This window comes from Clostridium sp. AM46-21, from assembly GCF_003480025.1.
Taxonomy (GTDB): Bacteria; Bacillota; Clostridia; order Lachnospirales; family Lachnospiraceae; genus Coprococcus; species Coprococcus ammoniilyticus.
Genome location: NZ_QUIB01000015.1, coordinates 1 through 57,671 on the forward strand (window position 1 = coordinate 1; position 57,671 = coordinate 57,671).

Sequence of the window (57,671 nt, forward strand, 5' to 3'; positions counted from 1 at the left end):
AAAGGACATCAAGGAATGTCCTTTTATTTATGTAACATTAATTAGATTTATAAAAACTATAGTATTTTAGTGTTAATGTGATATACTTTTGTTAGTTTAAACTAACATGAAAGGGAGAGATACATACATGGAAGCACAGCAGAATTTACAGTGTACATTAGAAAAGGAAGGATTTCTTGGAACCTTTTTTCCGGGAACAAAGTATGCAGATAAAGCAGTTATATTTGTCGGTGGAAGTGCAGAGAAACGGGATTTTGTAGAAGCACGCGCGAAGCTTCTCGCAGAGGAAGGATTTAGTGTGTTATCGGTTGGATTCTATCTGTGGCCGCCGCTTTCAAAGGATACGGTATTTATTCCGGTTGATTATGCAGAGCGGGCGGTTCATTGGTTAAAGAATAATTGTCCGATCAAGATTACCAGCATCGGAATGACAGGATTATCTCTTGGTGCAGCATATACGTTATTGTGTGCATCATTGATACCGGATATATCCTGTGTGGTATCGGTATCGGGATTTGACTTTGTAGTAGAGGGCTGCAAACATATGGTAGTCAGACAGCATAAATCATATTTCAGTTATCATGGGAAAGATATACCATATGAGCAAGCAGAGGCATTGTCTCATTTAGGTTCGACCTTACGGGCATGGAAAAAGAATCCGAATTACGGATCGAAAGCGATGAACCGTTTTTACTATAATGAATGTTTTAAAGACCGTACGGATGCCAGCCGGATCAAGGTGGAAAATATACAGGGCGATGTGTTGTTGCTTGCACCGGAATATGATGATACATGGCCGTCGGATGAAGCATTTCCAAGAATCATGAGAAAGTTAGAAGAGGTTCATTTCCCTTACAGATACGAATGTGTGATTTATCCGGAAGCAGGTCATTGTCTGACGATGCCGGAGAAAGCGTTGTCGGGAATTGGTGGAGAAGAGAAGATGAACCGGATGTTGGCACACTTTATGACAATGGAAGCCAAATATCCGGAGGGTTGCCGGAAGGCAAGAGCGAAAAGCTGGAATAAGATGGTATCATTTTTTAAAGAAAGTTTCAGTGTGGAATGATTTGCATTGACGATTGCATCGGGGAGGGATTAAAATCAGAATAGAATAGATGCTATAAATAAAGCATTTGAGCAGGCAGAGGGACGGAACTTGAAGTGAAAGCCGACACAACGGTTCATACAGCCTGCAGCAACCGTATCGTTTGCAGATAAGGGTTGTAAATATCTGGACAGAAAGGAAAAATACGATGTTTCACAAAGATTATGAAAGAAAGATCAATCAGTTAGTAAATGAACTGACATTAGAAGAAAAAATAAAGATGATCCATGGTGCGGGTCTGTTCCGCACCGGGGCAGTAGAAAGACTTGGAATCCCCCCAATCGTGATGTCGGATGGTCCGACCGGGGTGCGGTTCGAATTTTTTAATGATAATTGGGGCAGAGCTGGACATAATGATGATGGCGTTACATACTGTCCGAGCAACAGTGCGATTGCAGCAACATGGAACCGGGAGCTGGCAGAAAAATCAGGAACGGTACTTGGTGAAGAAGCCAGAGGACGTGGCAAGGATATCATACTTGCGCCGGGTGTTAATGTTATGCGGACGCCGCTTTGCGGGAGAAATTTTGAGTATTTCAGTGAAGATCCATTTCTGATATCGGAGATGGCAGTTCCGGTGATCAAGGGGATCGAGAGTTCTGACGTGGGTGCCTGTGTAAAACATTTTGCTGTTAATAATCAGGAAACAGAACGGAACTGGGTAAATGTCGAGATCGATGAACGGACGCTCCGTGAGATCTATCTGCCTGCGTTTGAAGCTGCAGTAAAGAAAGCAAATGTAAGATCTATTATGGGTGCTTATAATCTGTTCCGTGGAGTCCATTGTTGTGAAAATAATGAACTGCTCGGTGAGATACTGCGGAAAGAATGGAATTATGACGGTCTGATTGTTTCTGATTGGGGCGGCATCCACGATACAAAGGCTGCCGCAGAAAGCCCGATCGATGTAGAGATGTCGATCTATGCAAATTTCGATGAATACTGCATGGCAGATCCATTGTTAAATGCGGTAAGGAATGGCGAGATCGAAGAGGAAAGAGTTGATGAAAAGGTAAAGAGTATTCTTCGATTCATGCTCCGTGTCAAGATGATCGATATTGTAGAAGCCCAAAGTGGGTACAATGAACAGACGGCTACATATGCTGGCTGCACGGAACAGAAGCCGGCCGTCTATGCGGTTCGTGACTGGAGCCGGAAGAAAGGAAGTTATGATACTTCGGCGCATCAGGATGCAGTGTTAGAGACAGCCAGAGAATCAATTGTACTATTAAAGAATGAAGATCAGAGACTGCCGCTTGCCCCTGAGAAGACACATCGGCTTCTGGTGATCGGACATAATGCAGCAAAGCTTCATTCAAATGGTGGCGGAAGTGCGGAGATTGCGGCACTTTATGAGATCAATCCACTGCTTGGCATTAAGATGGAGCTTGGCGGTAACTGCGAAGTGACCTATGCAGAAGGTTATTATGTACCGGATAAGAACAGACAGCAGGTACTGAACTGGCAGGAGGTAAGTCTGGATGAACTGGCATCGGAGCAGGGTGCTTATGAAGGAAATGATCCGGAAGGACAGAAGATCCAGAAGGCACTTCGTGAAGAAGCAGTTGCACTTGCTTCTGAATATGATGATGTGCTCTTTGTTGGCGGTTTAAATCATGATACAGATGAAGAAGGATACGACAGACCGGATCTTACACTTCCATATCATCAAGATGAATTGATTACGGAGCTTTTAAAAGTGAATCCGAATATGGTCATTGTTATGATGGCAGGGAATCCGGTTGATATGAGTGCATGGATCGATGATGCAAAGTCAATTGTATGGATGAGTTATGCAGGAATGGAAGGCGGCAGAGCACTCGGTGAAATCCTGTTTGGTGAAGTAAATCCATCCGGTAAACTTGTGATGACCATGCCGAAATCTCTTGATCAGGTACCGGCGATGGTTTTTGGAGATTTCCCCGGAAGAACCTTAACGGAAGAAGAACATGAAAGAATGAATGCAAAATTGACGGAAACATACAGAGAAGGTGTATTTGTCGGATATCGGTATTATGACAAATATCAGATCCCGGTACAGTTCCCATTTGGCCATGGATTATCTTATACGACATTTTCCTATGGAGATATGCAGGTAAAAGAGCCGGATGGTCAGACATTTAAGGTACAGATCCCGGTAACAAATACCGGAAAGCTTGCCGGAAAAGAGACGGTAGAGCTGTATGTCGGAGAAGCGGAGGTAAGTCCGGAGAATCCTGTGAAGGAGCTGAAGGGCTTCTGCAAGTTATCACTTGCACCGGGAGAAACAAAGTATGCGGAATTTGAATTGACAGCAGATGCATTTCGTCATTTTGATGAGAAGACGGATGCGTGGAAGGTCATAGCAGGAAGTTATACGATCTATATCGGAAGTTCTGTTTCTGATATTCGATCGGTAACAACCATAACAATAAAATAATGAATAGATAAAATGCCGGTATGAACAAACTGCCTGCCGGTACTATGAAACATCCATAGTGCAGCCGACTGATTTTCATACAATTTTGTGCTATGTCGGAGCTGCAAACGACTTTATCGCAGCGGAGACATATGCATATAAAATAGTATGAAAGAAGGTAGGCAAACGTGATGTTCATAGTACCGGCATGCAGATCGTTCATATCGGCATTGTTTTATTGATATTCGTTGAGCCATTCTATTATGCCGTTTGCGATCGCGGCGGCGTAATCGTCCATGTTATCATCGTAGAGCGCTACGTCTTTTTCGTTGCTGATAAAGCCCATCTCGATGATCAGACTTGTCATATTTGTCTGTTTGATAACGATGTAATCGTTGTCACTGTCAAACTGTGTTCCGGTACGGACACCACGGTTATCGGAGATTCCGACCTTTTCCAGATTGGACAGGATGGTTTCTGCGATTGCGTGATTCTTTTCGGAACCGGAGCTGTAGATCCATGCTTCTACACCACAGGCCTCAGGATTTGCTGCATAGTTCCTGTGGAGTGCCAGATAGAGATCTGCGTCGCAGTCATTTGCAATCGCAGCACGTTCTTCGGAAGAACGGTAGAATCATCATCACGCGTCATGACAACTTTTACTCCGTTTTTCTTTAATAGTTTTGCAACCTTTAAGGAAAGCTTCAGATTTCCGTCTTTTTCATGAATATTATTAATTCCGGTTGCACCGATATCAGAACCGCCATGTCCCGGATCCAGACAGACTGTGTATTTTCCGTCCGGTTTTATGATCGAGACAGCATCCTTGCTGCTTTTTGACCGACTGACCGCCAACAGGACGGACAGAACGATAACGGCGATGAGCAGGACGATGTTGACACCGATCAGGAATTTTATGACAGACCGCATCTGTGTAACGGTCAGTTTCTTTTTTGTTTTTCCAGCCATAATGTATAAAACTGCCGGAGCAGCCCTTTCTGTTTCTAGTTTATTCTCAACTAAGATACTCTAAAATGACCGGATTTTCAATATGCTGGAAAAGATTTAATATTTGTGTATATGGGCAATATACGAAGAAAGATGGAATGACAGGTGACATAATACAGCAATTTATATAGAAAAAACCAAAAGAAACCGATAAATTTCTAAAGATTTCAATATTGTCAAATGAAAATATGAGTGTTACCCTAATATAGGGTGGCAGGGAGAAGATAAGAAAAGGAATAAAAGATGATCGTAGATTTTCATACTCACACATATCCGGATAAAATAGCTTCAAAGACACTTGAACTGTTAGTAAGTAGATCAAAGACAAAGCCGGCATCAGATGGTACACTTGCAGGCTTGCAGCATTCAATGGCGCAAAGCGGCGTTGATATCTCTGTTGTCCTTCCTGTTGTAACCGCATCTCATCAGGTGGAGCGGATCAATACCGTAGCAAAGGCAGTAACAGCCCAGTTTACGGGCAGTGGGGTCTGGTCATTTGGTGGAATCCATCCCGGAAATGATAACTATAAAGAGATTTTAAATGGTATCAAGTCTGCCGGATTAAAGGGAATTAAGCTGCATCCGGATTATCAGAATGCCATGTTCAATGATATCCGTTATAAACGGATCATCAGTTACGCAACAGAGCTTGGTCTGGTCGTTGTGGTTCATGCCGGAGTAGATATCGGACTTCCATCTGTAACACATTGTACACCGGACATGGTGTGCGAAGTATTAGATGAGGTTCAGCCGGAGCGGCTCGTTCTTGCACATATGGGTGGCTGGAATCTCTGGGACGAGGTACTTGCGAAGCTGTGCGGAAGAAATGTATATATGGATACAGCATTTTCCTATGGAGAGATTGCATGGCTTTCGGGTGCTGAACATCGTTGGAAGCTGGCATCGGAGGAGATGTTCCTGAAACTGATCAGAGCACATGGAGCAGACCGGATCGTATTTGGAACAGACAGTCCGTGGACAGATCAGAAGCGGGCCATAAAGGACATACAGGCACTTCCGTTATCAGATGAAGACAAGAAAAAGATCCTTGGAGAAAATGCATTGCAGCTTTTGGGACTGCCGGATGCAGAATAGAAAATATAAAATGAAATATACAATATATTTGAAAGCATTAGAGGATTCATACATAAAAGTAAAATAAATTTCCGATAAATTAGTAAAAATAGACATTGCGCAAAAATTAAAAATGTGTTACAATTTTGTTACAATAAGAAAAGGAGAGAAGATAGCTCCTAAGACATCCGAAATTTAAGTCGTTGTTTTTTTCACAAAAAAATATTCATAAATACAAGGGACTGCCTGTAAGATGGCGGTCCCTTTCCCTTTCTTGTGCAATCAGGTTCCTCTCGTCTAACGACTCGATGATTAGCGGTCGTCAAATTGAAAACAATTTTGTGCAATCAGGTTCCTCTCGTCTAACGACTCGATGAACATTGACCATCATATAGAAATTTGTGCTCTTGCGTTGCAAGCACAATTTCTGCATGATGATTGATTGCACAAAAAAAGAACCAGATCACATCTGGTTCTTAAGAGCTGGGCTACAAGGATTCGAACCTTGAAAATGCTGGAGTCAGAGTCCAGTGCCTTACCATTTGGCGATAGCCCATTGCTGTCAACAGATGATATTATATTATAACAGTTTGAAAAAAGCAAGCACTTTTTTAAAAAAATTACAAAAAGTTATTTATACGCAATGAACACGAAAAATTTGAGAATAAAAATCAATGGAAATAGAAAATCCAGGTAGAAATAATAGCCCGGCTGTTGTATAATGGGAGCACTTGTGGAGATGACATTATAATAGGAAATGGAGAATACATATGTACAGTTTTGATGCGATCGTAAGATACAGCGAAACGCATGGAAGACAGGAAGCAAATGCGGCAACGATAGCAAATTACTTTCAGGATTGTGCGATCTTCGATTCAGAACAGGCAGGAATTGGAATTGAATATCTGAAGGACCATAACCGGGCATGGTTTCTGATCTCGTGGCAGATTGATGTGGAGCGGTATCCGGTATTACAGGAGAAGATCAGGGTTGGAACCTGGGCATATGATTTTAAAGGTTCCATGGGATATCGTAATATAGTTATTCGGGATGAGAATGGAGCGAATATTGTACAGGCAGCTTCCCAGTGGAGTTATATTGATACTGATACGCTTCGTCCTGTAAGAATTGAGCCTGAAGTAGGAGCAGCATATCCTCTTGCAGAAAAGCTTCCGATGGAATATGCTCCGAGAAAGATCCGGCTGATCGAAGGCATGGAAGAGACAGACAGAAGGGTTGTTCTGCCTTATCAGATTGATTCGAATTACCACATGAATAATGAAGCATATATTGCGCTGGCGTTGGAATATATCGATTCGGATGACATGATCTGTCAGATCAGAAGCGAGTATAAGCGGCAGTTTGTAAAAGATGAATGTATCGTAATAAAGAAAGCAGAAAGAGATGATCTGATACAGTTTGTATTTGCAGATGAAGAAGATCAGACCAGATGTATAGTAGAATTTAAAACAAAGAGAACGGGGAGACAGACAGCATGATCAAGATTGGCGAATGGAACCATTTAGAGGTTGTAAAAGAGAAAGATTTCGGCATTTACCTTGCCGAGAAAAAATACGATGACGAGGAAGTTCTGCTTCCGAAGAAACAGGTACCTGCGGGAACAAGAATGGGAGATCAGTTAGATGTATTTATCTATCGTGATTCCGCAGATCGTCTGATCGCAACAACAAATCATCCGATCATAACGATGGGAGAACTTGCAGTATTAAAATGTGTCAATGTGACAGGCATCGGTGCATTTATGGACTGGGGACTGGAAAAAGATATCCTGCTTCCTTTTAAAGAGCAGACAAGCAAGGTAAGGGAAGGTCAGTCGTATCTGGTCCGGATGTATGAGGATCGTTCCAAGCGTTTGTGCGTCAGCATGAAGGTATATGCCTATCTGGAGACACAGTCCCCATATAAGGCAGGGGATTCCGTAAGTGGAACGGTATTTGAATTTAATCAGAATCTGGGAGCCTTTGTTGCGGTTGATAATCGTTATTCAGCCCTGATCCCGATGAAGGAGATCCATTCCCGGATCAATGTGGGTGAGACGGTAGAAGCCCGTGTGGCAAATGTCAGAGAAGACGGCAAACTCAATCTGAGTTTACAGAAGCCGATCCGTGAACAGATCAACAATGACAGCGAGATGGTATACAATATCATCGAAAGCTATGGAGGAACCTTACCATTTAATGACAAGGCAGATAAAGAAGTGATCGAGAAAGAGTTCGGACTCAGCAAGAATGCATTTAAGCGTGCGGTCGGACATCTGTTAAAAGAGGGTAAGATCCGGATCACAGAGAAGAACATTATCATCAAATAATGTATTCATAAATGAGAAGGAATGTTCAGGAGAAACAAAAAGACAGCTGTGCATGTTATATGGCTGAAAAGTACCAGGAAATGAAAGGATGAATATGAGTAATTTCAAGGTTGAATTAAAAAAAGTAGTAGATGACAGCTATGAGATTGAAATCGGATATGAGCTGGAACAGAAGCTGATTGATGATCTGAAGGCCGGTCTGGTTGGAAAAATATCTAAATTTGTAGTAGTTACAGACAGCAATGTAAAAGAGCTGTATGCGGACAAGATTTATAAGATGCTTGAAGAAGCAGGATACAAGGCAGATCTTATCAGTTTTCCGGCAGGAGAACTGAGCAAGACCAGAGCGACAAAGGAGTATGTAGAAGATACCATGCTTGCAAAGGGATATCGGAGAGATTGCTGCATTATCGCCGTTGGCGGTGGTGTGGTGACAGATCTTGCAGGATTTGTAGCCGGAACCTATGGCAGAGGAATTCCATTTATCAATTATGCAACGACGTTACTTGCGGCCGCGGATGCATCCGTGGGAGGAAAGACAGCGGTCGATACACCGCTTGCAACCAATCTGATCGGACTGTTTAATCAGCCGCAGAAGGTATATCTGGATATCGCAACATGGAAGACACTTCCACAGCGACAGTTATCTTCAGGTCTTGCAGAGACGATCAAGCATGCCTGCCTTGCAGACAGGGAATTCTTCGATTATCTGTCAGAGCATATCAAAGATGTGCTTGCAGTAAAGGACGAGGTATGCAGACATATCGCGGAGAAGAACTGCGAGATCAAATATCAGGTCGTTATGAAGGACGAGCGGGAAAGCGGTTTGCGTGAGGTTTTGAACCTTGGACATACGGTTGGAAGAGCCATCGAGACAGTCAGTGATTATAAGCTGCTGCATGGAGAAGCCGTTGCGATCGGTCTGGTTGCAGAGGTGAAGATGGCAGAATATTTTGGCTACTGTACAGCAGAGGATGAAGCAGCTATGGTTGCCATGTTGAAGCAGGCAGATCTTCCAACGGAGATTCCGGATTATATTGACCGTGACGCTCTGGTTAAGAAGCTGTATACCGATAAGAAGGTCAGAGACGGACATTTGCGTTTCGTTTTACAGCATGGAATCGGCGCGATCGAGGTATTTGATGGTGACCAGTACGCAAAAGCCATACCGGAGAGTCTGGCAAGAGAGATTATTATGGAGATGTAGGCATTAAATTTCAGGAGGATATAAAAATGGATAAGAAGATAATCAGCACAGAGAAAGCACCACAGGCAATCGGACCATATTCACAGGCAATCGTTGCTAACGGATTTTTATTTACATCAGGAATGGTTCCGATCGATCCTGCAACGAATCAGTTAGTAGAAGGAGATATCACAGTTCAGGCAAAACAGGCAATCTCAAATCTGAAGAATCTGATCGAGGCATCCGGTTCATCCTGTGACAAGGTTGTAAAGACTACAGTATTTATTAAGGATATGAACCAGTTCTCAATTATCAACGATATTTACAAAGAATATTTCAACAAAGATTTCCCTGCACGTTCTTGTGTAGAAGTTGCAAGACTTCCAAAAGACGTACTGATTGAGATCGAAGCAGTAGCAGTTGTATAAATAAAGATTATAAAATGATGGTGTGGCAGATGTATGAATGATATCTGCCACATTATTATAAGAGGGTATATGGAGACAAGAAAGAAAATTTTTGGAGCTGAATGTTTGTTTACAGCATTGATCGCAGTTTACGAGGTCGTAACGGTGCTGGCGTTATTTACAGATCTGTTTTCCGGCATCACGATAAAACAAAACATATTATTCAGTCAGAGCCTGATATTTGTACCAACAGTGTTATATCTGTTCATCATGAGAAAGCATGTAAAGGATATCATCTGGTTTCGGAAATTTCATCCGTTGACACTCCTGCTGCTTCCACCGCTGGTTCTGTTTATGGAGCCACTTATTACATTGTTAAATGCAATTTCAATGTTATTTGTGCGAAATGAGATCAGTAATGCAGCTTCAGCATTGGTTGATCATAATACACTTGGAACTTCGCTTTTTTTCATGGCATTTTTGCCGTGTGTGATAGAAGAACTGGCGTATCGTGGTGTTATGTTCGGAAGCTTTCATGAAGCCGGCAGATTAAAGGCCATATTGATGTCAGGCTTTTTATTTGGACTGATGCATATGAATTTTAATCAGATGGCATATGCGGTTGTGATCGGTCTGATCTTTGGATTTGTTGTAGAAGCAACCGGAAGCATTATTCCAACAATGATCATGCATTTTCTGATCAATGGTTTTTCTGTTGTTATAAAGCATATTGCAAATATCATTCCGGCGTTAAAAGATCAGGCAGAAAATACAGAAGTAACACAGACGATGCTGCTCAGCACGATCCGGGCATATATACCTATGGCACTGGTTGGCACTGTAATATCAGCAGGAATTATTTATCTGCTTGCAGTCATAAATGGCAGAAAGGAGAGCTTCGCCGCTGTATTCACCGAACCTTTTAATCGGTACGATGAAAATGGCAAAAAGCTTCGACTGCTTACCCCGCTTATGATCGTGGTCATCCTCTACTGCCTGATCCGCTGCGTTGTCGAAGAATTTTTATTTTAAGCATAAAACATCAGCTATCCCCATTCTGCAGAAGTTTAAGGTATTGAGCTTAAGGATTCCCTTTGTTTGAATACCTGTCTGCAAAGACTTGTTCCGTTTTCTATGATCTGTACATGTCTGATTCGCTCATGCTCCTGTGCTAACTCGTCCTTCGGACTCAAACAAGCACTCGCATTCGCTGACAATGTACATCTCATAACGAAAACTCCACAAATGTCTTTTCAGGCAGATATTAAAACGCAGAGAATCCTTAAGAATCAACAAAAATAAAACTGCGGAATGACGATAGCTGATATTTCTTTTTAGAACGCCTACCAAAATAATTCTATCAGATACCAGATAGCATTTATTTGGTGGGCGTTTTGTCGTTATATGTAAATGAGTGAAAAAATGTTCGCAAATGTTTACGAGTTTAAAAAGTGAGCGGACTGTGTATAGCAGGAATGATTACAGCAGAAAAAATCCCCCCGCAGAAACAATAAAAAGCTAAGATGATGAACAGAAAAATACACCATTCGATATACAGGGATTTATCCAGTTTCGGGTGTTGGTGTTTCCACTATGAAAAACGTTCGCGAGAGTTTCGTTATGAGATGCATATTGTCAGTAAATACGAGTGCCTGTTTGAGCCGAAGGCGAGTTGGCACAGGAGTATTTACGAATCAGACATATGCATCGAATAGGAAGCGAGCGAGTTTATCATAGTGGAGATATCAATAGCAGAAATTGGATAATCCCGTAAAGGTAAATGGTGTATTTTTCGTTCGGCTAGTCCTCGTTGCAGATCAGACCGTAGAAGGAGATCAGGTACAGCCCGGCGATACCAACGAGTGTGTAGATGATTCTGGAAAAGGCGGAGCCGGTTCCGAATAAAGCATCTACAAGATTAAAATTAAAGATTCCGATGATACCCCAAACGATCGCCCCAACGATCACAAGAGTAAGACAAATAACATTAAATACTTTCATGGCATTCCTCTCTGATTTCTAATTATTTGGACATTAGTTTTTGGCAAGGCGTCGCAAAATTAATGGTTCCATATCTCTAGTTTGTGCGAACATGAAAAAAATATACTGCCATTATAAGGGAAAATGTATACATAGGATGAAGGTATAAAAAGAAAAAATATAACATAATGAATCTGGCGACAAAAATTTATTTGAAGCAAATATAAAAATCAGTTGACAGGGTACAAACATAATGTTATATTAAAAACAACATATGAACAGATATTCAAATGTTCAATAAAACAACGAGAGGAGGAACAGAATGAATACGGACAGCAGGGAAGCATGTGAATGCAAAGAGAACGATATTGCTGAGATCACCGCTGAGATTAATGAGATGATGCCGGACGAAGAGAATCTGTATGATCTGGCCGAGTTGTTTAAAGTATTTGGCGATTCTACCAGAATCCAGATCTTATACACACTGCTGGATCATGAAAAAAGTGTTGGTGACATCGCAGAAGAGCTTGGAATGAATGCATCTGCCATTTCTCATCAATTAAGAGTGTTAAAACAGGCGAAGCTGATCAAGAACCGCAGAGCCGGAAAGAATATGTTTTATGAGCTTGCCGATGACCATGTAGCAGTGATCATGCGAATGGGACTTGAGCATATATTTGAATAATAAGAAAGGTTAAAGGTAGATATTATGAAGAAGAGATATAATTTAAGTGATGTAGATTGCGCAAATTGTGCAGCAAAGATGGAGGAGCAGATCAGCAAGTTACCGGGTGTTAACAGCGCATCTATCAGCTTTATGGCACAGAAACTTACATTAGACGCAGACGAAGATAAATTAGACGAGATCTTAAAGCAGGCAGAAAAGATCATCAAGAGCATTGATGAGGAAGCTACGATCGAATATTAGAAATAATGCAGATCTGAACATTAAGACGTTACAGATTTACATAAGCTGAAAGAGAAGATAAAATAAGAAAATTATCGCAGATAGCAGAAAAAAGGTGATGGATTATGAGTAAGAAGCAGAAAAAGATGTTAATTCGAATCATCGTTGCACTGGTGGTATTTATCGTATGCGAGATTGCAGAGAAGCTCATCCATTTGAATGGAGTGTGGGATACAGTTGTAAAGGCTGCGATGTTCGCAGTACCATATCTGATGGCAGGATATGATGTCCTTTTAAAGGCAATCAAAAATATCAGCAAGGGTCATGTATTTGACGAAAACTTCCTGATGGCAGTTGCAACTGTAGGCGCATACGGAACCGGAGAATTTGGCGAGGCGGCAGCCGTTATGCTGTTCTATCAGGTCGGAGAATGGTTCCAGAAATATGCAGTCAACAGATCAAGAGCCAGTATCACAGATTTGATGAACATTATGCCGGAATATGCAAATATTGAAAAAGACGGACAGATCGTTCAGGTAGAACCGGAGACAGTTGCGATCGGTGATATCATCATCGTACAGCCGGGTGAAAAAGTTCCTCTCGACGGTACTGTCATCGAAGGTGAAACATTTGTAGATACAGCAGCGCTTACCGGTGAATCCGTACCTAGAAAGCTGTCTGTTGGTGACGAAGTGTTAAGTGGCGTGATTAACCAGAACGGTGTGATTCGTGTCAAGGTATCAAAGGAATTTGACGATTCGACCGTATCGAAGATTTTGGAACTGGTGGAAAATGCAAGTACGAGAAAAGCACAGTACGAGCAGTTCATTACCAGATTTGCAAAATACTATACACCGATCGTATGTTTCCTTGCACTTGCAGTAGCGATCATTCCGCCGATCTTTGTAGGTGAATTTGGCAAATGGTTTCACCGGGCACTGATCTTTCTGGTAGTATCCTGTCCATGTGCATTGGTCATCTCCATTCCACTTAGTTTCTTCAGTGGAATCGGCGGAGCATCCAAGGCAGGTATCCTTGTAAAAGGAAGTAACTATCTGGAGCTTCTGGGTAAAGCAAAGATTGCCGTATTTGATAAGACCGGAACTCTGACAAAGGGTGTATTCAAGGTTGTAGAGACATGCGCAAATGGAATCAGTGAAGATGATCTTCTGGAGCTTGCAGCATATGGCGAGTATTACTCCAACCATCCGATCGCAGCATCGATCAAGGCTGCATATAAGGGAACGGTACAGATCGACCACCTCGATGGATATGAGGAAATCTCCGGAATGGGTATCAAGGTCTTAAAAGATGGAAAAGAAGTGTTAGTCGGAAATAAAAAGCTTTTGGATTCCAGGAAGATATCCATGGCAGGAGTAAAACAGCCATCCAAGGTTGGAACAGTCCTTTTCGTAGCGGAAAATGGTGCATATAAGGGATGTATCACGATCGCTGATGAGATCAAGGATGGCGTTAAGGATGCGATCGCATCAATCAAGAAATGTGGAATTGATAATGTTGTTATGCTGACCGGTGATAAGAAAGAGGTTGCTGACAGTGTAGCAAAAGAGCTTGGCATTGATACTGTATGTGCAGAGCTGATGCCGGGGGATAAGGTAGATAAAGTAGAACAGCTTCTCCGCGAGAAGGATGAAGACAGTACATTGATCTTCACCGGTGACGGAATCAATGATGCGCCTGTTTTATGCGTGCCGATGTCGGTATCGCAATGGGAGCTATGGGTCAGGATGCTGCGATCGAAGCAGCAGACATCGTATTGATCGATGATGATCCGGGCAAGATTGCCGTAGCATATGCAATTGCCAGAAAGACGGTTCGTATCGTGCAGCAGAACATTGTGTTTGCACTTGCTGTCAAGATCATTGTTATGGTACTCGGTGCCCTTGGTTTTGCAAATATGTGGGCAGCGGTATTCGCCGATGTCGGTGTTGCCTTCCTCGCGATCATCAACGCAACCCGCGCGCTGAAGCCATGATGTATAAATAAAAATACCATATAAGCATGAGACATCTATATCTTTATTACGCAGAACACTTTCGTTCTATTCTCACGCAGCGGTTCTAACCTCACTGCCTATGGCAGTTCACTAAGAACCGGCGTTCGAATAGGTCTGCTACATAAAATATAGATGTCTCATTTCTTTTATATGGTATTTTTAATTTGTTGCTTATGACGAGAGCGTTTCAAACTATAGATCTATGAATAAATCAAGATGATTCGAAAGCGAATACTTTATAACTGGTGTGTTTTCATATTGAGAATTTGAATAAAAATAGAAGACCGTCTTACTATTATGAAGCAAGCCTGTTTCAACGCCGGTTCTTAGTGAGTCGCCAAAGGCGAGGAGCTTAGTACCGTTGCGTTGAAATAGAGTGCAAACGACTTGCGTAATAATAGGTAAGACGATCTTCTTTTTTTCATAGATTTATGAAAACACACCAGTTGTAAAGTGTTCGCATAAACTACTGCTCTTCGTGAGCGAGTGCCGCAGCAACAAAGCCTTTGAAAAGCGGATGTGCTTTATTTGGTCTGGACTTGAATTCCGGATGTGCCTGAGTTCCGATGAACCAAGGATGATCCGGAATCTCGATCATCTCAACGATGTGACCGTCAGGAGAGAGACCAACCAGTTCCATACCATTATCTGTTAAAGCCTTACGGTAGTCATTGTTGACTTCATATCTATGTCTGTGACGCTCATGGATGTATTCTGTGCCATAGAGCTCATAGGATTTGGAATCTTTGCTGAGTACACATGGGTAAGAACCAAGTCTTAATGTTCCACCGAGATCTGTTACATCATGCTGATTCGGCATGATATGAATAACCTGATGGAAAGAGTTTGGATTGAATTCTGAGCTGTGTGCATCTGCATAACCAAGGACATGTCTTGCAAATTCAACGATCGTGAGCTGCATACCGAGACACAGACCAAGGTAAGGAACCTTTTTCTCTCTTGCATACTGGATTGCGGTGATCATGCCTTCGATACCTCTGTCACCAAAACCGCCCGGAACGAGGATTCCATCGACGTCACCCAGTGTTTCTTCCACATTTTCAGGAGTTACAAGTTCGGAATCTACCCATTTGATCTCGACCTCGGCATCGTTTGCAACACCGGCATGCTTTAAGGATTCAACAACGGAAATGTATGCATCATGCAGTGAGACATATTTGCCGACGAGAGCAACACGAACCTTTTTTTCCGGATTCTTCCATGCAGTGATCATATCATTCCATTCCTTCCATGCATGTGGTTCCGGAGCAGGACAATCCATGTGTAAGCATTTGCATACAACATCAGCGAGATGCTCTTTCTCCATAGCGAGAGGAACTTCATATAATACATCAACATCCAGATTCTGGATGACATTCTGGCTAGGTACATTACAGAATAATGCAATCTTATCCTTTAAGCCCTGATCCAGTGGATAATCAGAACGGCAGACCAGAATATCCGGCTGGATACCCATTCCCTGCAGGTTCTTAACACTCGCCTGCGTTGGCTTTGTCTTTAATTCACCGGAAGCTTTCAGATAAGGAATCAGAGTAACGTGGATCATAATGCAATTCTCATGTCCGACGTCATGTGTGAACTGACGGATTGCCTCTAAGAAAGGCTGGCTCTCGATATCGCCGACCGTACCGCCAATTTCGATGATCGCAACCTCGGTATCTTTTGCATCCGGATTCCGATAGAAGCGCTCTTTAATTTCATTTGTTATATGTGGAACTACCTGTACGGTGTGTCCGCCGAAGTCGCCGTGGCGTTCTTTCTGTAAGATACTCCAGTAAATCTTACCGGTCGTAACATTCGAATTCTTATTCAGACTTTCATCGATAAAACGCTCATAATGACCAAGATCCAGATCCGTCTCCGCACCATCATCGGTTACGAATACTTCACCATGCTGAATCGGGTTCATGGTACCCGGATCCATGTTGATGTATGGATCGAATTTCTGGCTGGTAACCTTGTAGCCTCTCATTTTGAGCAGACGACCAAGGGAGGCAGCAGTGATACCTTTACCAAGACCGGATACGACACCGCCTGTGACAAACACGTACTTAATAGGCATAATAATTTCCTCCTGATATATTCTAAAAACGCATAGACATACGCTCTCATTAAAAAAACACTCATTATTATACGAGAGCATTTTTCAAAAGTCAATCAGCCGTATCGAAAAACAGGATGTATCCGGCATAAAAATATGGTATGATAGTATATAAGAAGTCAAACTTAATAAAATTATGGAAAAATATTTACAAACTTTAGAAAATAAAGTTAAAAATATACATTTGACAGGAAAATGAAGTGAGAAGACGGGAGATCTCGATGGGAGCAATTCAGTTTATCCATATCAGTGATGTGAATATCGGACGAAAAGCAGACAAATTACTGTTCGGACAGACCTGTGAAAAGGACGGGATAACGACCTTGAAACAGGTTGTTTCTGATGCAGGAAAATTACAGGCTGATTTTGTATTTATCACAGGGGATCTCTTTGACCATCCGGCAACAGAAGAAGATCTTGCGTGGATTGATGAGATATTTCTGCCGCTTGATAAAACGGCGGTCATTTATTGTCAGGGAGATCATGATTACATGAAATCAGATAGTGCACTTACGGGCTATTCTTTCCGGTCAAATATTTATGTGGCAGGCTGCAGCGAGTATCGGAATCCGGTTCCGGCAGGCTCTGCAATATATGGAGTAAAGCATGAAAATGCAACTGCCATGATCGATGTTATCCGGTTTCCGAAAAAAAATGCGGTACTTTATTGTGCCGGCTATTATAGTGCCGGAGCGCAGATGGCAGTTTTAGATGAACTGACACCGGCGGATGATGAGATGACAAATATTCTGCTGGCTCATGCCGGAAATCATGGTGCGATACCGATCGATTATCCGATGATCCGGAAAGCAGGATTTGATTATATCGGATTAGGACATGAAGCTTCCTATAAGAATATGTACAATGGCAGGATCTGCTATCCGGGGGCACTGGAACCGGGTAATAACAGGGAGACCGGACCGCATGGCTATGTGCAGGGAAAGTTATCAGATGGCGTGGTATCGGTACGGCTTGTGCCTGCATCACAAAAGGAATATAAGACGATCCGCTATCCGGTCAGTAATTATATGTCAGATGAAGAACTGGCAGATGAATTGCATCGTATTATTGCAAGAGAGGGAGAAAAAAATATTTATTCGATCTATCTGGTACGACCGGAAAAATGTGAGAAGACCTTTCATTTGCAGGAGGCACTGGCCACTTACCGGATTGCCGCGCTGATCGGAGAAGTGTATCAGCGTGAGGATTATGATGAATACAGAAAAGCAAACCGGGGAAATGCATTTGGACGATTGCTTGATAAACTGGATGCCGACTCTCCGATCCGGGAGGATGGGGCGAAGCTGGCAGTTGACCTTGTTATAGAACGATCAAAGATATACACCAGAAGCAGCCGGAAAATGAATGACCGGCTTTATGAGGAAACGATCCGGGTAGTGCTTGAGAATCTGAAACAGGGTATGGATAAACTCCGTACCTCAAAGGATATTCAGGAATATGAACAGGCAAAGGAACGGCTGGCAGAAAGTCCGGATGTACTGGAACGCTTAAATGAAGCATGGGCAATGGAACGGAAGAACAAACTGGAGCTTCTGACTGCCCGGAACAATCAGGCGCAGATCGTACCAAGACACAGAAGCAAATGGATACGAACCGGTATCCGTGCCGCCATTGTTCCATTTGTCATATTCTGTATCATGGTATTGTTCCTGATGCCACGGGCGTACATTCAAATGTCAGAGCGTATGAATGGTACAGATGTGGTTCGTTTTCTGGTTACATCAATACTTGCAATCGTGCTCTGCTTTGTGGTCGGTTACGTATTTGCGCGACTGATCGATCAGAATAAGGCAGACGGAATACGAAAAGAACGCGCAGATGCAGAACGGCTTGAACGCGAGTTGGCTGCAAAAGGCGAGCAGCTTCACGAAGTCAGAACCGGATATCAGTTACAGGACACGAAGCGGCGAGAAATCCAGTCGGATGTGAATGCCAGAGAAGATCTTGTAGCGCAGACGATCTACAAGCTTCAGGTGATGGAAGAAGCGATGCGGATGTTAGAATAAAAAGAAAAAGGGCACTTGAAAAACAGGTACCCTAGGATACTAACATATTTGCCAGCAGGATACTTACGACGATCCCTGCACCGAGAGACAACAGGGCGCAGGGGATGATATATCGGGATTTGCGGACTTTGGCAGCCATCAGATATACAGACATCGTATAGAATAAAGATTCCGTACAGCTAAGGATAATGGCAGCGGTGAGTCCTTCTCTGGAATCAGGTCCATAGTCGTTAAAGATATTTAGCATCAGACTGGTGGCAGACCCGGAGGAGAACAGCTTCGTTATAATGACGGGGATCACACAATCCGGGGTATGTATGAGAGAAGCAATCGGCTTCAGCGCGGTTGTGATCAGGTCAAGGGCGCCGGAATCATTCAAGATTCGCACAGCCACAAATAGACCAATCAGTGTTGGAACTAATTCGACTACGATCTTCATTCCATCAAATGCCCCATCAATAAAATCTTCATAGACATTCGTCTTTTTAATACAGCCATATAACACAACAGCAGATATGACCATCGGGATGATACTGTTTGAGATTGTTGTCAGCATATTCATTTTCCCCTCTTATTTATAATGACAGCCAGCAGGACGGCAACGGCGGTGGAGCAGACCGTTGCGATGATGCCGGGCAGGATAATGGCGGTAGGATGTTCAGAGCCATAGGTTGCACGATAGGCAATGATATTTACCGGGATCAGTTGCAGCGAAGAAATATTCAGAATCAGGAAGACGCACATCTCACGGCTGGCAGATTTGCTTCCCTTGTTGTCCTTAGCCAGCTCCTGCATTGCCTTTAGTGCCGGCGGTGTTGCAGCCCACCCAAGCCCTACGATATTTGCAATGATATTCGTACACATATATTCATATGCCGGATGCTCCGGGGAAAGTCTCGGGAATAAGAGCTTCATGACAGGGAACATTTTCGATGACCATTTCTTCATCAGACCGGTGCGCTCTGCGATCTTCATAATTCCACACCACATCGTAACGATTCCAAGCATGGTAATACAGAGTGAAACGGCGTCACTCCCGGCATCAATGATACCTGCATTCACATCTTCCATATGCCCGGTCAGAAGTGCGGTGATAATACCGACTAAGATCATGGCAGCCCAGATCAGATTAATCATAGAAGCCCCTTTGATTTTGCTTTTACATAATGAATATATGCGGGAATATGGGGGAAGTATGCTATAGTATTATCGATTTTTAAATTCATACAATGTGAATTTTATATATTCTATATTGCAATAATATCAGAATAACGATAAAATAATGATAATATATTAACAACAAGAAGCATGGAATAAAAAGGAGTGATAAAAATGATACAGATTAGACCGGTTTCAGATCTTAGAAATAAGTTCCCTGAAATTGAAACAATTGTGAATAGTGGAAAGCCTGTATATTTAACGAAAAATGGATATGGGGCGATGGTTGTTTTAAGTATGGAAGAGTATGCTAATCTTACAGAGAATGTTGAAATGAAACTTGATGAAGCTGACAGACAGGCAAAAGCGACAGATAAAAGACTTTCACATGAAGAAGTATTTAGCAAAGCAAGAAGTGTGATGGATGCAAGATAAAATCTACAAGCTAAGATATTTGACAGATTAAACAATCCGGTAGCGTTTGAACCATATCATTCCAGAAAAAAACGTGAATATCCATATTACCGGATCTATGTAAGAAATTATGTGATTTATTATGTGGTAATTGATGATATTATGGAAGTACGACGGTTATTGTATGGTGCAAGAAATATAGAAAATTTGTTAAATTAATACATATAAAAAGAGCAGTAAAATTATCAGATTTACTGCTCTTTTTATATGTATTCGTCTCAATCATCCTGTAATATGTCACATTTTCACATTTTCCCCATAAAGTATAGAGAGATGAATAATATGTAAATTCAGGAGGTATATTCATTTGGAACAGTATAGAAACTGCAACAGAAATGGCGGCAGATATCCTGCTCAGCCAAATCTCATGATGCAATATGCAAATAACCGCAATGCCTCTTCCTGCAATGGAAACCGTCAGGGCACAGGCGGCTGTCCTTCCAGACAGGATCATTGCGAAACAACAAGAAAGGATGTAGAGACCTGTGCAGATTCAGTCCGCATCCGATTGGTATGGCGTATGTGCCAAGTCAGGAATTTGGGGAACTCTATGATGCGAAAAAGGGTCTGTGCGAAGGAACCATGTTCCCGGATCTGAATCTGATCTTTTGTGGTGTAAGGGGGAAATAGGCAATGAATAATATGAACAAACAGCAGCTCTTTGCCTTTATAACAGAAGTGTCCTTCGCGTTGGATGACATTTCCCTGTATCTGGACACTCACCCGGAATGTCCAAAGGCACTGGCAGTATACAATAATTATAAAGCAATGCGGCAGCAGGCAGTCCGCGAATACACGACCGCCTATGGTCCATTGAACCGATATCAGGTAAATGATGACAATTATTTTGACTGGGTTGACAAACCTTGGCCATGGGAAAGGGAGTGTGGTTGTTAAATGTGGATCTATGAAAAAAGATTACAGTTTCCGGTAAATATTAAAGAGACAAATGCGCAGCTTGCGCAGGCGATAATCTCACAATACGGCGGACCGGATGGTGAAATGGGTGCATCTATGCGATACCTGTCCCAGCGTTATGCAATGCCGGACAATAAGGTGAAAGCGATTCTTACCGATATCGGTACAGAGGAACTGGGACATCTGGAGATCGTTGCCACAATTATCTACCAGCTTACCTGCCGGTTATCGATCGAGGAGATTAAGGCATCGGGATTTGACAAATATTACATCGATCACACCTTAGGAATCTGGCCGCAGGCAGCAGGCGGCGTTCCATTTAATGCTTGCGAATTCCAGAGCAAAGGCGATCCGATCACGGATCTTTTCGAAGATATGGCAGCAGATGGTACGACTGCATAAGAACAACATACAGTCGAAAATGATAGGACAAGCCATTTCTAAAATAAAATATCGTGCCTAATAAGACGTTCAATGTTGAGCGTCTTTTTTTATACCTACTGTTACGCATTAGGGACGTAAAAGCCCTTGCTATCAGCGGCTTTGCAGGCGCATTTCTGGCGTGGACAAGGATTTATACCTGTACCCGCAAAATCGCCGTTCTACTGCGTAACAAATCCGCAGCAAAGGAGTGATGAAACAATGGCTGTTTTTCGTGTGGAGCGCAATACGGGATATACCGTAATGAGCAACCACCACCTACGCAACAAGGAGCTGACCCTAAAGGCAAAGGGGCTGTTATCACAAATGCTGTCCTTGCCGGAGAATTGGGACTATACCCTTGCGGGGCTGTCCTACATCAACCGGGAAAGTATCGACGCTATCCGTACTGCGGTATGGGAGCTTGAAAAAGCCGGATATATCACAAGGCGGCAGGGACGCGACGAGAAAGGAAAAATGACAGCGATTGAATACACCATTTATGAGCAGCCGCAGTCACCCGGAAGCCATTCACCGGGATTGGAAAATCCAACACCGGGCAAACCGATATTGGAAAATCCGACACCGGGTAATCCGACGTCGGAAAATCCAACGCAATTAAATAAAGATATATCAAAGACTAACTTACCAAACAAAGAAAAATCAAATACAGATTTATCAAGTACCAATTCCATTCCTATCCATTCCCTAAATCCCCTGCCTTACAGTGAGGGTGCGGCAGAGCCGCCGGAAAAGAAACGAACGGAAAGGAATGACGCATACCGCGTGTATGAGGAAATTATCAAGGACAATATCGACTATGACATTCTCATACAGGATATGGCTGACAGGGACAGGTTGGACGAAATCGTTGACCTTATCCTTGAAACGGTCTGCACCAGAAGAAAGACAATCCGTATTGCCGGGGACGACTACCCGGCAGAGCTTGTAAAAAGCAAATTTATGAAACTTGACAGCGAACATATCCGTTTTGTCCTTGACTGTATGCGGGAGAACACAACCAAAATCCGCAACATCAAGCAATATCTAAAGGCGGCGTTGTTCAATGCCCCGTCCACTATCGGCAATTACTATACGTCGCTTGTGTCGCATGATATGGCAAGCGGCAAAATCTAAAGGAGGATTACCACATGGCACAGAAAACAGGAGCTTTGATTTTTGACGAGCAGACCGACCGTTACGACATTCGCTTTGACCTTGCCGACTACTACGGCGGTCTGCATTGCGGCGAGTGCATGGAAGTATTTGCGGGCGGCAAATGGAAGCCGACCCGTATCGAGTACGGCGAAAACTGGTATCTGGTGGGTGTCCGCGCCGAGGACTTGAACGGCTTGCGGGTAAGGATTTAATGCGGCAGACTGCCCGAAACGACTATCTTATGAAAGGAGGAAGAAATGCAGGAACAGGTAAATGAGAAAACCGTAGCCCTTTACATCAAGACCGGGAAGCTGACCGCTGAAATGCTGCAACGGGCTATGAAAAAGCTGCTTTCACAGATGAAAAAGCAGGCAGACCGCCCACCCCACGGCAAGCAGACGCTAAAGCAGCTTATGAAGCAGAACGCAGGCGTTTCCAACATTGAAATCACAGGGGAAAATATCAAAGCCTTTGAAAGCACCGCGAAAAAGTATCATATCGACTTTGCGCTGAAAAAGGACACAACAGAAACCCCGCCCCGCTATCTTGTGTTTTTCAAGGGACGGGACGCGGACGTGCTGACCGCAGCTTTTCAAGAATTTTCCGCAAAGAAGCTGACGCAGGACAAAAAGCCCTCTATCCGAAAGCTGCTGTCTGATTTTAGGCAAAAAGCGGCGGCACTGAACGCGCAGCGGGAGCAGGTCAAAAACAAAGACAGGGGGCGTGAACGATGAACAACCGAAATCTGAAAAGGTGGATTATCCCAAATCTACCTTATATCCTCTTTGTGTATCTTTTTGACAAAGCAGCACAGGCGGTACGGCTTGCCCCCGGCGCAGACCTTTCCGGCAAGCTCTTAGGTATCGGGAACGGCTTTACTTCTGCTTTTGCGTCGCCCCTGCCGAGCTTTTCCCCGGTGGATATGTTGATAGGCATTGCCGGAGCTATCCTTATCTGGCTGATTGTCTACACCAAAGGCAAGAACGCAAAGAAATACCGTAAGGGCGTGGAATACGGCTCTGCCCGTTGGGGCAACGCCGAGGATATAAAGCCCTACATTGACCCGGTATTTGCAAACAACGTACTGCTGACACAGACAGAACGGCTGATGATGAGCAGCCGACCGAAGCAGCCAAAGTATGCAAGAAACAAAAATATCCTTGTGATTGGAGGAAGCGGCAGCGGCAAGACCCGCTTTTTCGTCAAACCCAACCTCATGCAAATGCACAGTAGCTATGTTGTGACCGACCCGAAAGGGACGGTGCTTGTGGAGTGTGGAAAGCTCTTGCAGCGTGGCGGGTACAGGATAAAGGTGCTGAACACGATTAACTTCAAGAAATCCATGCGTTACAATCCCTTTGCCTATCTCCGCAGCGAAAAGGATATTTTGAAACTGGTAAATACCATTATCGCCAACACCAAAGGCGACGGGGAAAAATCCGGGGAGGATTTCTGGGTGAAGTCGGAACGGCTTTTTTACTGCGCCCTTATCGGCTATATCTGGTATGAAGCCCCGGAAGCCGAAAAGAATTTCACGACGCTGCTTGAAATGATAAATGCGTCGGAAGCCCGTGAGGACGACCCGGAATTTCAAAGCCCGGTTGACCTTATGTTTGAACGCTTGGAGGAAAAAGACCCGGAGCATTTTGCAGTACGCCAGTATAAGAAATTTCTGCTGTCCGCAGGAAAGACCCGAAGCTCTATTCTCATTTCCTGCGGTGCGCGACTTGCCCCGTTTGACATACGGGAACTGCGCGAACTAATGGAAACCGACGAAATGGAGCTTGACACCATAGGCGACCGCAAAACGGCACTGTTCGTTATCATTTCTGATACGGACGATACGTTCAACTTTGTTGTGTCTATCCTCTACACGCAGCTTTTCAACCTCTTGTGTGATAAGGCTGATGATGTGTACGGCGGCAGGCTTCCCGTTCATGTGCGCTGCCTGCTTGACGAGTTTGCAAATATCGGGCAGATACCAAAATTTGAAAAGCTCATTGCCACCATACGAAGCCGTGAAATATCGGCTTCTATTATTTTGCAGTCGCAGTCACAGCTAAAGGCAATTTACAAGGATAACGCCGATACCATAGTCGGCAACTGCGATACGACCCTGTTCTTGGGCGGCAAGGAGAAAACCACGCTAAAGGAAATGTCAGAGCTTTTGGGAAAGGAAACCATTGACAGCTTCAACACTTCCGAAACCCGCAGCAATCAGAAATCCTACGGGCTGAACTATCAGAAATTAGGAAAAGAGCTGATGACACAGGACGAAATCGCTGTTATGGACGGTGGGAAATGTATCTTGCAGCTACGCGGTGTGCGTCCGTTTTTTTCGGACAAATTCGATATAACAAAGCACCCCAATTACAGATACCTTTCTGACGCTGACCCGAAAAACGCTTTTGACATGGAGAAGCATATCAAACGCCGCCCCGCTATTGTGAAGCCGGACGAAGTATTTGACTACTACGAACTGGACGCAGCCGATTTAGAATAACCCATAGACACGCCGAAAGGAGGAAATTATCAGAAATATCAACACAGGCTACATGGTACGCGCCCCTACTCATGGGGCAGGCGTGGCAGGAAGCCGCGGGCAATGACAACTGAATACCGTCGCGAAGCAGCAAGGAAGCGACGCGGGGACAGCCGCCTATCAGACACAGGCGGCTTTTTTCATACCCAAAATCAGACAATTCATATTTTTACAGCCGCAACGCGGCAGAAAGTGAGGACAATTTATGGCATTTTTCAATTCTGCAATCGACGTTTTACAGACTTTGGTAATCGCGCTTGGCGCAGGTCTTGGTATCTGGGGCGTTATCAACCTCTTGGAGGGCTACGGCAACGACAATCCGGGTGCAAAATCACAGGGCATGAAGCAGCTCATGGCGGGCGGCGGTGTCGCCCTTATCGGTATGACCCTTGTACCCCTGCTTTCCGGCTTGTTCGGTTAAGAAGCGCGGGTAAAGGCTTATGCAGAGCATACTTGACGCGATTAACGAATGGATAAAGGAAATCCTTATCGGAACTATCAACGGTAATCTGTCAACTATGTTCGGGGACGTAAACGAGAAAGTCGGCACTATCGCCGCAGAAGTGGGACAGACCCCGCAAGGTTGGAACGCGAGCATATTTTCCATGATACAGACGCTATCGGAAAATGTGATTATCCCCCTTGCGGGGCTTGTCATTACCTATGTCCTGTGCGTGGAGCTAATCAGTATGGTAACGGAAAAGAACAATATGCACGACGTTGATACATTCATGTTCTTCAAGTGGTTTTTCAAAGCGTGGGTAGCAGTCTATCTTGTTACCCACACCTTTGACATTACTATGGCAGTATTCGACGTGGCGCAGCGTGTCGTTTCCGGCGCGGCAGGGGTAATCGGCGGCAACACCAATATTGATGTGACCGCCGCCCTGTCGTCCATGCAGGACGGGCTAAACGATATGGAAATCCCCGAACTTCTGTTGCTTGTCATGGAAACAAGCCTTGTGAGCTTGTGCATGAAAATCATGTCCGTTCTGATAACCGTTATCCTCTACGGCAGAATGATTGAAATTTACCTTTACTGTTCGGTGTCGCCTATCCCATTTGCAACTATGACAAACCGGGAATGGGGACAAATAGGCAGCAACTACCTAAAATCCCTGTTCGCACTTGGCTTTCAAGGCTTTCTCATTATGATTTGCGTCGGCATTTATGCGGTTCTTGTGAACACGCTGACCGTTGCGGATAACCTGCATAGCGCGATTTTTTCAATCGCCGCCTACACCGTTATCCTGTGCTTTTCCCTATTTAAGACCGGCGCACTTGCAAAGTCAATCTTTCACGCCCACTGATGAAAGGAGGTTTTTTCTTGGCGTATGTACCCGTACCCAAAGACTTAACAAAAGTAAAAACAAAGGTTGCGTTCAACCTTACCAAACGGCAGCTTATTTTCTTTGCGGCGGCGTTGGCTCTTGGCTTGCCGCTGTTCTTCCTGCTCAAAAACAGTGCAGGGACAAGCCTTGCTGCTATGGTAATGATTGTGGTTATGCTCCCGTGTTTCCTCTTTGCCATGTATGAAAAACACGGACAGCCCCTTGAAGTGGTAATTAGAAACATCATCAATACAAAATTCACCCGACCAAAGGAACGCCCTTATCAGACACAGAATTTCTACGCCGTTCTGGAACGGCAGGCAAAACTGGAAAAGGAGGTATCAGCGATTGCAAAAGGCAACTTCAAAAAAGGCGCAGCCAAAAAGCCCCGCAGCCGGGGCTAAACGGAAGCTGACCCGCGCCGAAAAGAAACAGATTGCGGAAGTCATACAGACCGCAAAGGGCGACGGGAAGCCCCACACCGCACAGCAGACCATTCCCTATATGCAGATGTTCCCGGACGGTATCTGCCATGTTTCCGGGAAGCGGTACAGCAAGACCGTAGCCTTTGAAGATATTAACTATCAGCTTGCACAGGCAGACGATAAGACCGCCATTTTTGAAAACTGGTGCGACTTCCTCAACTACTTTGACGCAAGCGTACAGGTGCAGCTTTCATTTATCAATCAAGGCGGGCGCGGCAGCGCAGCCGAAAGTGCTATCCATATCCCGGCGCAGGACGACGCGTTTAACTCTATCCGCAGCGAATACGCGGATATGCTGAAAAATCAGCTTTCAAAGGGTAACAACGGACTGGTGAAGCGTAAATACATTACCTTTTCCATTGAAGCGGACAGCATGAACGCGGCAAAATCCCGTCTTGCCCGTATCGAAACCGATATACTCAACAATTTTAAGGTCTTGGGCGTATCGGCACACCCCATGACAGGCTATGACCGCTTGGAAATGCTGCATGGATTTTTCCACCCGGAGGGCGAATCGTTCCGTTTCTCTTGGGACTGGCTTATCCCGTCCGGGCTTACCACAAAGGACTTTATCGCCCCGTCCTCGTTCCGTTTCGGTGAGGGGCGCACATTCCGCATGGGAAAGAAAATCGGTGCGGTATCATTCCTTGAAATCCTTGCGCCGGAACTCAACGACCGTATCTTATCGGAGATTTTGGACTTGGAAAACGGCGTTATCGTCAATCTGCATATCCGCAGTATCGACCAGAGCGAAGCTATCAAGACCATTAAACGCAAAATCACCGACCTTGACAAAATGAAAATCGAGGAACAGAAGAAAGCGGTACGCAGCGGCTATGATATGGATATTATCCCGTCTGACCTTGCCACATTCGGCAACGAAGCAAAAAATCTCTTGCAGGATTTACAGAGCCGCAATGAGCGAATGTTTCTGCTGACGTTCCTTGTGGTGAACATGGCAGACACGAAGCGCAAACTTGACAATGATATTTTCGCCACGGCGGGCATTGCACAGAAAAACAACTGCGCCCTTACCCGTCTGGACTATATGCAGGAAGCAGGCTTTATGGCGAGCGTTCCGCTTGGGGAAAATCTTATCCACATTCAGCGGGGACTTACCACATCAAGCACCGCTATTTTTATCCCATTCATCACGCAGGAGCTTTTTCAGACAGGCGCAGCCCTGTACTACGGACTGAACGCACTTTCTAACAACATGATACTCTGCGACCGCAAGCAGCTTAAAAATCCAAACGGGCTTATCTTGGGAACACCGGGCAGTGGTAAATCCTTTGCGGCAAAACGGGAAATGGCAAATGCCTTTCTCATTACCGACGACGATATTATTATCTGCGACCCGGAAGCCGAGTATTTTTCCCTTGTGCAGCGTTTGAACGGTCAAGTTATCCGGCTGTCCCCGACAGGCAGGGGCATTGACGGAAAGCCCCAGTATGTGAACCCTATGGACATAAACCTCAACTATTCCGAGGACGACAGCCCGCTTGCCTTGAAGTCCGATTTTATCCTCTCCCTGTGTGAACTTGTTATCGGCGGCAAGGAGGGCTTGCAGCCCGTGGAAAAGACCGTCATTGACCGCGCCGTAAGGAATGTGTACCGTCCGTTCCTTGCCGCCCCAGACCCGGAGAAAATGCCTGTCTTGGGTGATTTGTACGACGAGCTTTTGAAGCAGCCCGAACCCGAAGCTGCCCGTATCGCGGCAGCATTGGAGCTTTATGTTTCCGGCTCTTTGAATGTCTTTAACCACCGTACCAACGTGGAGCTTGAAAACCGCCTTGTCTGCTTTGATATTAAGCAGCTTGGAAAGCAGCTCAAAAAGTTAGGTATGCTGATTGTGCAAGATCAGGTGTGGAACCGAGTGACCGTCAACCGGGCAGAAAAGAAATCCACCCGCTACTACATGGACGAATTTCATTTGCTCTTAAAAGAAGAACAGACCGCAGCCTATTCCGTGGAGATTTGGAAACGATTTCGTAAATGGGGCGGCATACCGACAGCAATCACACAGAATGTCAAGGATTTGCTTGCGTCCCGCGAGGTGGAGAACATTTTTGAAAACTCTGATTTTGTCCTCATGCTCAATCAAGCGGCGGGCGACCGGGCTATCCTTGCAAAGCAGCTCAATATTTCTCCGCAGCAGATGAAATACGTTACCCACTCCGAAGCGGGCGAGGGATTGATTTTCTATGGGAATGTGGTGCTGCCATTTGTTGACCGCTTCCCGAAAGATACCGAGCTTTACCGTGTAATGACAACAAAGCCGGAGGAAGTCGAGGGCGCATAATGCGTCCTCTGGAAAGGAATGGAGGTGATACTGCATGAAAGACCCATTGAAGCCCCGTGATAAAATCACGCAGAAAATGAGCCGTGACGGACTTGTTGAGGTAAACGAAACCAAAGAAACCGCCGAGCGTATCAGCCGCCGGGAACAGGAAACGGATTTTCCAAACAGCCGGAACAGGCAGCGCAGGACACGGCGGCACAGCTTACCTCTCCCGGTACTTTTCCAAAAAACGATACCGGAAAAACAGAGCGCGTCATGGAGCATATCGGCGCAGCGCAGACCAGGCAAGCGTCTAAAAACGCAGTACGACGGGCGCAGGAAGAAGCCGCAGCTAATGTGAAAACGTCCCGGCTGCAATTTACCGCCGAAGAATTATCCAACCCGGAGCTTGAAGCATATATCCGAAAATCCCAGAAAGCGGCTGACAACTTGGACGCAGCGCGGGCAGCTCTCCCAAAGGAAAAAGTGATTGTCAAAGAGCGTGTCTTTGAGGAAGCCAAAGGCAAAGGTAAGACCCGCCTGCACTTTGAAGAACGGGAAAAGCCCATGCCAAACGGCAAGCACCATAAAAATCCGCTGTCCCGTCCGGCACAGGAAGCGGGAATATTCGTCCATAACAAAATACATGAGGTGGAGAAAGACAATTCCGGCGTGGAGGGCGCACATAAGACCGAGGAAGTCACCGAGCGCGGTGCAAAGTATGGGGCAAGGAAAATCCGTGAGGGCTACCACAGGCATAAACTGAAACCCTACCGGGCAGCGGCAAAGGCAGAAAAAGCCACGTTCAAGGCAAACGTGGAATTTCAGTATCAAAAGTGCTTGCAGGAGAACCCGCAGCTTGCCGCGTCAAACCCACTTTCCCGGTACTGGCAGAAACAGCAAATCAAAAAGCAGTATGCAAAGGCGGTACGGACTGGCGGCATGAAATCGGCAAAGACCGCAGCCGACCATACCCAAAAGGTAGCGAGGAAAACCGCTGAATTTGTGACAAGGCACAGGAAAGGTGTTGTGCTGCTTATAGCTGCGCTGCTTCTGTTCATTATGACAGCAGCCGGGGTGTCGTCCTGTTCCTCTCTGTTTTTCGGGCTGATGAACGGCGTACTTGGAACGTCCTACACGTCCGAGGACAGCGATCTTGTGGCAGTTGAAAATAACTATGCCGCTATGGAAAATGAACTGCAACAGCGGATTGACAATATCGAGCGTGATTATCCCGGCTATGATGAATACCGCTATGACCTTGATAATATCGGGCATAATCCCCACGCTTTAGCTTCTTATCTGACCGCACTTTTGCAGAGCTATACCCCGCAGAGCGCACAGGCTGAATTAGAACGTATCTTTGATATGCAGTACACCTTGACGCTGACCGAGGAAGTGGAGATACGCTATCGCACCGAAACAAGCACCGACCGGAAACCGGGGAAACAACCACCGAGGAAGTCCCTTATGAGTATTACATTCTCCATGTGTCCCTTACCAACCGGGACATTACCACGATTGCACCGGAAGTTTTATCTGCCGAGCAGCTTCAAATGTTCCGGGTGTACTTGGAAACAAGCGGCAATAAGCCCCTGCTGTTTGGCGGCGGCTCTGCAGATACGTCCGCGTCCGAGGATTTAAGCGGCGTTCAGTTTGTAAACGGGACGCGCCCCGGTAATCCGCAGCTTGTGGAGCTTGCAAAGGGGCAAGTCGGAAATGTGGGCGGTGCGCCGTATTGGAGCTGGTACGGATTTGACAGCCGTGTCGCATGGTGCGCCTGCTTTGTTTCCTGGTGCTATGGACAGGCGGGATTATCCGAACCGCGCTTTGCCGCCTGCCAGTCGCAGGGCGTTCCGTGGTTTACCTCTCACGGACAATGGGGTGCGCGGGGCTATGAAAATATCGCTCCCGGCGACGCTATCTTTTTTGACTGGGACTTAGACGGAAGCGCAGACCATGTAGGGCTTGTCATTGGCACAGACGGAAACCGAGTCTATACCGTAGAGGGCAATTCCGGCGATGCTTGCAAGATAAAGAGTTATCCCCTTGATTATGCCTGTATCAAAGGCTACGGACTGATGAACTGGAACTAACATTTGAAAGGAGTATTGACCGTATGGCAACAAATAAAATTGACCGTATCAGTGCGGAAATCGAAAAGACCCGCGAGAAAATTTCCGAACAGCAGGCACACTTGAAAGAGCTGCTTGCACAGAAAACAGAACTGGAAAACCTGCAAATCGTACAGCTTGTGCGCTCCATGCGCCTTACCCCTGCCGCCCTTACCGACCTGCTTTCCGGCGACGGTATTCCCGGCATGAAAACTGTACCCGAAGCACTCACCAGAGAGGAGGACACCGACCATGAAGAATAAACCATTTTTCCGCAGCTTTCTTACGTTACTTTTTGCCCTTATCTGTATGGGCGGCGTTTCCGTGACCGCGTATGCACAGGGCAATGATATTCCCACCGACGACAGCGGCGTTATCGTGGAAACCGAGCCGCAGCCCCTTACCCCGGAGGGCAATATGAGCCTTGTTGATGATATTTCCGGCGAAGCGTCCGGGGATAAACAGTTTATTGTCGTGAAAAGCAAAGGCGGCAACTATTTCTATATTGTCATTGACCATGCAGCCGAGGGCGAAAATACCGTCCATTTCTTAAATCAAGTGGACGAAGCCGACCTCATGGCGATTATCGGGGAGGAAGAAACTACCGCCCCGGCAGTCTGCACCTGTACGGATAAATGCGTGGCAGGCGCAATCAATACCACTTGCCCTGTATGCTCTGTAACAATGAGTGCGTGTACGGGCGTAGAGAAACAGACCGAGCCGGAGCAGACCGAAGAACCACAGGAAAAGCCAAACAAAAATATAGGCGGTTTGGTTATCTTCCTTGTGGTGGCAGCTCTTGGCGGTGGCGGTGCGTTCTACTACTTTAAGATTTGGAAACCGAAACAGAATGTGAAAGGCAGCACAGACCTTGACGAGTTCGATTTTGAAGATTACGACGAGGACGAGCTGGAAGAAACCGACGACACAGGCGGCGGGGAAACGGAGGGCGAGGAAGTATGACCTTTTTTACTGACAGTCCTTTTGAAAAAATGATGATACAAAGACCTACCGGGCGGCGTGAACCTACGCCGCCCGTTCCTGTTTCTCCGGCTTGTGCGTCCTGTCCCTATCGGGGGCAAGCCCCTTGTGTGGGCTACTGTTTGAAACAGCTACGGGAGAAAAAATTTGCGGAAGTTGAACAATCGGGAAATGACACCACCTAAATAAAAAATCCGCTACCAATTTTGCTTTGATAGCGGATTTCATTTCAATATTCTGTGGGAATGGTTTTGGTAAAAGTTATTCCATAAACACTCGACAAAAGGTTTATGTTTTCTCTGAATACATTTCTAAATTGCTTCATAGCAAAAGAAAATGCACTATTCGCCCAGTCGCCCTTTTCATTTTTAAAGATTATTCCTGTTTCTTTTACAGTGTCTAATCTATCTAAAAAGTCATTGCAAGCACCAATCATTGAGCGAATACAACCGATTGTATCTTTAGAAAAATCACATTCAGAGAGTGTGTCTACCAACCTACGCTTGATTTCAAGAGTAGATTCAATGCACCATTGCTTAATTTCCATTTCAATCGGGTTTGTTAAAAGCCTTTTTGATTCAAGAAAAAAGAATAACTTTTGAATTGCCTGTTTCTCTGTTTCAGTATATTCCCATGAAATGCCCCCAAATGGAACATCAATACCTGTTATTCGGATTCCCATATTTTCACCCCCTGTTCAAACGTATTTTATCGCAAATTTAATTCTTAGACAATTACGAAAGGAGATTTTATATGCAGTTAGTCATTGCAGAAAAGCCGAGTGTGGCACAGAGTATCGCCGCCGCACTTGGCGTAAAAGAGAAAAAAGACGGATATATCGAGGGCGGCGGCTACCTCATTTCATGGTGTGTCGGACATTTGGTACAGCTTGCGGAAGCTGCCGCCTATGGGGAACAGTACCGAAAATGGAGCTATGACAGCTTACCTATTCTGCCCCAAAACTGGCAGTACACCGTAGCCGCAGACAAAGGAAAACAATTCAAAATCCTAAAAGAGCTTATGCACCGCGCCGACGTTTCGGAAGTCGTGAACGCCTGCGACGCGGGACGCGAGGGAGAATTGATTTTCCGTTTCGTCTATGAAGTTGCCGGGTGCAAAAAGCCCATGCGCCGCCTGTGGATTTCCTCAATGGAGGACGCAGCTATCCGCAGCGGTTTTGATAACCTCAAAGACGGGCGGGGTTATGACGCGCTCTTTGCGTCTGCGCTCTGCCGCGCAAAGGCAGACTGGATTATCGGTATCAATGCAACACGCCTGTTTTCCTGCCTGTATAACCGCACCTTGAACGTGGGGCGTGTCCAGACCCCAACCTTGAAAATGCTTGCCGACCGGGACGCGGCTATCTCTACATTCAAGAAAGAAAAATACTACCATGTGCGGCTTACCTTATCCGGCACAGAAGCGGTAAGCGAAAAGCTCTCCGACGCTGCCGCAGCGGACGAACTGAGAGCAGCCTGTGAAACCGCACAGGCAGAGTGTATTTCTGTGACCCGTGAGAAAAAGACGGTATCGCCGCCGAAGCTCTTTGACCTCACCAGTTTGCAGCGCGAAGCAACTGTATTTACGGCTATACCGCGAAACAGACCCTTGATTTGGCGCAAGCCTTTATGAAAAGCGACTGCTGACCTATCCGCGAACCGACAGCGCATTTTTGACCGACGACATGGGCGGTACAGCGACGAATATTGCCGCGCTGCTCTGCGGAAAGCTGCCGTTTATGCAGGACGTATCTTTTACCCCGGACGTGTCCCGCACCCTTGACAGTAAAAAGGTGTCCGACCACCACGCAATCATTCCTACTCTGGAGCTTGCGAAAACCGACCTTGCAGCATTGCCCGAAAGTGAACGGAATATCTTAACCCTTACCGGAGCACGCCTGCTGTTTGCTGCCGCCGAGCCGCACAGTTATGAAGCAGTCACGGCGATATTTTCCTGCGCGGATAATTCTTTTACGGCAAAAGGAAAATCGGTACTCTGTGCCGGGTGGAAAGACCTTGAACGCCGCTACCGTCTGACACTGAAAGGAAAGCCGGACACGGACGACGGGGACAGCGATTTTGTATCTGATGTGCCGGACTTTACCGAGGGACAGACGTTTTCCGACTTCTCCACAAAGGTAACAGTTCACGACACGCAACCGTCGAAGCCCCACACGGAAGCAAGCCTTTTGTCTGCCATGGAACACGCCGGAAGCGAGGACACAAACGCCGACGCGGAACGCAAAGGATTAGGCACACCTGCCACCCGTGCCGCTGTCATTGAAAAACTGGTGAACTCCGGCTTTGTGGAGCGCAAAGGCAAGCAGCTTTTCCCTACAAAAAACGGTATCAACCTTGTCTGCGTCCTGCCGGACAGTCTGACTTCCCCAAAGCTGACAGCGGAATGGGAAAATACGCTGACGCTGATTGCAAAGGGAAACGCCAACCCGGAGAACTTCATGCAGGGCATTGAAGCAATGGCACAGGAGCTTGTGAAAGCCTATCCATTCCTTTCCGAGAAAGACAAGGAACTTTTCAAGGAAGAAAAGCCCGTCATTGGAAAATGCCCGCGCTGCGGTTCTCCCGTCCATGAGAGCAAGAAAAACTATTATTGCTCTGACCGGGACTGCACCTTTACCATGTGGAAGAATGACCGTTTTTTTGAGGAGCGTAAAACTGTCTTTACCCCGAAAATCGCCGCTGCACTCTTAAAATCCGGCAAAGCAAGTGTCAAGGGGCTTTATTCCCCAAAAACGGGAAAAACCTATGACGGAAACGTGGTTTTAGCCGATACAGGCGGGAAATACGTCAACTACCGTGTGGAACTGCCAAAGAAGAAATGACTTGAATAGCAAGCATAGGAAGTGTGTACCCACTTCCGTAAATTCCCCCTTTTCTCTCACCGAGGACTGCGGGGAATTTTGCTTGTTGGGATAATCCCAAACCCTTATGGAAACTGCCGCGAAAGGAGGACTGCACATGGCAAGTTTACGGGACACTGTGAGACAGTATCAAGAGGAATTACGAGACGGTATCGCTTGGATTGCCTTTTGGCGTGAGGGGCGTTCATGGAACGGTGAGGACTTCTATCTGGACACAGGCGACAGCCTTACCGCCGAACAGAAAAGCCGCCTTGAAGAAATCCGGCAGAAAGACCCCGCAGCCGTTATTCTGAACAGCTATTACTGCGGCTATTTAGCCGGGGATATGACCGTTGACGAGCTGACCGCCGGAGTGCGTCGGCATTATGAAAACGGCTATAACGACGTGGTGGATTTTATCGCTGCACATGATGATACCTTATCCCCGGAAGTCTTGGAAAAGGCGCGGGCATTAGCCCATGCCGCAGGGCTTCCCTTTTATGAAAAACCTTATAACGGGGAGGAAATCGACCCGTATATTTATGACGGATATATGAGCATTGAGGACTACGAACTCATGCACCAAAAGATTGAACAGGAAAGGAGCGAACATTTGGCAGAACAATTTTCGATTTTGATTGACAGCCGCAGCCGTTTTGAAACCGGGCAGCCGGGTGGCGTATGGCTTTCCATGCCGACGACTATAGAGCAGTTTCACAAAGCGATGAACCGTATCGACATTACCGCAGAAAATTCACAGGATTTTTTCATCAATGGATTTGCAAATACCGAACAGCAGCCCTTTGACGTACCGCTTTCCGTTATCCAGAGTGCAGGAATTGACGAGCTGAACTATTTCGGGAAGCTCTTAGAAATGCAGGGTGACGCGGACAAGGGAAAATTTACGGCGGCGGTAACACTGGGCGAATATGCCGGAAGCGTGAAAGACCTTATCAACCTTGCACAGAACCTTGACTGCTACTGGATTTATCCCTCCATACAGGACGAAGAAGCCTACGGACATTATCTTATCGACGAACTGGACGAATTGGAGCTGCCCGAAACAGCAAAGAACTATTTCATGTATGAGGAATACGGGCGGGACGCGGTAAAGAATGACGGAGGTATTTTTACCGCGCAGGGCTATATCTACAACAACAAGAATACCTTTTCGGAATGGTACAGCGGGCATGAGAATGACATACCGAAAGAATACAGGGTTATGAGCTTCCCGCAGCCGGAACGTCCAGACCCGGCAAAGGTGGAAATGGACGCTGCCGCACCACCGCAGCAATCTGTACCGCCTGACGCAGCGCAAGAGCCGCGCCCGGTTATCCCGATTGTGCTGACTTCCGAGAAACCCGTAGATAAGCTCAAAGAAATCACAGACCGCTTGGAACAGGGTATCATGCAGCTGTTCGACAGTGATCGCTACAAAGAATATCTGCGCGTCATGTCAAAATTCCATAATTACAGCTTCAACAATACGCTGCTTATCGCCATGCAAAAGCCGGACGCTTCCCTTGTGGCAGGCTTCCAGTCTTGGAAAAACAACTTCAAGCGCAATGTGGTAAAGGGGGAAAAAGGTATCAAAATCCTTGCCCCGTCCCCGTTCAAAATCAAGCAGGAAATGGAGAAAATCGACCCGGCAACACAAAAGCCCGTAATCGGTGCAGACGGGAAACCTGTCAAGGAAGAAAAAGAAATCACTATCCCTGCTTTTAAGGTGGTATCGGTCTTTGATGTTTCCCAGACCGAGGGAAAGGAGCTGCCGGACATTGCTGTGGATATGCTGACTGGGGACGTTGAATGCTTCAAGGACGTTTTCGCAGCCCTTGAAAAGACTTCCCCTGTCCCTATCGGTTTTGAGAAAATCGAGGGCAATTCACACGGGTATTACCATTTGGAGGAAAAGCGGATTGCCATTGACGAGGGAATGAGCGAGCTTCAGACCATAAAAACCGCTATCCATGAAATCGCCCATGCGAAGCTGCATGATATTGACCCCAACGCCCCGAAAGAGGAACAGGCAGACAGACCCGACCGCCGTACCCGTGAGGTACAGGCAGAAAGCGTCGCTTATGCGGTCTGCCAACATTACGGGCTTGATACGTCGGACTATTCCTTTGGATATGTCGCCGGGTGGAGCAGCGGACGGGAACTTGACGAGCTGAAAAGCTCCCTTGAAACAATCCGCAGCACCGCAGCGGAAATCATCAACAGCATTGACGAGCATTTGCAGGAAATTCAAAAGGAACACGACAAGGAACAGGTACAGAAAGAAGTAGCCGAGCCGGACAAAGACACCTTTTCCATTTACCAGTTAAAGCGTGGTGATGAAACGCGGGATTTCCGCTTTGAACCGTATGAGCGTCTGGCAGCAACTGGACGTACCGCAGACCGGGCAAATTATGACCTTATCTATACCGCCGAGCTTACGCCGGGGACTTCTCTTGAAGATATTTATACCCGGTTCAATATCGACCACCCGAAAGGTTTTAAGGGACACAGCCTTTCCGTTTCTGACGTTGTGGTGCTTCATCAGAATGGACAGGACACGGCACACTATGTTGACAGCAGCGGTTACAGGCAAGTGCCGGAATTTTTACAGCCGCCGGAAAAGGAAAATCCCTTAAAGCACGTCGAGGACACTATCGAGCAGAACGACAACAATTTTGACGGGATTATCAACAACACCCCGTCCGTGGACGAATTGGAGAAAAAAGCAAAATCCGGGGAACAGATTTCTTTGACCGACCTTGCAGACGCAATCAAAGCAGAGAAAACACGCAGCAAGGGTAAAGAAGAAAAGCCCTCTATTCGGGCGCAGCTTAAAGCGGATAAGAAAAAGGTGCAGAAGAAAACCGCAAGACAGAAATCACAGGATTTGGAAAGGAGCTGACGCATGGGGAAATTAAGCAAATTTGAAGATGTGGACGTGTTTGCTTCCCTTAGTGCAATCTTGAAGCAGAACACAGGATTTTATCAAAGTGATTTTGACATTGATAAAAGCATAATCACGCAGGCAGCGGCAAGCCCACACAAAGAGGATAAAACTCTCTTGTGGCTCTGCCGCCCTATGGGAACGCATTGCTTTCGGGAACGTGACGTGTTTCTAAAGGACACCGCACCTCACAATACTTGGCGGTTTTATAGGGAACAGACAAGCGACCGTATTCTTGCTTACGCAATCGAGCTGACAGGTACAGAACGTGGAAAAATTAAAGGTAATCTCTATGAGCTTGACTATACAAGACATTATGAGCGTGTCAAGGACAAGGAGCTTGCCGCCAATACGGTGTGTTTGATTTATGAACACGGTACACGGGATATACCCGCCGGACAGTATTTTGCAGGCAATCCCGATACGCTTTACGGAAAATTTGAACGCTTTGAAGCTATCCCTAACGACCCGGACGCGCTGCGATTTCTCTTGCAGGAGGAAAAGCATAGCCGAGAGCAGCTTGCGCCGGGGGATTTCAAAGCTCATATCGCTGTTTTGCATGACGAGTTGCTTGAAACAGAAGCGCGACGCATTGTGGCAGAAATGAAGCGGCGCGATACGCCGAACAGTCCCAACAGGACACATTTCATGGTAGAGCTTTCCAACGCATTTATGCAGCTTGCGAACAGCAAAGATTTAGACCGCCTTTTTTCTATGCTGCCATATCAGACACTTTCCTTTTCCAAAATCGAGGGCAGACACGGGACGTATGCACTGATTGATAAAAACGAAAGCAGGAATAAGGATATACGAAAGCCCCGTCCCTCTATCCGGGCGCAGCTTCAATCCGAAAAGGAAAAAGCTGCCCCAAAAAGAACAGCCAAAGTAAAAAAACACGATTTGGAGGTATGACTATGAACCGTTTTACCGTGGAAGAAACAAACCTTTTGAGTATTTACGCGGACAGCAGCAAACCGGCATTGCTTGAAAATATCCGCGACGCGCTGCCATACATGGACGCTGATTTGCGGGAACTTGCAGAAAGAACCATGAAGAAAGTAGGCGCACTGACCGAAACGGAATATGCCGAGCTTGCCGTTTATGCCGCTGATGAAGTATGACCGGGAATAGGCGGCTGACACCGCCGCAAAGCCGCAGGGTAAATTCCCTTGTGAAAAAATCATGCTGCAACTGCGACAATGGAAAATGTATGTTGCTTGACGACGGGGAAGAATGTGTATGCCCGCAGCTTATTTCTTATTCGCTGCTCTGTAAATGGTTTCAGACTGCGGTACTTCCTCTGGATAAGGAATTGTACGCAGAACTGTTGAAAACCGAAGATATGCGGCGTTGTACTGTATGCGGTGCTGCCTTTGCGTCAAGCTCCAACCATGCGAAATACTGCCCGGACTGCCGGAAGCGTGTCACCCGGAAACAAGCTGCCGAGCGTATGAGAAAAAGACGCGCCCTTATTACGCGATAGAGGGCAAAACAGCCCATTTTATAAGGCGTTCCGGGCGCGTTTCCTACAAGGGTAAGGGATTGATACCTAACTCTGTAAAAATGGGTTCTACTGCGTAACATACAATAAAAACTGCACCTACGAAAAGACGGGGCGCGGTGGCTATCATTAGCCGCCGCGTCCCGTCTTTTTATAGTATACCACGAGATTGATAATCCGATACATCATTTATAATATTAGACACTATTTTTTGACGTATAAAATGGAAATCACAAGTTGGATTAGACTGCTTTTCAATATTGATTTGTGCAATATATTTTTTTAGTGCAGCTCTCATGTATTCTCTAAGCTTTTTCCTATTAGTAGCTGTAATAGCATCATTTGTTGATTCGTGTGTATCATCAGAACGATATTCGTAATAAGTTACCATATCATCATGAATACTTTTCACTTCCAAATCATTTTTACCAATCCATGCAGCTAAACGATTCGCAAGTTTGGCTTTTTTTGCTGCATTGTCATGACTATTATAATTTAAAAATAAGGTTTCACCAACAGTAATCAATTCCTTAAATGCAAGTTCATTTCTAAATTCTTTACAACCTACTTCAAATTTGTCAATTACATTTTTCAAAATATCTAAACAATACACATTATTTGCAATTATTTGATTCAATTCTGCTGCTTCACTATCCGTTAATTCGTAAAAATTATCGAACACTTCACCTTTATCTGCGTGCTGACATTCTGAATTTAAATGTAGTCCGTTTACACGATAGCGTCCATCAAACCGATAAAACACGTTAGATATTTCAATGTTTCCCTCTTTGAATAAGCGCATAATAGACAAAAGTTCTCTAATGTATTTTTCTTGAAGCTTTTTCCACTCGTCCATTGTCGCACTAAAAAGATTGAGTGAGTGCATTTCATTAAGTGTAAAAGCCATAATTGAACAAGGAACATTATCGTTTTTAGTTAGACAAATAAAATGCGCTTGATTTTCAGAACTTGGAGGAAGCTGACAAAAACAGTAATTCCCTAATAATTGTCCACTTGCATTTACATACTTATCTTTGAAAGGACTATCAAAAATATTTATTTTCTCAAACTTAAAACCATTATTCAAATGAATATTTAATAGACTATCTGTTCCTCCTAAAACAATAGCAAAAAGTGTTGCAGAAGCCTGTATTGTAGGAATTTCATTAGACATAGTTAATCTCCTAAATCATTTTTTGTTATTATAACATGGTTTCTTATAATTCTCTATTAGTTTCCCTTGAATTTGAACAGATTATTTCTTGTAAAATACTGTCAATGTTGCGCTTGATAACATCATATTCCTTGACCTGTTTTTTCAGCTTTCCATAGTCCGCATACAGAGCTTTTTTCTGTGCTTGGAGCTGTTCATATTCTGCTTGCAGCGCAGTAAGGTTCGGAAGCTTCTTTATACCTGCCGTTTTGAGCGCCTTTGCCGCCGCTTCATGGAGGATTATTGCCCGTTCATGGTCTGCCCGGTATCTATCCTTATTCGTGGCTTTGCGGTATGCGTCATAGGTAGGCTTTGTTTTCTGGTAGGTGGTAACATTCTTAATCAGCACCGCCATATCAGCAAGCCGTTTTTCGGCTGTCTTTAAGCTGTCCGCTGCCTGTTCGCTTGCAGCCGTGATTTCCGAGATTTTGGCGGTCAAATCGGCATACTGCTCAATCTTGTGTTCAGTGAGGAAATTCAGTGTTTTTGCCGCCTGTTTCAGATTATGGATTTTCGCCCATTGCTCATAGCCTTTGCCTTCCTGTGCCTTGAGACAATTTTGAATATCAATCAAAAGATTGATACCGCTACGCTGCGGCTTTGGAGCTTTGACAGTGCGGGTGCGCGTTCCGTTGATACGTTCCCGTAATGCCTCCTCTGTGTAATCTGCGCCGAGGGTTTTCAGACGAGTAAACCGTTCCTGCCCCGGAGCGCGGCAGGAAACATATTTCCCCGGCTTTATTTCATAGCCTGCCGCCTGCAACCGGGATAGTAATTCTTCAAAACTTGATACTTGGGGAATGAGTGCGTCCACCGCAATTTTGAGTTTGCCTTTCCAACTTGTCCCTGTCTTTTCGGCTTGATATTCTACATAACTTTTTCCTTTGCTGCCTTTTCCCGGAATGACCACAGACAGTCCATTTTCCCGGCATAGTCTGTCACTTATATTGCGTATGCCGTAATAGCTGCGTTTGTTGGAGTTGTACTTGTGGTAATCTACAAAATTCACCGCGCAAAAAATGATGTGGTTATGGATATGCCCCTTGTCAATGTGCGTTGTTAAGACATACTCATGCTGTCCCTTTGTAACCGCGTCGGCAAACTGCCGCCCGATTTCATGCGCCTTTTCATAATCAACTTCTCCCGGCGCAAAGGACTGTATCAAATGGTGGGCTAAATTATTCCCTTTATCTAATGCCTGCGCTATGGTAAATTCAAACTCAATATCTGCCGTTTCATAACTGCACCCGTAAGAGGACACCAGTATTTTTTCATCGGTCTTATCCGGGTTCTGGATATAGTCAAGGGCTTTGCTCAACGTGCTTTTAATAGGCTTAATCTTTGTAACCGCCATATCTCCGCAAGCACCTCCTTTATTTCTTCCATATCCTCTTGGTAGACGCTGCCTGTTGCATTGACACGCTTTGCAATCTGATTGATGTTGATACCGATTTTCTGTATCTCTGCGGTCATGGCTTTTATATCGGCATGGTCTACCTGTATGATGTAACCGTCAATGGCGATTTTCCGAAGATACGCCGCCATGTTCCGGGTGGGGACGAGCTTCATTTTCTGCTCAATCAACGCCCGTTCTTCCTCTGTCACATAGAATTTGACTTGTATTGTTCTTTTGCGTCCGTTCATGCAATCGCTCCTTTCCATTCCGAGGGTTTGGGACACTTCCCAACAAGCAGTTTTCAACCGACGCGCCGCAGCGCAGGAGGGCGAAAATACGGAAAAGGGTACTCTTTTCCTATGCTTGCTATGAAAGTTTTATCCCTTGTTATCTACTACAACAGGAAGTCCCTTTTTGCCAAAAGAGAGTAAAGAAAAACCCTGTAATTCCTCTCTATCTGTTTGTTTTCAGTATTATATTGACAATAATGTGTCTGTTGTTTATAATGTGTATGTAGTTACATCACACTAGAAGAAAGGGGCGAAGGGATTTGTGAAAATACTAATTTCAAATACTTCTGACACTCCCTTATACCAACAGATAAAAGACCAGATTAAGGACGCCATATTAAAAGAAGAATTGATTGAAGGGGACGCACTTCCCTCTATTCGGGCTTTTGCTAATGATTTGAAAGTGAGCGTCTTAACAATTCGACGGGTATATGAGGAGTTAGAACAGGAGGGATTTATTGTAAGTCAAGTAGGAATTGGGACATTTGTATCTACAAGCAATCTTGAATTACTCCGCGACTCCAAACGACGGCTTGTAGAACAAAAAATGGCGGATATGATACAAACAGCAAAATCACTGAAAATCAGTAAGGAAGAACTTAATTCCATGATGGATATTCTTTACGAGGAGGATTGAAATGAACGATATTTTGACAGTCAGCGGTTTAAATAAGTCGTATGGCGATTTTTCTTTGAAAGATGTGACATTCTCTTTGCCAGAGGGGTGTATCACAGGTTTTATTGGTGTCAATGGAGCAGGTAAAACAACAACGCTGCGGACGCTTTTAGGTCTGACGAACAAGCTATCCGGCAAAATTCAGTTTTTCGGTCTTGACATGGATAAGAATGAAAGAGAAATCAAAGACCGTATTGGTATAGTTTTAGACGGTGGGGGATTTTACGAAGAACTTTCGCTAGGTGAAATGAAAGGAATTATTTCGTCTGCGTACACTTCATGGTCTGAACAGGATTTTAAGCGGTACATGGATATGTTTTCGCTTGACCCGAAGCAAAAAATCAATAGCCTTTCCAAAGGTATGAGAATGAAGTATGCTCTTGCTTTAGCTCTTTCTCATAACGCAGAACTTTTGATTATGGATGAGCCGACAAGCGGACTTGATCCTTTAGTTAGGGGGCAGCTTTTGAAAATCTTAACTGAGTACATGGAAAATGGCGGAAAAGGTGTTTTCTTTTCAACACATATCACCTCTGACCTTGATAAGATTGCCGATATGCTCATTATGATTGATAACGGGCGTATCATCTTTCGAGAGGAAAAGGATACCTTGCTTGACACATATCGGATAGTCAAAGGTGATAGCGGAGCTTTAACAACTGATACTCGCAAGCTCTTTTTATCTATATCGGAAACTGATTTTGGATTTACAGGAATTACAAAGCAAATATCCGAAGTACGGTCTTATATTCCCAACATTATGGTTGAGCGTCCGACGATTGAGGATATTATGCTTGGAAATATCGGAGGTGAAAAATGATGTTGTTCGCCCTGCTAAAAAAGGATTTTCTGATTGTAAAAAAATATGTGCTGATTATGCTTGTAGTTATTGTGCTTATCCCACCTGTCATGCGTTGGCGGACACCGGAGTTTACGGGAGTTTTTGGATTTATTCTTTCTGTCATTTTTGGCGTTTTCATGCTGTTGCAATATGTATCCCTAAAAGAGTATCAATTTCCAAAAGCTACGACATTACTATGTGCCACACCATTTTCACGGAAAGCGATAGTTTCATCAAAATACATTTTTTGCATGGCTATATATGCAATCTGTTGTATCGTTTTTGAACTTGAAACCTTGTTTATGCCCGGATTAGGAACATCAGATATAAAGCTGTTTGCATTTATGTTTCTTATAGTATCTGTTTTTATTGGTATTTATTTGCCAATACAGTATAAGTTTGGATATGAAAAAACAAAGTTTGCTTTTGGTGTGATTATTATGGCTTCGCCATTTATTCTGCCACTGCTTATGAGAGCGGGAAATCTAAACTTGAACTTCCTCTCTATGTTTTCGCCATACCTTGTTTATGGCGGTATTGTCCTTATTGGTTTTGCGGTTTTAGCAATATCAGCATCTTTGTCTATAAAGATTTACGATAAAGCAGACTTGGCGTGATAAAGAAAGGTGGAACTATGGATAGAGATACTATTTTTCTTTATGTCATTGCTGTGATAGCATTGTGTTTTGGATTGATAAACTGTATTCAATTTTTTTTAAAAGGAAACAAAACGGCAGAAACCGTCGGTACGATTATTTCTTTCAAAACAATAAATCCAGAAAACTCAAAATTTCGTAATTCAAAATGGGCAACCGTTTCGTATAAAGTGAATGGAAGAACGTATCAGTCCCAAAATTGCATACAAGTACCAATGGCGTCACAGATTGGAACAACCGTTACCGTGCGTTATGACACGCAAAATCCGGAAAAATTGTATAGTTTTTCTATTTTACGAATTATTGTATCACTCATTGTTGCTGCTATCTGCATTGCAGCGGCTATATTCAATCTTGTATAAGATAAGGAGGATTGAGATTATGCCACATTTTCCAGATTGGTTTGTAGCTATATGTGTTTTACTTCCTGTTTCCAATGTTATATACAAAACATGGAAGAACAATAAGAAAAAATAGTTATCAAAGAGCCTGACACACAGTCACAGAGCCGATGAACTATGAGAAATTGTAGTCCATTGGCTCTTTTAGGATATACTTATAAATAGGCAAAAGCCGGACGATCAACGCGGAGCTATGCCATTATTGGAGGTGTAAAGAGTGAATGACAATCGAAAAAACTCTCTTTGGATCCATTGCCCGATTTGCGGAGGAAAAACGAGAACAAAAGTATATGACGATACTGTTCTCGTAAAGTTTCCACTGTACTGTCCGAAGTGTAAGAAAGAAATAAAGATAGATGTAATACAACTAAAAATGGTGTTAAGCAAATGAGCCAGACATATAAAGTGCAGAGCCAGCTTCTCATTCTTTAGAATGGGAAAGCTGGCTCTTTTTCATTCAATAGGTGTTGCATTTTGATCTCTTAACGCGGTAAGTACAGATCGGAAAACAGGAATTATAGCTTCTGCTTCTTCCTCGCTGCATTCCTCAATCAACAATCGAAGTTGACGAAGCGCGGGCGATTCTCTTTGTATTTCCGGGTTGAAGATTTCCCTTGCGTCTATTTTCAAAGCGCGTACAAGTGGATAAAGGACTTCCATTTTAGGATTTCCTTTATAGTTCTCAATATTCAAAACGGTACGGACATCAATATCTGCCGCATCCGCTACTTCATTTTGAGTAAGACCTAATTTTCCACGGGCACGTTTTATTACATCACCTAAAGAACGAGAATATTCTTGCATTGCAATTCACCTCATATATATTCTACAATACACTTTATTTCGATTGTATTCGACACGATACACCTCTTTACTGTATTGAAATACATATACAGAATGAAAGGGGCTGCATTATGTCAAAAGATAGAGTACATATTAAGAATAATTCGCACATGAATTTCAATGTTTGCTCTGGGGGAGCCATGCCTATTTAACTGTATCGCAGTTCATATTTCATCTGTATTATAACATTGCGCCTGTCCGCGTTTTGCGGGCGGGCGCATTTTGTCGTTTAGGAAAAACTTTTTCAAAAATTTTCTCTGAATGTTTGGCATTTTCCCCGCGCCATTTGTTGAGGGGTTACGAAAGGGGAAATCATCACCCGCTTTCGCGGTTGCGAAAGGAGGTGATACCATGAATGAACCTAATCGTACCCAGTGGCAAATCCGATGTGCTTTTAACGGGTTTTGCAAGCGGACGTTGAAAAATGAAGCTATCAACGCCCACGGGGAAATCAAAAGGCGGCAGCTACAAGAAGTTTCGTTTTCTGACCTAACTCCGCAAGAGGAAAATCAGCTTTACACCTACGACGCTTACTTTGAACATGATGAAGCTGAAAAATCCTTTTGTGTGGCAGGCAAGGAAATAACTGCGAAGCTGCTTGCCGAAGCCCTGCACAGCTTGCCGGACGACAAACGAGAAGCCGTATTGCTGTACTACTTTTTTGAAATGAACGACGCGGAAATTGCAAAGCTCCGTGATGTTCCGAGAAGCACAATACAGTATCGGCGTACAAGCTCTTTTGAACTGTTAAAACGCTATTTGGAGGAACGCGCCTATGACTGCACATAATGGTAACACCGAACAGGACGAACGCGGCTTGTTACCGTACCCGGTAATCATAGCCGCAACAAAAGGCGACCCGGAAGCTATGAAGATTGTCGTACAACATTACGAAAGCTACATAGCGTCCCTGTCTATGAGGAAGCTCATTGACGAGCGCGGTAATACTTACTATGGCATAGACGAGGACATACGCGACCGTTTACGGTCAAAGCTCATGCGGGCTGTCCTTTCATTCAAGGTATAAGGTAGACCCGGCAGCGTCCCCCCTTTCCGCTGCCTATCTCTATCCTGCCTTTTTGTTCCTTGACAAAGAAAGCGACGCAAGATAACGGCGACGCAGCATAGGGCAAATCAGATACGTTCCTCTTGCGCCGAGCCATACGGCGGGTGCGCCATGACTTCCTACTGGGAATGAGCGACCAACACCGCGTCGTGAAATAAGTGTAGCAGCTTATGGGCGACAACACGCAAGATACATAATGATACTCCCTTATAGCCATAGTCCGAGCGTTCAAAGCGTCGCAGGCAATGGGTAGGGCTGTGCGAGAACCGCGCAGGGGTGAAACTCCCGTGAGATTGGAGCTAACAATCGTCTGATTAAAGCTCTCTTTTTTATGTTGTAATAGTGGACTTGCCGCTATTCATATAGTGTATTAGCCATTTCTGAAAGGGGGCTAAACATTGGAAAAAGTACAAAACCCTATACCTATTTGTAAGAGTGTTTTCAAAAGCGGCGAAAACACTACTTCTAAAATGCAGTTCACAAAGACGTGGATTGAAATGATAAATAAAATTGAGAAAGGCAAAGTTGTAAACTTTTCTAAAAGATAATGACAAGCCATTTTTGTTGTGGTACGATTACAACAGAAATGGCTTGTTCTATCTCTTGGAGGAGATACGAACATGAAAGTAGCTATTTATTGCCGCTTATCCGAAGAAGATAGAAACAAGCAGTTTGAAACTGACGACAGCAACAGCATACAGAACCAGAAAGCTATGCTATTGCAATACGCTATGGAACAGGGGTGGGAACTTTACAACATATACAGTGACGACGACTATACCGGGTCTGACAGACGACGCCCGGAATTTAACCGTTTGTTGAAAGACGCAGAAGCACATAAATTTGATATAATTCTCTGCAAAACACAATCTCGATTTACCCGTGAACTGGAATTAGTTGAAAAATACATACACGGGTTGTTCCTTATTTGGGGTATTCGCTTTATCAGTATCGTTGATAATGCAGACACCGCAAACAAGGGAAACAAAAAGTCCCGCCAGATTAACGGGCTTGTCAATGAGTGGTACTTAGAGGATATGTCTGAAAATATCCGAAGCGTCTTAACAAACAGGCGTGTGAATGGTTTTCATATCGGTGCATTTGCTCTTTATGGTTACAAGAAAGACCCAGAGCAAAAAGGACATTTGATAATTGATGAAGAAGCCGCAGTCGTTGTCCGTGAAGTGTTTACCCTATTCGCACAAGGTTACGGTAAAACTGCAATCGCCCGTATGCTCAATGACAGGGGCATACCAAATCCAACTGAATATAAGCGTCTACATGGGTTGCGTTACAAACAGCCAAAGACCAAAAACAGCACCTTATGGAAATATTTTGCTATTTCCGATATGCTGATAAATGAAATTTATATCGGTAATATGGTGCAAGGTAAATATGGCAGTGTTTCTTATAAAACGAAGCAGAACAAACCCCGCCCTAAAAGTGAGTGGTATATCGTAGAGGGAACGCATGAGCCTATTATAGACCGTGAGTTATGGGACAGAGTACAGGCGTTAATCGAACAGAGGGCAAAACCCTTTGACATTGGTACAATCGGTTTATTCGCAAGAAAAGCCCGGTGTGCTAACTGCGGTTATACAATGCGTTCTTCCAAAAATCACAATAAACATTATCTTCAATGCTCTAACCGCCATGTAGCAAAGGACGCTTGTATTGGTTCTTTTATTTCTGTTGATAAACTGGAACAGCTTGTAATTGACGAGTTGAACCGTTTGTCAGCCGAATATCTTGACAAAGACGAGTTAGAACAGAACATAGAATTTTGTGATAACTTACAGGCACAGAAAGCTCGTCTACTCTCCAATATTGCAGTCTATGAAAAAAAGATTGCAGAGTATTCAAAAGGTATTCGGGAGCTTTACATGGATAAGGTCAAGGGCTTAATTTCTGAAAGTGATTATATGGAAATGTCTAAAGATTTTACCACAGACCGCGACCGTTTGGAACGTGTTGTTACTGACGGCGGGAAGCAGTTAGCCGAAATCGAAGAAAAAATTGCGGCAGGTGATAATCGCCGCGAATTGATTGAACAATACACCAACTTGGAACACCTTACCCGTGAGATTGTGGAAACGTTGATTGATTATATATCTGTTGGCAAGCGTATTCCGGGAACAAGGGACGTTCCCATTGAAATTCACTGGAACTTTTAATGAAAAGTTGTTCTTATAAGATTGCAGCAGAGCAGAAAGCCCGCTCGACTTATGACAATATCCTGCGTCTCTGCAAAGACTACCCGGATGTATATGAGCCGATCAAATTCCTTCGTGAACGTGAGATCGCACATTTCCAGCGCTTCGGTGAAAGCCTTGGCATTGTCCGCGACAAGATGGATACAAAGAACTTCTATGCATTTAACTCAGCATTTGACACAAGCGCTCCATGCGTGGAGAAATGTGGGAAGTAAGAGATAGTCGCTACCGGTTGTTTATTATTATATAGTAGTGACAGAAGCAGAAAAATCAGGCAGCAATCCTGAATTGGGGATATCAAGCTGCCTGATTTTTTCACAATGTATATTATTGAGAATAATTCTTGAAAAGAATTATAAATTTATTCGGTTTGTGGTATAATGGGTATAAAATTATTTGCTTGCAAGGATGAAAAAACAAATCGTATTTTGTAAAAGGGAGGTACAAGCATATGGACAAAAAAGCAATCTATAATTTATCCTATGGTGTATTCATGTTATCCACCAGATCAGGGGAGAAGGTAAATGGCTGCATCACAAATACATGTATGCAGGTGGCAGGTAATCCGGTTCGGGTTGCGATATCTGTATTAAACACGAATTATACATGTGATCTGTTGAAAGAGAGTGGGATATTTGCTTTGAGTATTCTGGATCAGACCTGCTCATTTGCGACGATAAAACATTTCGGGTTCCAGTCCGGCAGAGATGTGGATAAATTCGCAGATCTGCAAATGCCAAAGGACTGCAATGACATTCCGTATATGGGATGGAATGCCTGTGCCGTGATCAGCGGAAAAGTAGTAGAACAGCACGACCTTGGCACACATACGTTATTTATCGCAGAAGTCATAGATGCCAAGCTGATCAATGCAAATGCACCGCTGACTTATGCGGATTATCAGACAAAGGTAAAACCAAAAGCAGAACCGAAAGCCCAGGACAAGAAGATCGTAGGCTGGCGCTGCCGTATCTGTAATTATGTATATGAAGGAAGCGAGCTGCCGGCAGATTTCACCTGTCCGATATGTGGACATGGGGTAGAGGATTTTGAGCCGGTGTATGAGGCGTAAGCTATTAAAAAGCTTATAAACAGGAGGATAATGCTATGGAACGAGTAGCAAAATTTTTAAAGGACGCAGAAACTTATTATTTAGCAACTGTAGAGGGTGACCAGCCAAGAGTTAGACCATTTGGAACTGCCCATATTTTTGAAGGCAAGTTATACATACAGACAGGCAAAGTAAAAGATGTATCAAAGCAGATCCATGCAAATTCGAAGGTTGAGATCTGTGCTTTTATGAATGGAGAATGGCTTCGTGTAGCAGGAGAACTGGTGGAAGATGACCGCAGAGAAGCAAGACAGTCTATGCTAGATGCATACCCTTCATTACAGAAGATGTATTCCGCAGATGATGGTAACACCGAGGTATTTTATTTTAAGAATGCCACAGCAACATTCTCATCATTTACACATGAACCGGAAGTTGTGAAGTTTTAAATGTATTACATGGTTTGACAAACACCCTCGCTTGTATAAACGGGGGCGTTTGCAATTGAATTATTGGTATTTGAAAGTGTATTTTCTAAAATTTGACAAAATATGCGCATATTATTGCACATTATGACAAATAAAGGTATAATATTTCCATAATAAAAGGGGGCGGGTCTGAGATAGAGGCTTTTTAGTTTTCTATTTTCTCTAATAAGAAATCCCTATAATTATGAAGTGAAATTGATATGATGGACGATTTTTTGTACATGGTATAGATTAGTATATTCATATTAATGATTGATTGTAATAAAAATACGATTTTTTGTACATGGTATAGATTAGTATATTCATATTAATGATTGATTGTAATAAAAATACATTGTGGAATATAAGGTGCATTCCAATATGGGACTATTACTAAATATCTTAATAACAGATTAATATTTACATTCCACAATGTATTTAAAATTATATATGGAATGATAAAAAAATACAACACAAGGATTTTGTTGTCATGTTAAACTTAATACCTATTAAGCTGTTTATAAGTTATTGTTGTTGACATTGCATGAGAAGTGTGGTATTTTGATAATACAAAGTCAAATAAATTATGAAGGAGGTGAAAAAATGTATCAGATTAAACTTCGTTTTAAATTGGAATATCCTTTTCTTCCCAAAGAGATGGATCGTTTGTTTACAAGTTTTTTAAAGACCGCGACGAAGAATATTTCCGAGGAATTGTATCAGCGTTTATATGATAAGAGCAGATCAATCATGAAGACGTTTACATATTCGTATTATCTTCCTGGTGCGAAGTTTACAGACGATAAGATATTTCTTGATAAGGACGAATTCATGGTATTTTTTACGGATGCTGATGATAAGGAATTTTTATATTTGTTTAATGCTTTTCAGACTATGAAATTTCGGCATTATTCGATGAACAAGAATTCCATGCAATTAATATCTGTGTATATTCAGAATATAAATGATATCACAGATGATGAAATCATCATAAAAATGCAGAGCCCATTACTGGCAAGATACCATGATAATGATACCAATTCAGACAGTTATTATACGTTTGATAAGGATGAGTTTTCAGACGTTGTGAAAGAGAATGTTAAGATCTTTACTGAAAGAATGAATATTCCGGTTGATACAGATGATTTTTCTATTCAAGTGATCAAAGGGAAAAAGGTTGTAATTCCAGTGTTTGGAAGAAATACGGATGCTTCGCTGGGTATTTTTAAATTAAAAGGATCTGTTGCTTTGTTAAATGTTCTGCAGAGAGCAGGGCTTGGAGTACGCAGGTCGACGGGAAATGGAAAGTTTGAAGTATTAGGTTAGAAGAAAGGAGGGGTATAAGTTTGGGTAAAATCTATATACCAATGGGTGATTTCCTGAAAAATGCGGGAATCGTAGGTATGCATTATATACTGGATGAAATTGCTGAAGCATCTGAGAATATGGATTATGGTTATACGGAAGATAATCAGCAATTATGGATTGATACAGATTTCTGCCAGAAGACAAATTGGACGGATTTATACTTCCGTGGGATAACAACATATTACAGGCAAAACAGTGTATATCAAACAATATTGGACAAGATTAAAAGTTTGTTAACTGCACTGAGTTTGCCAGAGTGGGATGGCAAAAAGTGGAAAGATGATATCAAATTCATTAATGATAAACTTTTGTCTAACAGTTACAAATCGGGCATTGCCAGTATAAAGGATGAGGTTGATACCACTGAAGCATACGAGCTACTTAAGGCGGTAAAATTGAAAGAATCTATGGAGCCGGAACTATTGCGGGAGCGGTTGGTTCATTTGCATGAATTCCTTATTCAGCCTGTTTGTGCAGAAACCTTGATCATGAAAAGTGCCATATACAATTATATCAATCGTTTCTGGGATGGAAAATGTTTTCTATTACGAGCAAATGCGGCAAAAAATATGCGAGAGGTTTTTGAAAATGATTTTTCAGATCCGTTTCGGACTTATATAGAAACTGATCAAAAGAAGGCAAAGGAGATTTGCATTGATTGTAGTGCAAAGATCGATTCGAAGACGAAAGTATCACTTGCATTTATGAAGGATCAGGCAGATGATCTGGCAAGAAAACAATCAGCTTTCTGGAATTGTAAGGTAGATGCTTTCTTATGTCCGGTGTGTGCATTTGTATATGCATTATCTCCTCTTGGCTTTTATCTGATGGGGAATCGATTTTTGTTTATTAATACGGATCAGAATATTCAGGAATTATTAGAAGCAAATCGTAAGGATGGCGTTATGCAGGATGCGGAAAGAGAAGATGAAGAACGATATACTTCATGGATTTCCAGAACATTGAATCTGTTATTGAAGATGAAGACGGAAGAACTTGGTAATATTCAGGTCATAACCAGAGGCAGAGATGAAAGCGAACGTTATACATTTGATATCATCAATAAAAATATTCTTGCAATATTGAATGATGAGAAAGTAAGGGCTGGACTTGATGTATTAAGTAAATACCCATATATAAAAAAGGGGACCGAATACATAAATATACATGAAACAGTCATATTGAATATTCTTCGGTATAGAAATCAATATCCTTTATTAAATATCTTGTTAAGGCAGTCTATGGATGCAAAGACATATTTGGTAGATGCTTATTGGGTATATGACATTCAGATTCGTGTAAGTTTATTGAAGAAAGATAATGTAGATAAGAATAAGATAGGAGGTGCAATAGTGAATCGATACAAAGTTAGAGAGTGTGGATATGAATTAAGAAATAAACTGTTAGCAGCGAAAGGCACAAGTGATGATTCAAGAATCAGAGGTACGGTATATCGATTACTGAATGCAGTTGCAGTTGGAGATGTTTCTCATTTTATGGAAATTATAATGCGCATCTATTGTTCTGTAAATCTGACAGTTCCGGATGCATTCATAGAGTGTTTGGATAATCGGGAGAAGTTTAGAGAGTATGGATATGCATTCCTTATGGGATTAGAAGGCAGTCATTATGAAAAAAAGGAGGAAAAGGTTAATGATTAGGAATGGTTTAACACTTACAATGGTATTTCTTGCAGAAAGTGCAAATTATGGAGAGGGCGTAGGTAATATTACTACACTCAAAAAATTATCACGAGGAACATATGAGCAATATTCTTATATATCAAGACAGGCATTGAGATACAATATTATTCAGCAGTTAGGATGGGATGCAACACCTGTTGATGGAAAGAGTGGAGTCGTTCAGTTTGCACCGACTGCTAATATAAAAGATTACCCGGAAATTGACTTTTTTGGTTATATGAAGACTAGTGCAAAAGGAGAGGATAAAAAAGGCGGAGCTGATACCAGAAGTGCAGTTGTTCGACTGAGTAATGCGGTGTCATTAGAGCCTTATCAGAGCGATCTGGAATTTTTAACCAATATTGGATTGGCAAGACGCCAGAATCTTGATAATGCGATCGCACAGAGTGAGATACAGAAGTCATTCTACTCATATACGATCACTATAGATCTTGATCGTATTGGTGTGGATGGAGATCTTGAGATATCTGCAGAAGAAAAAGCAGATCGAGTAAAGAAATTCCTTGATACGATCCAGTATTTATATCGTGATATAAAGGGAAGAAGAGAGAACCTTAGTCCTGTATTTGCAATCGGTGGTCGATATTTAAGAAAAAATCCGTTCTTTGAAAATAGAGTATCTTTGGAAAATGGTGCGATAAACACGAAGATGCTTGGAGAGATTATTGAAAGTGATGAGGATATAAAGAACAATACCAGTGTTGGAGTTGTGACAGGTATTTTCCAGAATGATGCAGAATTAAAAGATACATTGAACACAAAGACAGTTGCAGATGTATTTAAACAGTTGAAAAAGGAAGTTGATGAATATTATGGAGCGAGCAATTAGAATTGATTGTTTTCAAAACCTTGCGAACTACAGAAAACCAAGTAGTTTCATTATAAAAGAATCTTATCCGTTGCCTCCATATTCAACTGTTATTGGTATGATTCACGCAATCAGTGGATTTGACAGTTATCACAAGATGCAGGTAAGTATCCAGGGAGAAAACGCAGGTTCTGTATCAGAATTATACACAAGATATTCATTCAAATTCGATACAAAGTATGAAGAGGGAAGACATCAGCTCTGTATCAAAGGTGAAGACAAAGATTATGGTGTGTTTAAGGGGATTGCGCATGTAGAACTGATCTGTGATAATCGGATGGTTTTACATATTATACCTGAAGAGGAAGATTTTGATAAGATTTATCAGTCACTGAAGTGTCCGATTATTTATCCATCATTAGGTCGATATGAAGATTTGCTGGATATTCAAAATGTAGAAATTGTTGAATTGCAGAAAGTTGAATCAGCAACAATTCAAAATAATATTTACATTCCATTTCAATCAGAGTTGGATATTGGACGACGTACAAGCACGACTTACATGTTAACAAAGGAATACGAGATAACACCGCAGGGATATCGCAGATGGAAACCGGATGGTGGAAAGATAAAAGCGCATTATATGCCGAAGGATACTTCAGTAGTGAATGCATATATCGATACCTATGGGGATGTTGTTGCGTTCGCATAACAAGATAAGAGAGGGATTGACAATACGATATGGAATATTATGCAAAGTCAAATGACACCAAGAAGGAGGTTAAAAATGTAAATGACATCAGAAACATATTGATTTATCTTTTGGACAACCAGATGGATAAATTGAATGAAAACGAGTCGAAGATGATCATTTCTTACTTGGATTCTTTGAAACAGCAAACTGTTCAGGAGCAAAAAACTTTAAGAGAACATGAGAAGGATATTGTTAACTGTGCAGGAAAATTCTTTGAGATTTTTGATATGTATTTTACAGAAAAGGAAAAGAATCTGGTTTTAGAGGCATGCCGAGTGCATGACCTTGGAAAAGCTAATTATATTTTCCAAACAATTGTCAATCCCGGACTTGCAAGGATGGCAGAAAGTCAGATACCACATGGTTTCCTTAGTGCACTTAGTTTATCAGAGAAACAGATTAAGCAGGAAATACCTGGATGTACAGACGATGACTTTTCTATGTTGTTGACAGCAGTCTATTATCATCATGATCGGAAGGATAGTTTTTCTGATAGAAATTTTTATGACTATTACGATAAATGGTATAAAAAATATTTGCAGGAATATTTGGGAAAGGAAGATGTGAAATTTTCTGCCGCAAATCGTAATCAACTGTTGTATTCGAATAATCCTACAATGAAATTGAGAAGTGTAGATGAGCAAACATGGTGTGAATATATGTTGATAAAGGGCTTGTTGAATAAGTTTGACTGGACGGTAAGTGCAGGATATGAAGAAGCAGAATTACACAGTGACATTGCTGAGAAAAAATTATGCAGCACGATTCGCGATTACTTTTCAAATTCATTGCGTGAGTTGCAGGTTTTTATGCAGGAACATAGTGATGATAATGTTGTAGTTATAGCACCTACTGGATCGGGAAAAACAGAGGCAGCTTTATTATGGGCAAATGGTGAGAAAGGTTTTTATACATTACCGTTAAAAGTTTCTTCTAATGCCATATATAGCAGAATAAAGGACAGGTATATGTATAAGGATGTAGCATTGCTTCATTCTGATAGCTTAAGCAGTTATTTTGATGGAACAGATGGGCAATTTACAGATGGGAATACCAGATATGAGCAGGCAAAATTGTTCTCGTATCCACTTACTGTCTGCACGGTAGATCAATTATTTAAATTTGTTTATAAAGCCCCGGGAACTGAGATTTTTGCAGCAACACTGAAATATTCAAAATTAATTATAGACGAGATTCAGTCATATTCTCCTAAGATAGTAGCAGCATTAATTTATGGCTTGTCAGAACTAAAACGAATGGAAGGAAAATTTGCAATCATAACGGCAACATTTCCACCGGTTTTAGAATTTTTTATGCGAAAATATGGGTTGATCAAGGATCGAGATTATATTTTTAGAGATTTTTCCACCACGATGGGAACAGACAGGCATAGGATCGCATTATTTCATGAAGAATTTGATTTTGACAGAATTGCGGAAGATGGATATAAGAAAAAAGTTCTTGTTATATGCAACACAGTATCAAAGGCACAGAAAGTATATGAAGAATTATCCAAAAGAACAGACGAGGTATTTCTGCTTCATTCCAGATATATTCGGAAACATCGAGATCAGTTGGAAAAGATGATAATGGATTTTTCCGATAATGATGAGATGACAGGTATATGGGTAACAACCCAGATTGTAGAAGCAAGTCTTGATATTGATTTTGATGTTCTTTATACGGAGATGTGTACGGCTGACAGTTTATTGCAAAGAATGGGACGGTGTAATAGAGCAGGAAAAAAGGATATAACCGATGCAAATGTATTAATTTATGTTAATTATTCAGGATGTATGAAGAATGGAAAAGGAATATATGACAGTGATATATATGATAGATCTGTACAATTATTAGTGGCATATAATGGAGAGCTTTTTGCTGAAAAAGATAAAGTTCAGTATATGAATGAAGTTTATGATGTAGACGCATTAAAAAATACGGCATACTTCCAAATGATAAAAAGAAATCTGGCTAAATTTAAATCGTTGCAGCCGTTAGATTATACATCTAAGAAAGATATCGATGAGGATTTTCGTGGAATAAAAAGTATTACAGTAATTCCAGATAGAATATATCAGGAAAATCAGGATCTGATAGAGGCAATAACGGGTGTTTTAGATACACCATATGTTGAGAGTAATATACGAAGAATATTGAAAGCAAAACTGGCAGATATAACTCTTAATCTGAAC

General features: G+C 43.3%; 57 protein-coding genes, 1 tRNA gene and 5 pseudogenes (1 of these 63 running past the window's edge). 50 read left to right on the plus strand and 13 right to left on the minus strand.

The genetic code is table 11. From position 1 onward, the window contains the following. Positions 1-127 precede the first annotated feature (127 nt). Both DW959_RS10675 and DW959_RS10680 read left to right on the plus strand, forming a co-directional pair. Entirely contained in the window at positions 128-1,069 is a 942-nt protein-coding gene (locus tag DW959_RS10675) for an acyl-CoA thioester hydrolase/BAAT C-terminal domain-containing protein (protein ID WP_182430078.1), read from the plus strand. Positions 1,070-1,256: 187 nt separating this feature from the next. Continuing rightward, positions 1,257-3,527, plus strand: a complete 2,271-nt coding sequence (locus DW959_RS10680; protein WP_118616101.1) for a glycoside hydrolase family 3 C-terminal domain-containing protein — start codon at positions 1,257-1,259, stop codon at positions 3,525-3,527. A 214-nt stretch (positions 3,528-3,741) separates the two neighbouring features. Here the strand turns inward: DW959_RS10680 and DW959_RS14640 are convergent, their stop codons facing one another. Then, entirely contained in the window at positions 3,742-4,110 is a 369-nt protein-coding gene (locus tag DW959_RS14640) for an N-acetylmuramoyl-L-alanine amidase (protein WP_347475355.1), read from the minus strand. Next, positions 4,032-4,475, minus strand: a complete 444-nt coding sequence (locus DW959_RS14645; RefSeq protein WP_243023381.1) for an N-acetylmuramoyl-L-alanine amidase — start codon at positions 4,473-4,475, stop codon at positions 4,032-4,034. Before DW959_RS14645 ends, DW959_RS14640 begins: the two co-directional genes overlap by 79 nt. Positions 4,476-4,757: 282 nt before the next feature. On the opposite strand from DW959_RS14645, the gene DW959_RS10690 reads away from it, so the two are divergent. Next, complete coding sequence (locus tag DW959_RS10690) at positions 4,758-5,609, plus strand: amidohydrolase family protein (protein ID WP_118616103.1); 852 nt, start codon at positions 4,758-4,760, stop codon at positions 5,607-5,609. A 462-nt stretch (positions 5,610-6,071) separates the two neighbouring features. Here DW959_RS10690 and DW959_RS10695 read toward each other — a convergent pair. Beyond that, positions 6,072-6,144: transfer RNA gene (locus tag DW959_RS10695), tRNA-Gln, on the minus strand. 214 nt (positions 6,145-6,358) lie between these two features. Here DW959_RS10695 and DW959_RS10700 point away from each other — a divergent pair. The 5 genes from DW959_RS10700 to DW959_RS10720 all read left to right on the plus strand — a co-directional run bounded on the left by DW959_RS10700 (position 6,359) and on the right by DW959_RS10720 (position 10,542). Then, on the plus strand, positions 6,359-7,087 hold the full coding sequence (locus tag DW959_RS10700) for an acyl-ACP thioesterase domain-containing protein (protein ID WP_118616105.1): 729 nt from the start codon (positions 6,359-6,361) through the stop codon (positions 7,085-7,087). Then, a complete protein-coding gene (locus DW959_RS10705) occupies positions 7,084-7,917 on the plus strand; it encodes a S1-like domain-containing RNA-binding protein (protein ID WP_021943623.1) in 834 nt (277 codons plus the stop codon). The genes DW959_RS10700 and DW959_RS10705 overlap by 4 nt, the downstream gene beginning before the upstream one ends. A gap of 94 nt (positions 7,918-8,011) precedes the next feature. After that, the gene (gene aroB, locus DW959_RS10710) at positions 8,012-9,124 is read left to right on the plus strand and encodes a 3-dehydroquinate synthase (RefSeq protein ID WP_118616191.1); all 1,113 of its coding nucleotides are present in this window, start codon (positions 8,012-8,014) and stop codon (positions 9,122-9,124) included. 26 nt (positions 9,125-9,150) lie between these two features. After that, the gene (locus DW959_RS10715; RefSeq protein ID WP_008401150.1) at positions 9,151-9,531 is read left to right on the plus strand and encodes a RidA family protein; all 381 of its coding nucleotides are present in this window, start codon (positions 9,151-9,153) and stop codon (positions 9,529-9,531) included. Positions 9,532-9,600: 69 nt separating this feature from the next. Further along, on the plus strand, positions 9,601-10,542 hold the full coding sequence (locus DW959_RS10720; RefSeq protein ID WP_182430079.1) for a type II CAAX endopeptidase family protein: 942 nt from the start codon (positions 9,601-9,603) through the stop codon (positions 10,540-10,542). A 35-nt stretch (positions 10,543-10,577) separates the two neighbouring features. On the opposite strand, the gene DW959_RS14220 is transcribed toward DW959_RS10720, so the two are convergent. Both DW959_RS14220 and DW959_RS10725 read right to left on the minus strand, forming a co-directional pair. Then, positions 10,578-10,739 (minus strand): hypothetical protein, encoded by a 162-nt coding sequence (locus tag DW959_RS14220; protein ID WP_182430080.1) that lies wholly within the window; start codon positions 10,737-10,739, stop codon positions 10,578-10,580. A 571-nt stretch (positions 10,740-11,310) separates the two neighbouring features. Continuing rightward, positions 11,311-11,511 (minus strand): DUF378 domain-containing protein, encoded by a 201-nt coding sequence (locus DW959_RS10725; protein WP_008401155.1) that lies wholly within the window; start codon positions 11,509-11,511, stop codon positions 11,311-11,313. 301 nt (positions 11,512-11,812) lie between these two features. Here DW959_RS10725 and DW959_RS10730 point away from each other — a divergent pair, with 301 nt between their 5' ends. The 3 genes and pseudogenes from DW959_RS10730 (at position 11,813) to DW959_RS10740 (ending at position 14,393) form a co-directional block, all read left to right on the plus strand. Continuing rightward, a complete protein-coding gene (locus DW959_RS10730; protein WP_021943626.1) occupies positions 11,813-12,175 on the plus strand; it encodes a metalloregulator ArsR/SmtB family transcription factor in 363 nt (120 codons plus the stop codon). A 24-nt stretch (positions 12,176-12,199) separates the two neighbouring features. Further along, positions 12,200-12,418, plus strand: a complete 219-nt coding sequence (locus DW959_RS10735) for a heavy-metal-associated domain-containing protein (RefSeq protein ID WP_021943627.1) — start codon at positions 12,200-12,202, stop codon at positions 12,416-12,418. A 104-nt stretch (positions 12,419-12,522) separates the two neighbouring features. Further along, a pseudogene (locus DW959_RS10740) lies at positions 12,523-14,393 on the plus strand (heavy metal translocating P-type ATPase). 487 nt (positions 14,394-14,880) lie between these two features. Here DW959_RS10740 and DW959_RS10745 read toward each other — a convergent pair. After that, positions 14,881-16,497 carry a CTP synthase gene (locus DW959_RS10745; protein ID WP_117822915.1) on the minus strand — a complete coding sequence of 539 codons (1,617 nt, stop codon included), beginning with the start codon at positions 16,495-16,497 and terminating at the stop codon, positions 14,881-14,883. Between the two features lie 260 nt (positions 16,498-16,757). Between DW959_RS10745 and DW959_RS10750 the strand changes: the two genes are divergently transcribed. After that, positions 16,758-18,563, plus strand: coding sequence for a metallophosphoesterase (locus DW959_RS10750; protein ID WP_118616109.1), 1,806 nt, complete (start codon positions 16,758-16,760; stop codon positions 18,561-18,563). Between the two features lie 31 nt (positions 18,564-18,594). Here the strand turns inward: DW959_RS10750 and DW959_RS10755 are convergent, their stop codons facing one another. Further along, a complete protein-coding gene (locus DW959_RS10755) occupies positions 18,595-19,125 on the minus strand; it encodes a nucleoside recognition domain-containing protein (protein ID WP_226801035.1) in 531 nt (176 codons plus the stop codon). Continuing rightward, on the minus strand, positions 19,122-19,700 hold the full coding sequence (locus DW959_RS10760; RefSeq protein ID WP_118616111.1) for a nucleoside recognition protein: 579 nt from the start codon (positions 19,698-19,700) through the stop codon (positions 19,122-19,124). Before DW959_RS10760 ends, DW959_RS10755 begins: the two co-directional genes overlap by 4 nt. 195 nt (positions 19,701-19,895) lie before the next feature. On the opposite strand from DW959_RS10760, the gene DW959_RS10765 reads away from it, so the two are divergent. From DW959_RS10765 to DW959_RS14650, 17 genes and pseudogenes are all read left to right on the plus strand, one after another. Continuing rightward, positions 19,896-20,156 carry a type II toxin-antitoxin system prevent-host-death family antitoxin gene (locus DW959_RS10765; RefSeq protein WP_117785330.1) on the plus strand — a complete coding sequence of 87 codons (261 nt, stop codon included), beginning with the start codon at positions 19,896-19,898 and terminating at the stop codon, positions 20,154-20,156. Positions 20,157-20,648: 492 nt separating this feature from the next. Continuing rightward, entirely contained in the window at positions 20,649-20,825 is a 177-nt protein-coding gene (locus DW959_RS10775) for a spore coat associated protein CotJA (protein ID WP_243023382.1), read from the plus strand. A gap of 3 nt (positions 20,826-20,828) precedes the next feature. Beyond that, a complete protein-coding gene (locus tag DW959_RS10780; RefSeq protein WP_118616113.1) occupies positions 20,829-21,092 on the plus strand; it encodes a spore coat protein CotJB in 264 nt (87 codons plus the stop codon). Further along, a pseudogene (locus tag DW959_RS10785) lies at positions 21,093-21,500 on the plus strand (manganese catalase family protein); the annotation flags it as partial. 255 nt (positions 21,501-21,755) lie between these two features. Further along, positions 21,756-22,670, plus strand: a complete 915-nt coding sequence (locus tag DW959_RS10790; RefSeq protein ID WP_118616117.1) for a DUF6017 domain-containing protein — start codon at positions 21,756-21,758, stop codon at positions 22,668-22,670. A gap of 14 nt (positions 22,671-22,684) precedes the next feature. Next, the gene (locus DW959_RS10795; protein ID WP_118563742.1) at positions 22,685-22,903 is read left to right on the plus strand and encodes a DUF5348 domain-containing protein; all 219 of its coding nucleotides are present in this window, start codon (positions 22,685-22,687) and stop codon (positions 22,901-22,903) included. Positions 22,904-22,948: 45 nt separating this feature from the next. Continuing rightward, on the plus strand, positions 22,949-23,425 hold the full coding sequence (locus tag DW959_RS10800; RefSeq protein WP_118563743.1) for a PcfB family protein: 477 nt from the start codon (positions 22,949-22,951) through the stop codon (positions 23,423-23,425). Further along, entirely contained in the window at positions 23,422-25,194 is a 1,773-nt protein-coding gene (locus DW959_RS10805; RefSeq protein ID WP_118616119.1) for a VirD4-like conjugal transfer protein, CD1115 family, read from the plus strand. Before DW959_RS10800 ends, DW959_RS10805 begins: the two co-directional genes overlap by 4 nt. A gap of 244 nt (positions 25,195-25,438) precedes the next feature. Then, positions 25,439-25,654, plus strand: a complete 216-nt coding sequence (locus DW959_RS10810; RefSeq protein ID WP_118616121.1) for a Maff2 family mobile element protein — start codon at positions 25,439-25,441, stop codon at positions 25,652-25,654. A gap of 19 nt (positions 25,655-25,673) precedes the next feature. Further along, positions 25,674-26,543, plus strand: coding sequence for a VirB6/TrbL-like conjugal transfer protein, CD1112 family (locus tag DW959_RS10815; RefSeq protein WP_118523587.1), 870 nt, complete (start codon positions 25,674-25,676; stop codon positions 26,541-26,543). Positions 26,544-26,560: 17 nt separating this feature from the next. Beyond that, complete coding sequence (locus DW959_RS10820) at positions 26,561-26,968, plus strand: PrgI family protein (protein WP_118523588.1); 408 nt, start codon at positions 26,561-26,563, stop codon at positions 26,966-26,968. Continuing rightward, positions 26,913-29,351 carry a VirB4-like conjugal transfer ATPase, CD1110 family gene (locus DW959_RS10825; RefSeq protein WP_118616123.1) on the plus strand — a complete coding sequence of 813 codons (2,439 nt, stop codon included), beginning with the start codon at positions 26,913-26,915 and terminating at the stop codon, positions 29,349-29,351. The genes DW959_RS10820 and DW959_RS10825 overlap by 56 nt, the downstream gene beginning before the upstream one ends. Before the next feature lie 34 nt (positions 29,352-29,385). Further along, positions 29,386-29,691, plus strand: coding sequence for a hypothetical protein (locus DW959_RS15140; protein WP_147353082.1), 306 nt, complete (start codon positions 29,386-29,388; stop codon positions 29,689-29,691). An 8-nt stretch (positions 29,692-29,699) separates the two neighbouring features. After that, positions 29,700-31,426 (plus strand): annotated as a pseudogene (locus DW959_RS10830) (CHAP domain-containing protein); the annotation flags it as partial. A gap of 23 nt (positions 31,427-31,449) precedes the next feature. Then, the gene (locus DW959_RS10835) at positions 31,450-31,707 is read left to right on the plus strand and encodes a DUF4315 family protein (RefSeq protein ID WP_118616125.1); all 258 of its coding nucleotides are present in this window, start codon (positions 31,450-31,452) and stop codon (positions 31,705-31,707) included. Beyond that, positions 31,697-32,407 (plus strand): DUF4366 domain-containing protein, encoded by a 711-nt coding sequence (locus DW959_RS10840; RefSeq protein ID WP_118616127.1) that lies wholly within the window; start codon positions 31,697-31,699, stop codon positions 32,405-32,407. Before DW959_RS10835 ends, DW959_RS10840 begins: the two co-directional genes overlap by 11 nt. Then, complete coding sequence (locus tag DW959_RS14650) at positions 32,404-32,610, plus strand: hypothetical protein (RefSeq protein ID WP_118616129.1); 207 nt, start codon at positions 32,404-32,406, stop codon at positions 32,608-32,610. Before DW959_RS10840 ends, DW959_RS14650 begins: the two co-directional genes overlap by 4 nt. Positions 32,611-32,654: 44 nt before the next feature. Here the strand turns inward: DW959_RS14650 and DW959_RS10850 are convergent, their stop codons facing one another. Beyond that, entirely contained in the window at positions 32,655-33,107 is a 453-nt protein-coding gene (locus DW959_RS10850) for a DUF6650 family protein (RefSeq protein ID WP_118616131.1), read from the minus strand. Positions 33,108-33,178: 71 nt separating this feature from the next. Here DW959_RS10850 and DW959_RS10855 point away from each other — a divergent pair. From DW959_RS10855 to DW959_RS10875, 5 genes and pseudogenes are all read left to right on the plus strand, one after another. Beyond that, positions 33,179-35,267, plus strand: a pseudogene (locus tag DW959_RS10855) (DNA topoisomerase 3). A 136-nt stretch (positions 35,268-35,403) separates the two neighbouring features. Continuing rightward, complete coding sequence (locus DW959_RS10860) at positions 35,404-38,187, plus strand: YodL domain-containing protein (protein WP_118616133.1); 2,784 nt, start codon at positions 35,404-35,406, stop codon at positions 38,185-38,187. Positions 38,188-38,190: 3 nt separating this feature from the next. Continuing rightward, positions 38,191-39,141 carry a hypothetical protein gene (locus DW959_RS10865; RefSeq protein WP_118616135.1) on the plus strand — a complete coding sequence of 317 codons (951 nt, stop codon included), beginning with the start codon at positions 38,191-38,193 and terminating at the stop codon, positions 39,139-39,141. 2 nt (positions 39,142-39,143) lie between these two features. Then, positions 39,144-39,350 (plus strand): transposon-transfer assisting family protein, encoded by a 207-nt coding sequence (locus DW959_RS10870; protein WP_118616137.1) that lies wholly within the window; start codon positions 39,144-39,146, stop codon positions 39,348-39,350. Continuing rightward, on the plus strand, positions 39,347-39,712 hold the full coding sequence (locus tag DW959_RS10875; RefSeq protein ID WP_118616139.1) for a cysteine-rich VLP domain-containing protein: 366 nt from the start codon (positions 39,347-39,349) through the stop codon (positions 39,710-39,712). Before DW959_RS10870 ends, DW959_RS10875 begins: the two co-directional genes overlap by 4 nt. A gap of 169 nt (positions 39,713-39,881) precedes the next feature. Here DW959_RS10875 and DW959_RS10880 read toward each other — a convergent pair whose 3' ends face one another. From DW959_RS10880 to mobC, 3 genes are read right to left on the minus strand one after another with little or no spacing between them, the layout of a single operon-like run. Further along, positions 39,882-40,904, minus strand: a complete 1,023-nt coding sequence (locus DW959_RS10880; protein WP_118616141.1) for a hypothetical protein — start codon at positions 40,902-40,904, stop codon at positions 39,882-39,884. Positions 40,905-40,947: 43 nt separating this feature from the next. Further along, positions 40,948-42,297: a relaxase/mobilization nuclease domain-containing protein gene (locus tag DW959_RS10885; RefSeq protein ID WP_118616143.1), complete on the minus strand. Its 1,350-nt coding sequence runs from the start codon at positions 42,295-42,297 to the stop codon at positions 40,948-40,950. Continuing rightward, a complete protein-coding gene (gene mobC / locus DW959_RS10890) occupies positions 42,258-42,587 on the minus strand; it encodes a plasmid mobilization relaxosome protein MobC (protein WP_118616145.1) in 330 nt (109 codons plus the stop codon). Before mobC ends, DW959_RS10885 begins: the two co-directional genes overlap by 40 nt. Before the next feature lie 304 nt (positions 42,588-42,891). Here mobC and DW959_RS10895 point away from each other — a divergent pair, with 304 nt between their 5' ends. The 5 genes from DW959_RS10895 (at position 42,892) to DW959_RS10915 (ending at position 45,594) form a co-directional block, all read left to right on the plus strand. Further along, positions 42,892-43,266 (plus strand): GntR family transcriptional regulator, encoded by a 375-nt coding sequence (locus DW959_RS10895; RefSeq protein ID WP_118447474.1) that lies wholly within the window; start codon positions 42,892-42,894, stop codon positions 43,264-43,266. Between the two features lies 1 nt (position 43,267). Further along, positions 43,268-44,125 (plus strand): ABC transporter ATP-binding protein, encoded by an 858-nt coding sequence (locus DW959_RS10900; protein ID WP_118616147.1) that lies wholly within the window; start codon positions 43,268-43,270, stop codon positions 44,123-44,125. Then, complete coding sequence (locus DW959_RS10905; protein WP_118616149.1) at positions 44,122-44,763, plus strand: ABC-2 transporter permease; 642 nt, start codon at positions 44,122-44,124, stop codon at positions 44,761-44,763. Before DW959_RS10900 ends, DW959_RS10905 begins: the two co-directional genes overlap by 4 nt. 17 nt (positions 44,764-44,780) lie before the next feature. Then, the gene (locus tag DW959_RS10910; protein ID WP_118616193.1) at positions 44,781-45,164 is read left to right on the plus strand and encodes a DUF3592 domain-containing protein; all 384 of its coding nucleotides are present in this window, start codon (positions 44,781-44,783) and stop codon (positions 45,162-45,164) included. Between the two features lie 256 nt (positions 45,165-45,420). Next, entirely contained in the window at positions 45,421-45,594 is a 174-nt protein-coding gene (locus DW959_RS10915; RefSeq protein WP_118616151.1) for a cysteine-rich KTR domain-containing protein, read from the plus strand. Between the two features lie 62 nt (positions 45,595-45,656). On the opposite strand, the gene DW959_RS10920 is transcribed toward DW959_RS10915, so the two are convergent. Further along, positions 45,657-46,007 carry a helix-turn-helix transcriptional regulator gene (locus DW959_RS10920; protein ID WP_118616153.1) on the minus strand — a complete coding sequence of 117 codons (351 nt, stop codon included), beginning with the start codon at positions 46,005-46,007 and terminating at the stop codon, positions 45,657-45,659. 390 nt (positions 46,008-46,397) lie between these two features. Between DW959_RS10920 and DW959_RS10925 the strand changes: the two genes are divergently transcribed. The 11 genes and pseudogenes from DW959_RS10925 to cas3 all read left to right on the plus strand — a co-directional run. Beyond that, a complete protein-coding gene (locus DW959_RS10925) occupies positions 46,398-46,835 on the plus strand; it encodes a sigma factor-like helix-turn-helix DNA-binding protein (protein ID WP_118563541.1) in 438 nt (145 codons plus the stop codon). Next, positions 46,822-47,073, plus strand: a complete 252-nt coding sequence (locus tag DW959_RS10930) for a helix-turn-helix domain-containing protein (RefSeq protein WP_118616155.1) — start codon at positions 46,822-46,824, stop codon at positions 47,071-47,073. The genes DW959_RS10925 and DW959_RS10930 overlap by 14 nt, the downstream gene beginning before the upstream one ends. 659 nt (positions 47,074-47,732) lie before the next feature. Beyond that, the gene (locus DW959_RS10940) at positions 47,733-49,286 is read left to right on the plus strand and encodes a recombinase family protein (RefSeq protein WP_118616157.1); all 1,554 of its coding nucleotides are present in this window, start codon (positions 47,733-47,735) and stop codon (positions 49,284-49,286) included. 20 nt (positions 49,287-49,306) lie between these two features. Next, positions 49,307-49,540, plus strand: a pseudogene (locus tag DW959_RS10945) (manganese catalase family protein); the annotation flags it as partial. 236 nt (positions 49,541-49,776) lie between these two features. Next, on the plus strand, positions 49,777-50,397 hold the full coding sequence (locus tag DW959_RS10950) for a flavin reductase (RefSeq protein ID WP_117822909.1): 621 nt from the start codon (positions 49,777-49,779) through the stop codon (positions 50,395-50,397). A 35-nt stretch (positions 50,398-50,432) separates the two neighbouring features. Next, a complete protein-coding gene (locus DW959_RS10955) occupies positions 50,433-50,825 on the plus strand; it encodes a pyridoxamine 5'-phosphate oxidase family protein (protein WP_117822907.1) in 393 nt (130 codons plus the stop codon). Positions 50,826-51,446: 621 nt separating this feature from the next. Next, the gene (cas6, locus tag DW959_RS10960) at positions 51,447-52,169 is read left to right on the plus strand and encodes a CRISPR-associated endoribonuclease Cas6 (protein ID WP_243023383.1); all 723 of its coding nucleotides are present in this window, start codon (positions 51,447-51,449) and stop codon (positions 52,167-52,169) included. Positions 52,170-52,189: 20 nt separating this feature from the next. Then, entirely contained in the window at positions 52,190-53,872 is a 1,683-nt protein-coding gene (gene cas8a1, locus DW959_RS10965) for a type I-B CRISPR-associated protein Cas8b1/Cst1 (protein WP_243023384.1), read from the plus strand. Then, positions 53,865-54,743, plus strand: coding sequence for a type I-B CRISPR-associated protein Cas7/Cst2/DevR (gene cas7i / locus DW959_RS10970; RefSeq protein WP_118616163.1), 879 nt, complete (start codon positions 53,865-53,867; stop codon positions 54,741-54,743). Before cas8a1 ends, cas7i begins: the two co-directional genes overlap by 8 nt. Further along, the gene (gene cas5b, locus DW959_RS10975) at positions 54,727-55,434 is read left to right on the plus strand and encodes a type I-B CRISPR-associated protein Cas5b (RefSeq protein WP_243023385.1); all 708 of its coding nucleotides are present in this window, start codon (positions 54,727-54,729) and stop codon (positions 55,432-55,434) included. The genes cas7i and cas5b overlap by 17 nt, the downstream gene beginning before the upstream one ends. Positions 55,435-55,463: 29 nt before the next feature. After that, positions 55,464-57,671 carry the 5' portion of a CRISPR-associated helicase Cas3' gene (gene cas3 / locus DW959_RS10980; protein WP_118616167.1) on the plus strand. 162 nt of this gene lie beyond the right edge of the window, so the window shows 2,208 of its 2,370 coding nt (coding positions 1-2,208); its start codon is at positions 55,464-55,466; its stop codon lies beyond the right edge, outside the window.

Coding starts and splice junctions, on each gene's coding strand:
- DW959_RS10675 (WP_182430078.1), top strand. CDS start 128: ATGGAAGCACAGCAGAATTTACAGTGTACATTAGAAAAGGAAGGATTT.
- DW959_RS10680 (WP_118616101.1), top strand. CDS start 1,257: ATGTTTCACAAAGATTATGAAAGAAAGATCAATCAGTTAGTAAATGAA.
- DW959_RS14645 (WP_243023381.1), bottom strand. CDS start 4,475: ATGGCTGGAAAAACAAAAAAGAAACTGACCGTTACACAGATGCGGTCT.
- DW959_RS10690 (WP_118616103.1), top strand. CDS start 4,758: ATGATCGTAGATTTTCATACTCACACATATCCGGATAAAATAGCTTCA.
- DW959_RS10700 (WP_118616105.1), top strand. CDS start 6,359: ATGTACAGTTTTGATGCGATCGTAAGATACAGCGAAACGCATGGAAGA.
- DW959_RS10705 (WP_021943623.1), top strand. CDS start 7,084: ATGATCAAGATTGGCGAATGGAACCATTTAGAGGTTGTAAAAGAGAAA.
- aroB (WP_118616191.1), top strand. CDS start 8,012: ATGAGTAATTTCAAGGTTGAATTAAAAAAAGTAGTAGATGACAGCTAT.
- DW959_RS10715 (WP_008401150.1), top strand. CDS start 9,151: ATGGATAAGAAGATAATCAGCACAGAGAAAGCACCACAGGCAATCGGA.
- DW959_RS10720 (WP_182430079.1), top strand. CDS start 9,601: ATGGAGACAAGAAAGAAAATTTTTGGAGCTGAATGTTTGTTTACAGCA.
- DW959_RS14220 (WP_182430080.1), bottom strand. CDS start 10,739: ATGAGATGTACATTGTCAGCGAATGCGAGTGCTTGTTTGAGTCCGAAG.
- DW959_RS10725 (WP_008401155.1), bottom strand. CDS start 11,511: ATGAAAGTATTTAATGTTATTTGTCTTACTCTTGTGATCGTTGGGGCG.
- DW959_RS10730 (WP_021943626.1), top strand. CDS start 11,813: ATGAATACGGACAGCAGGGAAGCATGTGAATGCAAAGAGAACGATATT.
- DW959_RS10735 (WP_021943627.1), top strand. CDS start 12,200: ATGAAGAAGAGATATAATTTAAGTGATGTAGATTGCGCAAATTGTGCA.
- DW959_RS10745 (WP_117822915.1), bottom strand. CDS start 16,497: ATGCCTATTAAGTACGTGTTTGTCACAGGCGGTGTCGTATCCGGTCTT.
- DW959_RS10750 (WP_118616109.1), top strand. CDS start 16,758: ATGGGAGCAATTCAGTTTATCCATATCAGTGATGTGAATATCGGACGA.
- DW959_RS10755 (WP_226801035.1), bottom strand. CDS start 19,125: ATGAATATGCTGACAACAATCTCAAACAGTATCATCCCGATGGTCATA.
- DW959_RS10760 (WP_118616111.1), bottom strand. CDS start 19,700: ATGATTAATCTGATCTGGGCTGCCATGATCTTAGTCGGTATTATCACC.
- DW959_RS10765 (WP_117785330.1), top strand. CDS start 19,896: ATGATACAGATTAGACCGGTTTCAGATCTTAGAAATAAGTTCCCTGAA.
- DW959_RS10780 (WP_118616113.1), top strand. CDS start 20,829: ATGAATAATATGAACAAACAGCAGCTCTTTGCCTTTATAACAGAAGTG.
- DW959_RS10790 (WP_118616117.1), top strand. CDS start 21,756: ATGGCTGTTTTTCGTGTGGAGCGCAATACGGGATATACCGTAATGAGC.
- DW959_RS10795 (WP_118563742.1), top strand. CDS start 22,685: ATGGCACAGAAAACAGGAGCTTTGATTTTTGACGAGCAGACCGACCGT.
- DW959_RS10800 (WP_118563743.1), top strand. CDS start 22,949: ATGCAGGAACAGGTAAATGAGAAAACCGTAGCCCTTTACATCAAGACC.
- DW959_RS10805 (WP_118616119.1), top strand. CDS start 23,422: ATGAACAACCGAAATCTGAAAAGGTGGATTATCCCAAATCTACCTTAT.
- DW959_RS10810 (WP_118616121.1), top strand. CDS start 25,439: ATGGCATTTTTCAATTCTGCAATCGACGTTTTACAGACTTTGGTAATC.
- DW959_RS10815 (WP_118523587.1), top strand. CDS start 25,674: ATGCAGAGCATACTTGACGCGATTAACGAATGGATAAAGGAAATCCTT.
- DW959_RS15140 (WP_147353082.1), top strand. CDS start 29,386: ATGAAAGACCCATTGAAGCCCCGTGATAAAATCACGCAGAAAATGAGC.
- DW959_RS10835 (WP_118616125.1), top strand. CDS start 31,450: ATGGCAACAAATAAAATTGACCGTATCAGTGCGGAAATCGAAAAGACC.
- DW959_RS10840 (WP_118616127.1), top strand. CDS start 31,697: ATGAAGAATAAACCATTTTTCCGCAGCTTTCTTACGTTACTTTTTGCC.
- DW959_RS14650 (WP_118616129.1), top strand. CDS start 32,404: ATGACCTTTTTTACTGACAGTCCTTTTGAAAAAATGATGATACAAAGA.
- DW959_RS10850 (WP_118616131.1), bottom strand. CDS start 33,107: ATGGGAATCCGAATAACAGGTATTGATGTTCCATTTGGGGGCATTTCA.
- DW959_RS10860 (WP_118616133.1), top strand. CDS start 35,404: ATGGCAAGTTTACGGGACACTGTGAGACAGTATCAAGAGGAATTACGA.
- DW959_RS10865 (WP_118616135.1), top strand. CDS start 38,191: ATGGGGAAATTAAGCAAATTTGAAGATGTGGACGTGTTTGCTTCCCTT.
- DW959_RS10870 (WP_118616137.1), top strand. CDS start 39,144: ATGAACCGTTTTACCGTGGAAGAAACAAACCTTTTGAGTATTTACGCG.
- DW959_RS10875 (WP_118616139.1), top strand. CDS start 39,347: ATGACCGGGAATAGGCGGCTGACACCGCCGCAAAGCCGCAGGGTAAAT.
- DW959_RS10880 (WP_118616141.1), bottom strand. CDS start 40,904: ATGTCTAATGAAATTCCTACAATACAGGCTTCTGCAACACTTTTTGCT.
- DW959_RS10885 (WP_118616143.1), bottom strand. CDS start 42,297: ATGGCGGTTACAAAGATTAAGCCTATTAAAAGCACGTTGAGCAAAGCC.
- mobC (WP_118616145.1), bottom strand. CDS start 42,587: ATGAACGGACGCAAAAGAACAATACAAGTCAAATTCTATGTGACAGAG.
- DW959_RS10900 (WP_118616147.1), top strand. CDS start 43,268: ATGAACGATATTTTGACAGTCAGCGGTTTAAATAAGTCGTATGGCGAT.
- DW959_RS10905 (WP_118616149.1), top strand. CDS start 44,122: ATGATGTTGTTCGCCCTGCTAAAAAAGGATTTTCTGATTGTAAAAAAA.
- DW959_RS10910 (WP_118616193.1), top strand. CDS start 44,781: ATGGATAGAGATACTATTTTTCTTTATGTCATTGCTGTGATAGCATTG.
- DW959_RS10920 (WP_118616153.1), bottom strand. CDS start 46,007: ATGCAAGAATATTCTCGTTCTTTAGGTGATGTAATAAAACGTGCCCGT.
- DW959_RS10925 (WP_118563541.1), top strand. CDS start 46,398: ATGAATGAACCTAATCGTACCCAGTGGCAAATCCGATGTGCTTTTAAC.
- DW959_RS10930 (WP_118616155.1), top strand. CDS start 46,822: ATGACTGCACATAATGGTAACACCGAACAGGACGAACGCGGCTTGTTA.
- DW959_RS10940 (WP_118616157.1), top strand. CDS start 47,733: ATGAAAGTAGCTATTTATTGCCGCTTATCCGAAGAAGATAGAAACAAG.
- DW959_RS10950 (WP_117822909.1), top strand. CDS start 49,777: ATGGACAAAAAAGCAATCTATAATTTATCCTATGGTGTATTCATGTTA.
- DW959_RS10955 (WP_117822907.1), top strand. CDS start 50,433: ATGGAACGAGTAGCAAAATTTTTAAAGGACGCAGAAACTTATTATTTA.
- cas6 (WP_243023383.1), top strand. CDS start 51,447: ATGTATCAGATTAAACTTCGTTTTAAATTGGAATATCCTTTTCTTCCC.
- cas7i (WP_118616163.1), top strand. CDS start 53,865: ATGATTAGGAATGGTTTAACACTTACAATGGTATTTCTTGCAGAAAGT.
- cas5b (WP_243023385.1), top strand. CDS start 54,727: ATGGAGCGAGCAATTAGAATTGATTGTTTTCAAAACCTTGCGAACTAC.